The organism is Paenibacillus silagei (assembly GCF_017874735.1).
GTDB classification, from domain to species: Bacteria; Bacillota; Bacilli; order Paenibacillales; family Paenibacillaceae; genus Paenibacillus_AQ; species Paenibacillus_AQ silagei.
Window position 1 is genome coordinate 115,344 of record NZ_JAGGLV010000012.1, and the last position, 57,671, is coordinate 173,014.

34 protein-coding genes (2 of these 34 cut by a window edge) are annotated in these 57,671 nt (G+C 54.0%); 10 read left to right on the forward strand and 24 right to left on the reverse strand.

The features are described from left to right. From J2Z70_RS18560 to J2Z70_RS18585, 6 genes are all read right to left on the reverse strand, one after another. On the reverse strand, nt 1-1,777 hold the 5' portion of the coding sequence (locus tag J2Z70_RS18560; protein ID WP_209875725.1) for a carbohydrate-binding protein. It extends 146 nt beyond the left edge of the window; 1,777 of the gene's 1,923 nt are visible here — the first part of the coding sequence; its start codon is at nt 1,775-1,777; its stop codon lies off the left edge, out of view. A gap of 204 nt (nt 1,778-1,981) precedes the next feature. Beyond that, nucleotides 1,982-3,043 (reverse strand): ABC transporter substrate-binding protein, encoded by a 1,062-nt coding sequence (locus J2Z70_RS18565; protein WP_245368344.1) that lies wholly within the window; start codon nt 3,041-3,043, stop codon nt 1,982-1,984. 193 nt (nt 3,044-3,236) lie between these two features. Next, nucleotides 3,237-4,205 (reverse strand): galactofuranose ABC transporter, permease protein YjfF, encoded by a 969-nt coding sequence (gene yjfF, locus J2Z70_RS18570; protein WP_209875727.1) that lies wholly within the window; start codon nt 4,203-4,205, stop codon nt 3,237-3,239. Beyond that, entirely contained in the window at nt 4,195-5,235 is a 1,041-nt protein-coding gene (locus J2Z70_RS18575; RefSeq protein ID WP_245368345.1) for an ABC transporter permease, read from the reverse strand. The genes yjfF and J2Z70_RS18575 overlap by 11 nt, the downstream gene beginning before the upstream one ends. Before the next feature lie 7 nt (nt 5,236-5,242). Beyond that, on the reverse strand, nt 5,243-6,754 hold the full coding sequence (locus J2Z70_RS18580) for a sugar ABC transporter ATP-binding protein (RefSeq protein WP_209875729.1): 1,512 nt from the start codon (nt 6,752-6,754) through the stop codon (nt 5,243-5,245). A gap of 305 nt (nt 6,755-7,059) precedes the next feature. Beyond that, the gene (locus tag J2Z70_RS18585) at nt 7,060-8,100 is read right to left on the reverse strand and encodes an ABC transporter substrate-binding protein (protein ID WP_209875731.1); all 1,041 of its coding nucleotides are present in this window, start codon (nt 8,098-8,100) and stop codon (nt 7,060-7,062) included. Nucleotides 8,101-8,369: 269 nt separating this feature from the next. Between J2Z70_RS18585 and J2Z70_RS18590 the strand changes: the two genes are divergently transcribed. The 3 genes from J2Z70_RS18590 to J2Z70_RS18600 are packed head-to-tail and all read left to right on the forward strand — an operon-like array spanning nt 8,370 to nt 12,732. Further along, entirely contained in the window at nt 8,370-10,172 is a 1,803-nt protein-coding gene (locus tag J2Z70_RS18590) for a cache domain-containing sensor histidine kinase (RefSeq protein WP_209875733.1), read from the forward strand. A gap of 2 nt (nt 10,173-10,174) precedes the next feature. Beyond that, nucleotides 10,175-11,773, forward strand: a complete 1,599-nt coding sequence (locus J2Z70_RS18595; RefSeq protein WP_209875735.1) for a response regulator transcription factor — start codon at nt 10,175-10,177, stop codon at nt 11,771-11,773. Then, on the forward strand, nt 11,770-12,732 hold the full coding sequence (locus J2Z70_RS18600) for a sugar ABC transporter substrate-binding protein (RefSeq protein WP_342593026.1): 963 nt from the start codon (nt 11,770-11,772) through the stop codon (nt 12,730-12,732). The genes J2Z70_RS18595 and J2Z70_RS18600 overlap by 4 nt, the downstream gene beginning before the upstream one ends. A gap of 3 nt (nt 12,733-12,735) precedes the next feature. Here the strand turns inward: J2Z70_RS18600 and J2Z70_RS18605 are convergent, their stop codons facing one another. The 3 genes from J2Z70_RS18605 to xynC form a co-directional block, all read right to left on the reverse strand. After that, entirely contained in the window at nt 12,736-14,091 is a 1,356-nt protein-coding gene (locus tag J2Z70_RS18605) for a hypothetical protein (protein WP_209875737.1), read from the reverse strand. A 925-nt stretch (nt 14,092-15,016) separates the two neighbouring features. Continuing rightward, nucleotides 15,017-23,131, reverse strand: a complete 8,115-nt coding sequence (locus tag J2Z70_RS18610) for an endo-1,4-beta-xylanase (RefSeq protein ID WP_209875739.1) — start codon at nt 23,129-23,131, stop codon at nt 15,017-15,019. A 281-nt stretch (nt 23,132-23,412) separates the two neighbouring features. Further along, complete coding sequence (gene xynC / locus J2Z70_RS18615) at nt 23,413-25,089, reverse strand: glucuronoarabinoxylan endo-1,4-beta-xylanase XynC (protein WP_209875741.1); 1,677 nt, start codon at nt 25,087-25,089, stop codon at nt 23,413-23,415. Nucleotides 25,090-25,340: 251 nt separating this feature from the next. Between xynC and J2Z70_RS18620 the strand changes: the two genes are divergently transcribed. Next, nucleotides 25,341-26,198, forward strand: coding sequence for an AraC family transcriptional regulator (locus J2Z70_RS18620; protein WP_209875743.1), 858 nt, complete (start codon nt 25,341-25,343; stop codon nt 26,196-26,198). A 116-nt stretch (nt 26,199-26,314) separates the two neighbouring features. Further along, on the forward strand, nt 26,315-26,815 hold the full coding sequence (locus J2Z70_RS18625) for a GNAT family N-acetyltransferase (protein ID WP_209875745.1): 501 nt from the start codon (nt 26,315-26,317) through the stop codon (nt 26,813-26,815). Between the two features lie 472 nt (nt 26,816-27,287). Here J2Z70_RS18625 and J2Z70_RS18630 read toward each other — a convergent pair whose 3' ends face one another. Continuing rightward, entirely contained in the window at nt 27,288-29,264 is a 1,977-nt protein-coding gene (locus J2Z70_RS18630; protein ID WP_209875746.1) for a hypothetical protein, read from the reverse strand. A gap of 149 nt (nt 29,265-29,413) precedes the next feature. Between J2Z70_RS18630 and J2Z70_RS18635 the strand changes: the two genes are divergently transcribed. Next, the gene (locus tag J2Z70_RS18635; RefSeq protein WP_209875747.1) at nt 29,414-30,259 is read left to right on the forward strand and encodes an AraC family transcriptional regulator; all 846 of its coding nucleotides are present in this window, start codon (nt 29,414-29,416) and stop codon (nt 30,257-30,259) included. Nucleotides 30,260-30,775: 516 nt separating this feature from the next. Here J2Z70_RS18635 and uidA read toward each other — a convergent pair. From uidA to J2Z70_RS18655, 4 genes are read right to left on the reverse strand one after another with little or no spacing between them, the layout of a single operon-like run. Beyond that, entirely contained in the window at nt 30,776-32,587 is a 1,812-nt protein-coding gene (gene uidA, locus J2Z70_RS18640; RefSeq protein WP_209875748.1) for a beta-glucuronidase, read from the reverse strand. Between the two features lie 36 nt (nt 32,588-32,623). Continuing rightward, nucleotides 32,624-33,973 carry an ABC transporter substrate-binding protein gene (locus tag J2Z70_RS18645; RefSeq protein ID WP_209875754.1) on the reverse strand — a complete coding sequence of 450 codons (1,350 nt, stop codon included), beginning with the start codon at nt 33,971-33,973 and terminating at the stop codon, nt 32,624-32,626. A gap of 27 nt (nt 33,974-34,000) precedes the next feature. Then, nucleotides 34,001-34,831, reverse strand: coding sequence for a carbohydrate ABC transporter permease (locus tag J2Z70_RS18650; protein ID WP_209875756.1), 831 nt, complete (start codon nt 34,829-34,831; stop codon nt 34,001-34,003). Nucleotides 34,832-34,842: 11 nt separating this feature from the next. Beyond that, on the reverse strand, nt 34,843-35,727 hold the full coding sequence (locus J2Z70_RS18655) for a carbohydrate ABC transporter permease (protein WP_209875842.1): 885 nt from the start codon (nt 35,725-35,727) through the stop codon (nt 34,843-34,845). 250 nt (nt 35,728-35,977) lie between these two features. Here J2Z70_RS18655 and J2Z70_RS18660 point away from each other — a divergent pair, with 250 nt between their 5' ends. Continuing rightward, nucleotides 35,978-37,777: a sensor histidine kinase gene (locus J2Z70_RS18660; protein ID WP_209875758.1), complete on the forward strand. Its 1,800-nt coding sequence runs from the start codon at nt 35,978-35,980 to the stop codon at nt 37,775-37,777. Next, nucleotides 37,767-39,374 carry a response regulator transcription factor gene (locus J2Z70_RS18665; protein ID WP_209875760.1) on the forward strand — a complete coding sequence of 536 codons (1,608 nt, stop codon included), beginning with the start codon at nt 37,767-37,769 and terminating at the stop codon, nt 39,372-39,374. Before J2Z70_RS18660 ends, J2Z70_RS18665 begins: the two co-directional genes overlap by 11 nt. 499 nt (nt 39,375-39,873) lie before the next feature. Here the strand turns inward: J2Z70_RS18665 and J2Z70_RS18670 are convergent, their stop codons facing one another. The 7 genes from J2Z70_RS18670 to J2Z70_RS18700 form a co-directional block, all read right to left on the reverse strand. Continuing rightward, nucleotides 39,874-40,992, reverse strand: a complete 1,119-nt coding sequence (locus J2Z70_RS18670; protein WP_209875762.1) for a GNAT family N-acetyltransferase — start codon at nt 40,990-40,992, stop codon at nt 39,874-39,876. Nucleotides 40,993-41,071: 79 nt separating this feature from the next. After that, a complete protein-coding gene (locus J2Z70_RS18675) occupies nt 41,072-42,379 on the reverse strand; it encodes an ABC transporter substrate-binding protein (protein ID WP_209875764.1) in 1,308 nt (435 codons plus the stop codon). Between the two features lie 101 nt (nt 42,380-42,480). Beyond that, nucleotides 42,481-43,311: a carbohydrate ABC transporter permease gene (locus tag J2Z70_RS18680; protein ID WP_036729981.1), complete on the reverse strand. Its 831-nt coding sequence runs from the start codon at nt 43,309-43,311 to the stop codon at nt 42,481-42,483. Nucleotides 43,312-43,322: 11 nt separating this feature from the next. Next, nucleotides 43,323-44,234: a carbohydrate ABC transporter permease gene (locus J2Z70_RS18685; protein ID WP_209875766.1), complete on the reverse strand. Its 912-nt coding sequence runs from the start codon at nt 44,232-44,234 to the stop codon at nt 43,323-43,325. A gap of 63 nt (nt 44,235-44,297) precedes the next feature. Continuing rightward, on the reverse strand, nt 44,298-45,608 hold the full coding sequence (locus J2Z70_RS18690) for an ABC transporter substrate-binding protein (RefSeq protein WP_209875768.1): 1,311 nt from the start codon (nt 45,606-45,608) through the stop codon (nt 44,298-44,300). Between the two features lie 601 nt (nt 45,609-46,209). After that, complete coding sequence (locus J2Z70_RS18695; protein WP_209875770.1) at nt 46,210-47,796, reverse strand: response regulator; 1,587 nt, start codon at nt 47,794-47,796, stop codon at nt 46,210-46,212. Between the two features lie 2 nt (nt 47,797-47,798). Further along, nucleotides 47,799-49,619, reverse strand: coding sequence for a sensor histidine kinase (locus tag J2Z70_RS18700; RefSeq protein ID WP_245368346.1), 1,821 nt, complete (start codon nt 49,617-49,619; stop codon nt 47,799-47,801). A gap of 434 nt (nt 49,620-50,053) precedes the next feature. Between J2Z70_RS18700 and J2Z70_RS18705 the strand changes: the two genes are divergently transcribed. After that, the gene (locus J2Z70_RS18705) at nt 50,054-55,303 is read left to right on the forward strand and encodes an S-layer homology domain-containing protein (RefSeq protein WP_209875772.1); all 5,250 of its coding nucleotides are present in this window, start codon (nt 50,054-50,056) and stop codon (nt 55,301-55,303) included. 115 nt (nt 55,304-55,418) lie between these two features. Here J2Z70_RS18705 and J2Z70_RS18710 read toward each other — a convergent pair whose 3' ends face one another. Beyond that, nucleotides 55,419-56,447, reverse strand: a complete 1,029-nt coding sequence (locus J2Z70_RS18710) for an aldo/keto reductase (protein WP_209875774.1) — start codon at nt 56,445-56,447, stop codon at nt 55,419-55,421. A gap of 188 nt (nt 56,448-56,635) precedes the next feature. On the opposite strand from J2Z70_RS18710, the gene J2Z70_RS18715 reads away from it, so the two are divergent. After that, entirely contained in the window at nt 56,636-57,244 is a 609-nt protein-coding gene (locus J2Z70_RS18715) for a TetR/AcrR family transcriptional regulator (RefSeq protein WP_209875776.1), read from the forward strand. A 55-nt stretch (nt 57,245-57,299) separates the two neighbouring features. Here J2Z70_RS18715 and J2Z70_RS18720 read toward each other — a convergent pair whose 3' ends face one another. Together J2Z70_RS18720 and J2Z70_RS18725 are read right to left on the reverse strand one after the other, a co-directional pair. Continuing rightward, nucleotides 57,300-57,497, reverse strand: coding sequence for a hypothetical protein (locus tag J2Z70_RS18720; RefSeq protein WP_042135931.1), 198 nt, complete (start codon nt 57,495-57,497; stop codon nt 57,300-57,302). Nucleotides 57,498-57,534: 37 nt separating this feature from the next. Next, nucleotides 57,535-57,671 carry the final stretch of a glycoside hydrolase family 27 protein gene (locus tag J2Z70_RS18725; protein WP_209875778.1) on the reverse strand. The gene runs 1,027 nt beyond the window's last position, so 137 of the gene's 1,164 nt are visible here — the last part of the coding sequence; its start codon lies beyond the right edge, outside the window; the stop codon is at nt 57,535-57,537.

The following is a 57,671-nucleotide window of genomic DNA, read 5'->3' on the forward strand; positions in this document are numbered from 1 at the left end:
AGCCAACGTTCACTCCGCCGATCAGCAGATCCACCCGCGCCGTAGAGGAATTGTTAGAAGCCCCCCGGACCGAGAAGTTATGCGTGCCGTAGGCATAATATTGATTGAACGCAGCAGCGTCATCATTCCCGTACAGCGCCACTCCGCTGAAAGGGGAAGTGATCTTGCCCGCATAGGTCCCGCTGAGCGTCATATCCTCCGCTTCCACCTTGCTCACCGGAGGAGGCGTCGTGCCGCCATCACCGCCCGTAGAGAACTGCCAGTAATCAAAGTTGAACAGATTGCCGGAGCCTGATCCGGTGAAGACCAGATAGAGTCTGTGCACTCCTGCCGCATTGCTGACCGTAGTCTGTACCTCCTGCCAGGACTGGGCTCCTCCTGTATTAGGAACATTCAGCGTGCCGACCAGCGGGCCGGTTGCGCTGTCGAGCCGGATTTCGATTTTACCGCCGCCTGTGGCGGAAGCTACATTCGCCTTGAAGCTGGAAGCGCCGGAGGAGCCGAAATCGGCATTGCCCACAGCAACCCAGTCTCCATTGTTAATATTGGTCACATTCATATTGCTGACAGGACCGCCCGCAGCCTGCGTACGTTCCGTTGTAATGCCTGCATTCCAGCCGATCGTCTCAGCTTCCACCCGGGTGTACGGATTGAGATTGGCAATCTGTGCGATGCCCGCCATGTCTCCCTGAACCTCCTGGATGGTTCCGTTCGAATTATGGACCAGCTTGTTGATATGCGGAGAACGGTAGCCTTTGCCGTCACCGAGGACAGCCTTCGCCACAGTCTGAGCGTGATAGACTACATACCATTGATTGTTGAAGTTAAATACCGCATGGTGGTTGTTGCCGCCTACCCCGAAGAAGGTGTAAGGATTCTTCAGGAAATGTCCGGTGTACGTAAAAGGTCCCATCGGACTGTTGCTGACCATGTACCCGATTTCACCTGCCGGATAGGCAGCCGGGTGCGTGCCGGAGAAGTTGAAGCAATACGAGTAATAATACTTGCCGCCGTACTTGTGGATGCCCGAATCCTCGAACATATAGGGAGCATCAATAGTGGATGCGCTTCCAACAATGCTGGTCATATCCGCACCCAGTCTCAGCACGCGGGCTGTCTTGGGACTCGCGATAGATGCCGGGTCCGAAGTGTTGGGGATGCCCCCGCCTGCATACAGGTAGCCGCTGCCGTCGTCATCGACCAGCACCGCCGGGTCAAACAGCCAGGTCACCCCGGACATTCCCGGCGTACTGCCTGTCACCAGCGCTTTGCCCAGCGGATCGGACCATGGGCCAATCGGAGAGTTGGCTGTCAGTACCCCGATGCCTGATGCCCCGTTGGCGAAGTACAGGAAGAACTTGTCCTGTCCGTTGATTTTCTTCACGGCTGCTGAAGGCGCCCAGGAGAGCGAGGCCCATTTGGCAATACCCGCAGAACCGTTGACATTATTGGCTCCGGCTACCGGGATGGCGCCATGGTCTGTCCAGTTCACCATATCTGCCGAAGAGATGACATTAATTTTGTTCAGTGCGCTGAAATCATTATCCTTTACCGTTCCGTTGCTGTTATAGACATAGGCATCACTCGACATATAGATATAGACTCTTCCGTTATACGTCAATGCGAAGGGATCGGCACCCAGCTTGTGGTCCATCAGCGGATTGGAATTTCCCGGCTGTTTGGCTGTGGCATTCCCTGCCGCCTGAGCAGACAGCATAGGCAGACAGCCCAGCAGCAGAACAAAGGTGATCGCAAGCACCGAGAGCTTTTTGAACATCGGCATTCTCCTCCATTACAATTTTTTGTAAACCCTTTCAATCGGATGCGTTACTTATGCCGGAAGCTCACAATCCTCCCCTCCTATTGAATTACTTGAATGAATCTACTAATATTTGTTATTCGAGATCATCTTAATATACTTCTGTCCAATGAACAATGTAGATTTTTGTTTGAAAAGTTGAAATTTTTTGGTTTTTTTGTCTTAATATTTGCGGTTGTTGATCTCTATTACAGCCAGCTCCTGGGTGTATATATCCTCCGGGGTCACCATCCGCTTCGGCAGGGTCCGGCCGGCCATAATCTCCTTCACGGCCTGCATCAGCAGAGGCCCGAGCAGCGGATTACATTCGACCACCGCGTTGATGCTTCCCGCCACCATCTGCTCGAATGCCCGCCGCGTCCCGTCCACCGACACAATGATTATATCCTCCCCCGGCACAAGCCCGGCCTCCTTAATGGCCTCTACCGCGCCGATCGCCATATCGTCATTGTGGGAATAGAGTACGCGGGGCCACTGCTCCTTCGGCTGCTGCAGGAAGGTCTTCATCACCTCATGACCACCGCTGCGCGTGAAATCCGCCGGGGCGCTCAGGGTAATCCGCAGGTTCGGCTGATCCGCGATCAGCTTGCGGAACCCGCGCCCGCGGTCGATGGACGGCGTTGAGCCTACGGTTCCCTGCAATTCGGCAATGCGGATCTCTTCGCTGTGATGGCGCATCTTGTCCCTCACATACTTGGCCGCCTTCACCCCTTCTTCGTAGAAGTCAGAGCCGATGAACGTGACATAGAGCGAGCTGTCCGGTACATTCACTGAACGGTCCAGGATAATCACCGGAATTCCAGCCTGCTTAATCTCCAGCAGAATCGGCTCCCAGCCGGTCTGCACCACAGGCGCAATGGCGATCACATCGACCCCGCTGCGGATAAAAGAGCGGATGGCCTCGAACTGCTGCTGCTGATCCTGCTCGGCGTTCTTCAGCAGCAGCGTAATCCCCGCCTCCCCGGCGGCTTCGCGGATCGAGGCGGTGTTCGCTTCCCGCCAGGTACTCTCCGACCCGAGCTGGGAGAAGCCCAGCACGATAGGCTTGTTGTCAGCGGCAATCTCCGCTGCGGATGGCAGCAGGCCTGTAAGGGCCGCCGGAGAAGGCTCGGACATGGGAATCGACTGTGGCCCGCCGTTATTTCCCCCACCCGTGCAGCCGCCCGTCAGCATCAGTGTTAGGACGAAGAACAGCAGCACCAGGCATTCTTTTACTGTTCGCAAGCAGATCCCCCCTTCCGTATGATAGCGATTACAATTATATAGCAAGTGGAAACGGTTTTACCATCCTTTTACAGGACGGTACCGTTTCGGCGAGAAATAGAAGGATAATGTATAGCGTGAAACATATACTTTCTTATATTTCAAAAAAATGGAGAGACAATTATAAATTGTCTCTCCTCTCCATGCGCAGTGCTTATTCTTTTAAAGTCAGCCGCCTGGAGCTTAGCACCCGCTGCAGCAGGATGAAGATGAACAGCAGCAGGCCGATGACGATCTTCGTCCACCAGGAGCTGAGTGTGCCCTCGAAGCTGATAATCGTCTGAATTACGCCTTGAATCAGTACACCGAAGAAGGTGCCCAGCACATATCCTACACCTCCGGTCAGCAGTGTGCCGCCAATGACGACAGCCGCAATCGTGTCCAACTCGAAGCCTACGGCATGAAGCCCGTACCCCGACAGCATGTAAAAGGTGAACACCACGCCTGCCAGCGCCGAGCATAGTCCGCTAAGCGTATAGACCAGCACCTTGGTTCTCGCTACGGGCAGCCCCATCAGCAGCGCCGATTGCTCACTGCCCCCAAGGGCATACACATTGCGCCCGAACCGGGTATAGTGAGCCGTGAAGATAGCGACTGCTACGACAAGTATAGCGATAACAGCGCTGATGGAGAGGAAGCTGCCGCCCGGCAGCGGAATTCGCGTCTGAGCCATAGCGGTATAGAAGGTATTATCAATAGTAATGGTATCGATGCTGATCACATAACATAAGCCCCGGGCCAGGAACATTCCGGCCAGTGTGACGATGAACGGCTGGATGGAGAAATAATGAATAATCGCTCCCATAGCCGTGCCGAATACCGCACCCATCAGGAGCACAAGCGGGATCACCACGGCGGGCGGCCAGCCCTGCTGCTGTACCAGGCTCGCCGAGACCATCGTGGATAACGCAATCACCGAGCCGACCGACAGATCGATACCGCCGGACAGAATAACGAAGGACATGCCCACCGCCGTGATTAGCAGAAAGGCATTGTCCACCAGCAGATTCATCAGCACCTGAAGGGAGAAGAACCCGGTGTACCGGAAGGAACCGGCGGTGAACATGACGATGAACAGCAGAATGGTGACAACAATCGGAATATACTTGCGGTTAAGAGGCATGACGGCTCATCTCCTTCTCAGCGGGGTAATGCCGCGACTTCCAGCGGGCGGCAATCGCGGCGCGGAAGGTATCCGACTGGATCAGACAGACGGCCAGGACGACACAGGCCTTAACAACCAGCGTAATCTCCGGCGGCACACCGATCATATAGATGGTGGTGGTCAGCGTCTGGATGATCAGCGCTCCGATCACGGTGCCGGTAAGATAGAAGCGGCCGCCGTTCAGCGACGTCCCGCCGATGACCACGGCCAGAATAGCGTCCAGCTCATACCAGAGACCGGCATTATTGCCGTCAGCGCTGGAGACATTCGAGCTAAGCAGCAGGCCGGCGATACCGGCGCATAAGCCGCAGAACACATAGACAGACAAGATAACTAAGTGGGCACGGATGCCGGACATCTTACTGGCGGCCGGATTGCAGCCCACCGATTCGATGAACAGGCCGAGGGCCGTCCGCCGGGTAAGCAGCAGAGCGATCACCAGAACCAGAGCTACGACAAAAATAGAAAAAGGCAGCGCAGCCAGTGAACCGGACCCGATGTACGCATACTTAGTGCTGGTTACCGTAATAATCTGTCCGCCGGTAATGAGCTGGGCGATGCCCCTTCCCGCAACCATCAGAATCAGCGTGGCAATAATCGGCTGAATCCCGGCCCCGGAGACCAGCAGTCCGTTCCAGGCCCCCAGCATCAGGGACAAGCCTGCGGCGAGCAGCACCGAGGTCAGGATCAGCCCCAGACTGTTCTGATCCGCTCCCCTGCTGATACTCAAGCATGCGATAGCGCCCGAGATAGCTACTATGGAACCGACCGACAGGTCGATCCCCTTGGTAGCGACTACCAGCGTCATTCCGATAGCTACGAGGATCAGCGGGGCACCGAAGTTCAGTATGTCGATCAAGCTGCCGTATAAATGCCCGTCATGGACGGTGATCGAGAAGAAATCCGGCGAATAACACAGGTTGAACAACAGCAGTGCAGCCAGAACGCACAGCGGCCAGAATAAGTGATGCTTCATTATTGAGCTCATGATCGGTTCAGCCTCCCGCAATCGCCTGCATAATCTGCTGCTGGCTCATGTCCTTCTCTGAAATTTCCTTCACCTTGCGGCGGTCGCGCAGAATGGCGATCCGGTCGCTGACCCGCAGCACCTCCTCCAGCTCCGAGGAGATGAACAGGAACGACATCCCCTGCCGGGAGAGCGTCAGCACCAGCTTCTGAATCTCTGCCTTGGCTCCGATGTCGATGCCCCGCGTCGGCTCATCGAGGATGAACAGCTCCGGCTCCGTCAGCAGCCAGCGGGCCAGCAGCACCTTCTGCTGATTGCCGCCGCTGAGGTTCTTGATCAGCTGGTCCGGGCTGGGAGGGTTGATATTCAGCATACGGATGTATTCTCCGGCCAGCTCCTCCTGCCGCTTGCGCGGGATCGTCTTGAACATCCCGTCCTTGGCCTGGAGCGCCAGAATAATGTTCTCTCTTACTGTCAGATCGCCGATGATCCCCTCGGTCTTGCGGTTCTCCGAGCAGAAGGCGATCCGCCGTCCTATGGCTTCCCGGGGGGAGTGCACCCCGCCGCCAGTTGACGGCAGGATCACTTGCCCGAAGTCCGGCTTGTCGGCACCGAACAACAGGCGTGCCGCCTCCGTCCGCCCGGAACCCAGCAGCCCGGCCAGTCCGACGACCTCTCCCTTGCGGATCGCCAGGTCGAACGGCTCGATCCCGCCCCGGCGGCCCAGCCCTTCCGCCCTCAGCAGCTCATCGCCCAGGCTGTTCTTGTCCTGTGCCGCAAGCGTTGGCAGCTCATCCAGCAGATGAAGCTCCTTGCCGATCATTTTGAGTACGAGATCCAGGCGGCTTAGCTCGTTCGCCATGTATTCACCGACCAGCTCGCCGCCGCGCAGAATGGTGACCCGGTCGGAGATTTCATACATCTGGTCCAGAAAATGCGTCACAAACAGGATCGACAGCCCCTCCTGCTGAAGCTTCCTCATAATGCGGAACAGCTGATCCACTTCGTTCTGATCCAGGCTTGAGGTCGGCTCATCGAGAATCAGCACCTTCGCCGAGATATTCAGCGCTCTGGCAATGGCAACCAATTGCTGAACCGCTACAGAGTAGCTCTGTAGAGGCAGGGTGACGTCAATGTGCAGATTCATCCGTTCCCGGAGCAGCTCCGCTGCCCGCAGGTTCATCTGCTTCCACTGGATGCAGCCGAACCGCCGCGGCTCCCGGCCGATGAAGATATTCTCGGCCACGGTCAGGTTGGGGCACAGATTCACCTCCTGATACACGGTGCTGATGCCCGCAGCCTGCGACTCCTGCGGGCTGCGCATGGAGATCGCTGTGCCCTCCATCTCTACAAGGCCCTCGTCAATCGAATAGACGCCGGTCAACACCTTGATCAAGGTGGACTTGCCGGCGCCGTTCTCGCCCATCAAGGCATGAACCTCGCCGGGGAACAGGCGCAGACTCACATCTGTCAGAGCTTTCACCCCCGGAAACCGTTTATGGATCCGGGTCATTTGCAGTATGGGCTGCTGTGTGCTCATAGCTATATCCACTCCTTCTTCTCCATAGACAACCGCTCCGGCGGTTCAAGGACCGCCGGAGCAAGTTTTCTACCCGACTTACTGCTATATAAAACGCACTTAAGGTTTGAACTCGAAGCTTGGTCGTCACTGCGGTGAACATTTGGACTTCCGGCCGCTGCCCGTCAACAGATTTCTTGATTTAATCCGCTCTTCGCGGTTGAAATCCGTTGACAAAGGCGGACGCTGCCGCTCCTCCAGTTCCAAATTTCCCCTCCGCTTCTTTTTGCTTTTCGTTAATTTCTTTAGTGTGTCTTATATAGTATTTAATACTGGCGGCTAGGCAAAGCTTCCTTGGCCTGCTCGGAAGTGAAGGTGGTCTCCTCGGTCACGATCCGGGCCTCTACCGGCTTGCCGTCGACCACATCTTTAACTACCTGCATCAGCTGAGGTCCAAGCAGCGGGTTGCACTCGACGATGAAGTTGATTTTACCTTCACTGGCCGCCTGCATGCCGTCCTTCACGGCATCGACAGAGATAATCTTGATATCCTGGCCCGGCTTCAAGCCTGCTGCTTCAATCGCCTGAATCGCCCCCAGCGCCATATCGTCGTTATGGGCATACAGCACATCGATATCCTTATTGGCCTTCAGGAAGGCCTGCATGACTTCCTTGCCCTTGGCGCGGGTGAAGTCGCCGGTCTGTGAAGCGATGACCTTGAGGTGCGGGTTATCCTTGATGGTCTCGGCGAAGCCTGCCATCCGGTCATTGGCCGGAGCAGAGCCTGTAGTTCCCTGCAGCTCCACAATATTAATGTCCTCTGAGGCATCCTTATACTGCTCGGTCAGCCACTTCCCTGCCTTGCGGCCTTCTTCCACGAAATCGGAGCCCAGGAAGGTAACATACAGTGAGGTATCCTTGGAATCCACCGCACGGTCTGTCAGAACAACCGGGATGCCCGCAGCCTTAGCCTCCTTCAGCACCGTATCCCAGCCGGATTCTACTACCGGAGAGAAGGAGATGACATCGACCTTTTGCTGGATAAAAGAACGCAGTGCCTTGATCTGATTCTCCTGCTTCTGCTGGGCATCCGAGAATTTCAGCGTGTAGCCTGCTTCCTTGGCTGAATCCTGAATGGACTTCGTATTCGCGCTGCGCCAGCCGCTCTCCGCCCCAACCTGTGAGAAGCCGAGCGTGATGTCCTTGGCCTCTTTGGTGGCATCTGCCGCCGGCGCCTTCGTTGCTGCACTGTCTGTCTTACCCGCATCCGCCGCCGTGTTCCCGCCGTTATTGCTGCTGCATGCCCCTAACAGGGTCATGGACAGGGTCAGGGCCAGCACAGCGCCCACTTTTCCAAGCTTCTTCATATCTCCTTATTCCTCCCCCTTGACGTTCACCTTGTTCCGGTGTTGTGCCCATTATAGAACGCTTACAGAAGAGCATTATACGGGCAGCCTTTGGCGTTTACTTTCTAATTTTGGGTTTATTCCCTCCTAATAGGTATTTTGGTGTACTTTTTTATTCAAAAGGTGGATATTTTGTTTGCGCTTTCTTTTTTGTTTCGGTATTCCAATATTTGTTATAAAATAGAGTTAGGAACGGCATCTACTCTACTTGTGAAAGGGAATTCCCGATAATGCGGATTACACGCTGGATCTCCTCCAGTCTTAGAGCCAAACTGCTGGCTTTGTTCATAGTGCTGTCCACCATACCGCTGATTGCCGTCGGCCTCATTTCCTACCAGAAATCCTACCAATCCATTTCCAGTCACAGCAAGGCTTCAAGCATGCTTCAGGCCGAAATGCTGGGAACGAATATGGACAACCTGTTCAAGGATACCGAGCGTCTGCTGGAGCTTAGCAATAATCCTCAGGTCATCCACTTTCTGTTCTCACAGTCGGAGACCTATCAGGAGGCCAAGGACATTCTGCAGACCTTTACCCTCTACCGGGACACCTACAAGTATGAGAATGTGCTCAACATCAGCCTGATTAATCTGTACGGCAAAGGCATCAGCGAGCGCCGGGGAATCTTCCAGTCGGCCAGCAACCCGCTGCGCAATCCGCATTTTCAGGCGTTATCCCAGAATCCGGAGCTGATCCTCCGGGTGCCCCCGCCGCTGATAACCGGCTATGACCGGGTGGACGGATTCACCTACGGGGACGAGGGCGTGATCTCGATTATGACGGCGGTCAAGCAGCGGATTACGCATGAGGTCATCGGTTATATCATTGTGGATCTGAGCGATTCCTTCATTAAAGAGTTCTGCGACAAGGTGACGATCGGCACTACCGGATTCTTCTACCTGCTGGACGAGCAGAACAATCCCCTCTATGTTCCTCCTGTGAGGGCGGGAGAACTTGCCGTTATTCAGGACAACCTGATTCCTGCGGGGGAACGGGGCAGAAGCGGCAGCTTCGTGCTTCAGACGGGCGGACCGCCCCGGTTCATCGTCCATACCTCCTCGCTTGCAACAGGCTGGACGATTATCGGCATAGCCCCGCTGCAGGAGATCGTGGCCGAGGCGAACCGGATCAGGCAGCTGATTATTATCAGCGTGGGCTTAAGCATTATTTTTGCGATCACGCTCCATTATCTGTTGACCCGGCGGCTAACCCGGCCCATCCAGCTGCTCCAGCACAAGATGCGCCTGACCGCAAGTGGCTATCTGGAAGCCAAAGTCAAGCCGGACGGTACCGATGAGATCGCCGATCTCGGGCAGAGCTTCAACATTATGGTGGAGCAGATCAAAGAGTTGCTGGCCCAGAGCATCCGTAAGCAGCAGCAGCTGCAAAAGGCAGAGCTGCGGACGCTTCAGGCGCAGATTAACCCTCATTTTCTATATAACACGCTGGATTCTATTGTCTGGATGGCGGAAGCGGGGAATCACGATGGCGTGATCCGGCTGGTGAAGGCGTTATCCGCGTTCTTCCGGCTTAGTCTCAACAACGGGCGCGACTGGATACAGATCCGCTCCGAGCTTGCCCATGTGCAGAGCTATCTGATCATCCAGCAGATGCGCTACCACGACATCCTGGAGTTCAAGGTGGAGGTGGCGGAGGAGCTGCAGGAGTATCCGATTCTGAATATGACCCTGCAGCCGCTGGTTGAGAACGCCCTGTATCACGGAATTAAGAATAAGCGGGGCATGGGACTCATCCGCATTGGCGGGTACACCGACGGAGGCACCATTATGCTTACGGTCTCGGACAATGGCATCGGCATCCCCGCCGGGCGGCTGGAGGCGCTAAGGGAATCGGTTGAGCATCCCATTCAGTCGGAGGAACCCGAGGACACCGGCCAGGGCGGCTTCGGCCTGCAGAATGTGCATCAGCGGCTGCGGCTGTATTTCGGGCCCGAATATGGTATCCGTCTGGACAGCTCGGAAGGCTATGGCACACAGATTACGGTTCGCATACCCAAGAACAGGGGGGTCTAGTGATGAAGAAGATTATGCTGGTGGATGACGAGATCCTGATCCGCGAGAATATTCGGGAATGTATCGATTGGGAGAAGGAGGGCTTCCTCTATTGCGGTGACGCTCCCGACGGTGAGCTGGCGCTGCCTATTATTGAAGCGCAGCTGCCCGACATTCTGATTACCGATATCAAAATGCCGTTCATGAACGGCCTGGAGCTTACCTCTGTCGTCCGCCAAAAATTCCCGCAGATCAAAATCATCATTCTCAGCGGCCATGATGACTTCCAGTATGCCCAGCAGGCGCTGCGCCTGGGGGTCGAGGATTACTGCCTGAAGCCGTTCAGCGCAGCCGACCTGCTGCAGCTTCTGCGCAGCGTCAGCGCCCGGATTGATGAGGAATTACGGATCAGGCACAAATATGCCTACACCCCCGAGAATCTGTTCGCCGATCTGTGCGGAGGCCTGATCAGCACCGCTGCCGCCTATGAAGCGGCGGCCCAGCTTGAGCTGCAGTTAACAGCTCCTTACTACGCCGCCGCTATATTTACTCTGCATCCGCCCAATATGGAGGAGTCCCCGGAGCTTCCCCCTGCTTCACCGGATGCTGAGGCGCTGTTAGCGGGCCTGCTCAAGGAGGCGGCCGACAGCTTCATCTACAAGCGCAGCCGCATGGAGATGGTTCTGATCTATAAAGGCAGTGATCCGCTCCGGATGAACCATACTCTGGATGACCTGTGTGCGGCTGCGAAGAAGCGGCTGAGGGAAGGCTGCGGGCTGGAGCTGTCCGTCAGCCGGGGCAAGGTCTGCGAACGTCTTCAGGGCATTCACCTCTCCTATCTGGAGGCCGAGAATGACCGGATGTTCAAGCAGATGTCCAGAATGCATTCCGCCGCCATGCTTGAGGCGTATTATGACCCTAGCGCCCATGGAGTTCTGCTCGACAGAAGCCGGCTGGTCCAGTTCCTGAAGTCAGGCGACCACAGGCAGATGACCGGATTCCTGCTGGAGCTGTCGAAGGAGCTTGAACAGATGAACTGGGACTCAGGATATGCCTGTTACCTGATGAACGATATCACCCTGGAGCTGGTCCAGACAGCGAAGAACGGATTCCGCGCAGCCGCAGGCCACGCCGGCATACTCCAAGAATTGCAGACACAGCTGAAGCAAATCTCCAGTAGTAATGACGGCCTTCAGTATCTCAAGCAGTTATACGAGCGGCTATGGGAATGGCGTTCCGAAGGAGCAGACAAGCACCGTGAGCTGATTGACAGGGTGAAGCAATATATCCGTGAGCAATACGACAAAGAGCAGCTCTCCCTGAATGACATCTCCAAGGTGGTCAGGGTCAGTCCCAGCCATCTGAGCAAGACCTTCAGTCAGGCGACCGGGCAGACCATCACGGAATTCCTGACGGCTACACGTATGGACCGGGCCAAGGAGCTGCTGAAATCCACGGGGCACAAAACCTTTGAAATCGCCTATCTGGTCGGCTACAACGATCAGCATTATTTCTCCAATCTGTTCAAAAAAGTAACGGGGATGACGCCCATGGAGTTCCGCAGGCAGGGAAATACCGGGGAGCAGCTGCACACGATCCGCAGAGGGGCGGGACATGCGTGAGCGTAAACAGGCTTAGGGGATGGTCCGTGGTTCTCCTGCTCCTGACGGCAGGCTTCCTGCTTGGCGGCTGTCTTATGGCAGCCGGAGCAGCGGATATTCCTGAGAAGACAACGGGAGATTTTCCGTTAAGTGCAGGTGAAGAACCTCCGCTGACCTTCGGCATTATCTACCCTATGGTGAATGCCACTTACGAGATGATCACCGGAAAAGCGGAAGCGGTAGCGCGGAAGCATAATGTAGAGCTGCTGGTGCAAGCTCCCGATGAAGCCAATCTGGAGCAGCAGATCCGCATCATGGAGATGATGATTAAGCGGGGGGTAGACGGCATTGCGATTGCTCCGGTGGATTCGCAGGCGCTCACCGCCATGATTAACAAAGCGGCCGCCCAAGGAATTCCTGTGGTCTGCTTCGAATCGGATTCGCCTGCCAGCCGGAGAGCAGCCTATATCGGGGCGGATAACCGGGCAACCGGCGCAGTGATGGGACAGACGGTGGAACGTCTGCTAAGCGGCAAAGGAATGATTCTGGTCGAGTCCGGAATGTCCCGGATGCAGAGCACCCGGGAACGTCTGCTGGGACTTGAGACTTACCTGACTCAGCATACGGACATTGATGTACTGGAGATCCGTCACAACGACGGCAGTGAGGAGCGGGCTGCCGGGCAGCTGGAGCAGATGATCTCGGATCATCCCCATTTCAGCGCTCTGGTGAATCTGGATTTCGTCTCCAGCACCAGCTCTGTCCTAGTCTGGAAGGCCAAGGGGCTGAAGCGTTATAACCTCGCCCTCGGCCTGACCCCGGCCTTGCAGCAAGCGCTGGATAACGGCCAGATTACCCGTGTAATCTCACAGAACGAGCAGAACTGGGGTGAGGATATCATCAACACGCTGCTTCTACAGGCCAAGAATATAGACACAGCCAAATGGATCAACACGGATATTGCGATTATTGGGGAGTAGCCATTAATAAGACCCGGCGCTCAGCTTCAGAATCGTGCCGGTGGAAGCCGGAAGGACGTCGGCATAGCTCCCCAGTCCGAAATAGAAATCGCCACCCTGTTCCTCGAAGGAACGGGCGAACGTATCCCGGCTGAAGTGGAAGACCTCGCTCCAGCCTTCCCCGCCGGCTGCGAAGCTGGAGGTGCTTTTGTGGTAGACGTAATTCGTATATTGTCCCGAGGCTTCCTTGACATAACCGAGCACATATACTGTCTCCCCGCGCTCCAGAATATCCATAGGCACTACAGCAGAGTCAGGCAACAGCTCCTTGCGCACATTCTGGAAGTTGGCCGCTGCCGAGTACAGCCCTTGCGGGATAGATTGATGGTCGTTATAGATCACACCCGGAATATAGAGCAGCCGGTCGTTCACCGGGGTCGTACGCAGGAGCTTCAGCCAAGGCTGGCCGCTGACACCGGGAACATTCACTTCACCCGCTTTCATAACGAAGCTGAGACCCGGGAACAACTGGGTACTGGTAAAAGTCAGCTTGGACGTCTGAATTCCCCCGCTTGTGCTCTGCTTGATGGAGGTCATATACCCCTTTTCATTTGGAATCCCCTGGGTCTTCCCTGCCGTGGCTGAGGACGCATACAGTGTATCGCCCAGCTCGAACAGATTGTAGGCACGCATAATACCGTATTGGGAGACCGTGCCGAAGCGGGTCCAGGTCGCTCCCCTGTTCGAAGATACGTAAATCAAGGGCCCTTCGTTAGCGCCCAGTGCTGCGTACAGCTTGCCTTTGTAGTAAGCCATATCGTATACATGGATGCCTCCGGGAATGTTCATGTATTGGTCCCAGTGATCCCCGTTCAGGCGATAAAAATTCCCGTAAGCCCACCCCGGTACTCTGGAGTCATGCCCGGGAATATACAGCTCCCCGTTCAGCACCTTGAAGGTATCGATCTGCTCATCCATGACATAGACATTGGTGGTCACCTTGCCTGTCGCCGGGTTCGTATACGTAACATCCTGCACAGAGAATTTATTCTGGGCAAGATCCCAGTAATAGATTGGAACCGGCCCCGCATTGGACGAAGGCGCATTGTTGCTGCTGTTGCCGTGGCCCAGATAGATTTTTCCGCCAAAAAGCTGCATGTCCCAGACATTACGCGCATAAACCGCTTTCTTGAACGGGCTGCCCAGCACTGTAATGGAAGAACTGACGTCCACAGCAGCCAGAGCTGCTGCCCCTGTCCCGATCACCTGTCCACTCTGGACAGGCGAAGCCAGTACCTGCTCCCCTCCCGCATATGATACAGCACCCAGCAGCATAAGCCCCGTACACAATTGGCTTATATGTTTTATTACTCCATACATAGTAAATCCTCCTAATCTTTGGAATGAAGCAATGATAAACTAATTATTTGTAAAAAAGAAGATGCAGAGGAAATATTAGTACTTCCGGTATAACAGCAAGGTAAACGTGTAGCGGCAGGTCTGGGCGGGAAGACCCAGAGTTGCGGGATGCGGGATGAGGGATGCTATGTGGAGACCCAGAGATAGGCAGGATACGCGATGTTTATTAGGCAGGCTGAATAGTTGAGTAATGACAGGGAACAAGGTAACGGGTGTGGCTCATCGGATACAGGAAGAAACCGGCTCCAACGTACAGCTTCGAGCAGTATACAGTTGGAAAAACGTATCTTAATCCACCAGTGTACATTTTCCAACTAATTCCAGTTCCAATTCCGGTTCCGGTAGCTTCGTTTTTCCGGGCAGGATTACACGGGAGAATTACTTTAACTAATGGCTTGCTGAGGGGTTACTTCACCCCGATTAGGAGGCAAGTTGGAGGCTTAATTGCAATTCGTACAACTAAATCGTCCGATGTGCCGCCAAATCTCCGTTTAGATGTAGTTCGTGCAATTAAAATGGCCCTATACCTGGATTTTCGCCCATCCGGGCAAATGTAGTTGCACAAAATACAATTAGAAGAGGATGTACATCCGTTTCACTGTTTTTAGTTGCACAGAATACACTTATCCCTGTTTTTTCGCTACAAACGCAGCTTCATCCCTTACCGCTTTGTTGGAATGAAATCACTTGTTTAATTCTGATGGTCTACTAGGTTGTCCGGCGGGGAGGTATGGCGAGGGATTGCGCTTGGTACGTGGAAGTTTATATTACTCAAAAAATCCCCTCCGGCCAGCCAGCATCCGGCCCATCATCCGATGGGTGGACGCTCGCGGCCGTGAGGGTTATATGATGTGATTCTATGCTTTACCTGCAGGGTGTTACTTCTTTACTTCTGCAATATCCGGAAGATCATGACAGCAGCCTCCGCCCGCGTGGCTGTTCCGGTGGGATGAAGGGATTTACCGTCCCCCCGGACAATTCCCTCTTGGACCAGTGCCGCTACACTATCAATGGCATACTTCGCCACCTTCATTCTATCTGTGTAGCCGACCAGGTCTCCGGCACTTCCACTAACCGTTAATTTGTTCACCACCTTCAAGGCTCTGGCTGCAATCACCATCATATCCTGCCGCGAGATTTCGCCCTTCGGATTGAAGTTGCTGCCGTCTGTTCCATTGATAATCCCCAGCTGCTTCGCAATACTGAGCGCTTCATAATAGTAGGCTCCCTGGCTTACGTCTGCAAAGCCGGAACCGGATTCCGCTTCGAGACCCAATGTTCTCACTACCAGCAGCACAAAGTCCGCTCTCGTAATGTTCTTCTCCGGGCTGAAGGTGCCCACGGAGGTTCCTTGGATGATGCCCAGACTGTACAGTGTATCAATCGCCTCCGAAGCCCAGCTGTATTTGGCACCTACATCTTTGAACGGGCTGCTTGGCACTGGTGTCTGCGTAGGTGCTGGTGTCTGTGACGCAGCCGGTGTACCTGTTGCTCCCGGCGTCGATGTTGGTGTCGGTGTTGGCGTAGCTGTTGATGTTGGTACTGACGTCGGTACTGGCGTCGGCGTCGGTGTTGGTCTTGTTGTTGGTGTAGGCGTCGGCTCAGACGGACCGCCACTGTCTTTTAGCGTAGTTACAGAGAGGGCAGGACCATTCTTGCTCCAGTTCCCGGCTTCATCCCCGGCCTGCACCGAGAAATGATACTCTGTTCCCGCAGCAAGCCCGGTTACCTCGTACCGCAGCTCTGTTCCAGACAACGCAGCGATTTCCTCTGCCCCCCTATAGACTTTGTAGCCGTTCACTCCCGTATCGTCAGCAGCCCGCGTCCAGGTTAGTGTCAGACCGGATGCTGTGATCCGTGAGGCTTCAAGCTTGCTTCCCTCCATCCAGACCGGAGGTGTGGTGTCGGTAGCAGACAGTGTCATCGCTGACACAGAAGGCCCACCCTCGCTCCAATTGCCGCCCGTGTCTCCCGCTTCTACTTTGAACGTATACTGCATACCCGGCTGTAATCCCGTTACTTGATGACTGTATACAGCACCGGTTACGGTCTCCGTATACACAGAATCTGTAACCGTAATCGGCTTATCTCCGGTTCCATTCGTAATCCGGTACCCGTAGATGCCGCTGTCATCTGTGGCCGTAGCCGACCAGGTCAGCGTCAGTCCGCTACTCGTGATACCGGAAGCGGCAAGCGTGCTTCCTTCCGCCCAGACCGGCGGCGTGATGTCTTCACCTCGAAGGGTGGTCACTATAACGTACGGTCCGTCCTTACTCCAGTTCCCCGCTGCATCGCCTGCCTCTACCTTGAAGGTATATGACGTGTTCGGCAGCAGTCCAGCTACCTCATAACGATATACGGCTCCGGTTGCGGTCTCCACCGGTTCGATACCGGTTACAAGCACCGGCTCGGAATCGATCCCATTGTAGATGCGGTATCCGGTAACACCTCGATTATCCATTGCAGCCGGCCACGATAAGGTAACCCCTGTTGGCGTAATACCGGTGGCTTCAAGCTTGCTTCCCTCAGCCCACACAGGCGGAGCTGCGTCTCCCTTGCCGCTGAGGGTAAGGTTGCCGAACACCTCTGTTGATTTCGCAGCCCGGCCCAGCAGATCATTCCAGGTGGCTACGCCGATCAGATTGGATCCGGTTGCATTGTTCACCTGCGCATCGAACCGGATCTGTGTCCCGTTCTCCGGCCTCAGTGTGCGGAATGGAATCTTCATCTCCACCGTATAAGCCGTCCCTTCGGTTACCGCCGCCGATTCAAATCCCGGTGAGACCGCCGGTGTCGAATTACTGAGGAACTTGAAGGACTGCTCTCCGGCATAGTTGACCCGGTATTGCCCGTCATCCTCGCGGTACGGCCAGGCGTTGATACGGTCTTCGTCCACATAAGCTTCCACGGAGTCCTGCTTCGTCTTATCCGTGCTGGCTTTGCTTAACTGCGTATCTTTGACCTGGAACAGCACATAGAGATTCTCTTCATCCCATAGCGTCCGGGCGGTTCCTGTGGTCTCCGCTGTCGCCATCAGATGATTGTCAATCCGGATCTCCGGCGCATTCGCCCAGAGGTCGTCTATGCTTCCATCAATGTCAGGCGTACCATACAGCGCTGTAGAGCTCTTAGTCTCTGGAGTCACATAGAGCGGATGCCCGGCCAGATACTTCTCAGGATCAAGGATGGCATAATACGCCGGCTTCGGTGCCAGCGAGCTGATGAACGGCAACGGATTCTGACCTGCTCTCCAGCTCGCGCTGTCTGCATATCCCCAAAGGGTGACACGCGCGATTACATCCGCATGCTTCTTGTAGATCTGGAACAATTGGGCATACAGGTTCGCCTGCTTCTCTGCCCACTCTGCTGAGAGGGAATAATTCATGCCTGCCAGCACATCCAGCTCGCTGATGGAGAGCTCCACGCCCAGGGAAGCATATTTCTCAATCGCCGCTTCCACATTGGCAGGCTTGGTTCTCATGTCGTAGTGGGATTGCAGCCCGATGCCGTCAACCAGCAGCTTGCCGGGATGGGCCAGCGCATAACGGTCATTGATCTCTTTGACCATGTCATAGATGGCATCCCGCTTCTCCGGGAAATCATCGTTGAAATCATTGTAATACAGCTTGATATTCCACGATGGATGCTCATCCAGCACTTCCCTGGCGGCAAGGAATGCCTGCTCTACAAAGTCAGGGCCGACAGAATAGTACCAAGGTGACTTACGCAGCGCATCCTTCCAGTCCGTTACGGCCGGAGGACCATCCTGCATCGCCTCATTGACCACATCCCAGGAGATCACCGAATCCTTGTAATGCTCCATGACCGTACGGATATGGGTTCTCATATTTGCCAGAGCCTCACCGCGGCTAAGATAGACCGGATTCCCCGCCCCATCCTTCACGGCATTGCCTGAAGCATCCACCTGCTGTGTGAACCACGCCGGGGTCTGGCTGTGCCATACCAGCACATGTCCATGGACCTCCGCCCCCATCGCCCGGGATTTGGCAACCATATCGTCTGATTTGTTAAAGGTAAAAGCACCTTTGGTCTTCTGCAGCGCGTCCGGCTTCATCTCGTTCTCGAAGGTCACGGCATTGAAGTGATAATTGAAGAACGCATTCTGTCCGTTACCCGGATTAAGATCATTCGTGCCGGGTATATTGCCGAGCAGGAAGTCGTTCTTATACACCTCCTGAAGTGGAAGAATGCTCTCCAGCCCTGTGTCTGTGAAGCTGAAATCATCGATATAGTAAGACGCAGTAGTGCTATTAGGGCTCTCTACATATAAAGTTACATCATCGTGCAGATAACGGTAGGTTCCCTCCAGCTTCACCCAGTCCCCGCCTGCACTAAGCGTCTGTGTAGCCAGACTGACATAGTACGGCGTAGCTGCATCGACCTGTGCCGTCAGCTTGAGCTGTGCACTTGCCGGGCTGATCAGCTTCACCCATACCGTTGCTTTATACTCGTTGCCGATGGTGACGGCATCCTTGACCTGGACCGCAGGTCCGTCCGGGTTAGCCGCTCTGCCTGTGACCTTCAGGGCATAAGCGCCGCCCGTGGTATGGTTAGCTTCCTTGGTAACCTCCAGCTTCACGCCAGCACTTCCCTTCGGCTGGAAGCCTTGCACGGTCCCATCTTCGAAATCTCTTACCGCCTTCATCCCCGCTGCAACAGTGAACGGGCTGACTTTTATACTGACACTTCCCTTAGTTACAGTTAGCGTGAATCCGCCTCCCTGGAGAGTAATAGCGGTCTTCACTCCCAGTTGCTTCAGCGCTTCATTGCCATCCAGAATAGCCTGTGCTTTGGCCATCAGCTTAGTGTTGTCTTCACCCTCTACTGCATTAGGAACGGTAATCCGGTTGCCAATCAAGGCCGCAGCTTCCTCTACCGCCTGCTGATCTGCAGTAATTTCCCCAGTCTCTCCCATGGTCTTCACCAGGGTAACCCCCGAGAAGGTAACTTTGAAGTCCGTTACAGCGCTCGTATTGGTTCCATACAATTGCACCTTGGCAGCCTTGAAGAATTCCGGAGTATACGTGGACGGAGTGCCCATCGTGGTCCAGGAAGAGCCGCTGTTGGTCGAGAAATAGCCTTGCACCACATTGCCTTCTTTTACAATCCGCAAGAAATAGTTCGTGCCGCTCAGATTCGTCTGATTCGTATTGTTGGTGAAGGGCTGAGTACCTATCAACCCCGAATTATTCACTTTGATATTGGCGCTTACCTTTCTGGCATTGATTCTGTAAAATTCACCGTTTGTAATCCGGCTGATGCCAAGTCCTACTTGGGAATTCTCACCCACCGACGAGTCATTAAGCGGTTTGTCAACGGTGAGCTTCGCTGTCAGCATCCAGTTGCCTTCAGCAGAGCCCGGAAGCTGCAGCATATTATGGCTGCCCGGATAGTCCGTATCGCTCTTCAAGGTCTGAATTGCCGCACCCTCCGCGCTATAGCCAAGGGCAGTCTGCGGATCAGCCGGATTGATGACTTCCCAGCCCGCCGGAAGGCCAGCCGCGAAATCAATGACTTCGTTCGTACTGAAGAAGATTTTATAAGTCTTGATCTGTTCTCCTTTGACGAACCGGACCACTGCCGTGCCCTGCGCACTGTCCGCCTGCGAGATACTCACAAGCTCAGCCGGATCACTGGTTACCGCTGTAACCTTCGGAATGGCGTTCCCGGTGACTGTATATTTATATTCATGCTTCGCTTCGTCAAAATCAGACGGCTGAACGCCATCAATAAAGAGGTTGTGCGACACGACCGCCTCAGGAGTAAGCGACATTTGGTCAGCATACAAGATGTTCGCATCCTTCGCATACACCGCCAGGACCACCTTCGCTGTGCCTGCGGGTTCCTCATACGTGAATGGCTGATTAGGCGTCTCATGCCAGTCTGCCACCTTCACATCCACGGGCTGGAAGGAGCTTAAGCTAAGCGGCCCGCCCTCAAGAATGCGTCCGATGAATTTGCCGCCCGCCCAGTATGCAGGATCACCGGCTTCACGGGCGGCGTACGGTTCAGGCATATCGCGGCCATTGATCGGAGTCATTCCGAGCTGATTCCCGTTCCCGTCGTAATACACCAGCGCCGCTTCGACATCACCCGGATGCTCTGCAGCAACATCATAGCTGTCCGGGCGGCTCATCATCGAGAGGAAGTAGCCCTTGAAGTTATAGCTCTCTCCCTTGTTCAGCTTACCGGTAACATCCTGCCACATTCCATCATACTGCTCCGCAGCGTCGATGCGGCCAGCAAGCTTGCCGGAACCGGCAACCTTCGAGGTCGAGCTGTTCTTCAAGTAACGTGACAGCCCCGAATAGCTTTGTATGGTATCCGCCGTTAACACAGGTCCTGCGGCAGCAGGCTCAAAGGTTCCCTTGTTGTAACGTCCGGCAGACCAGTTGTCTGTATTGGAAGCGGTTGCCGTATCAAAATCCCCGTTGAGCAGCAGATTGCCCGGAATGGATACTGTAGAATTGTTGGCGGCAGTACTCCAGTCGGAATCGCCTGCTCCGAATAGGAAGCGGTCAACGGTGATCGTACCCGTAGTCCCGTTCGGTTCGGCCACAATATACAGATCCTTATGGCCGTAAGCACTAAGATCGCCTGTATCGACCATGTCCTGGAATTTGCCGTAGCTGTCATTGGCCGGTACCGGAATCTCTGCGACCTGCGTACCTTGGGACAGGATATCGGCGCTGCTGCCGGCAGGGGTTCCCACCGGAAGCACATAAGCAGCAAGCTTGCCTCCCTGCGCCGACTTTGTCTGGGCGGTAAGATACAGCAAGTGTCTGCGGACCACACCGCCGTTCGCCGAGCCGTCTGCAAAATTCACATTGTTGTAAGCGAGATAACCGCCTGCACCCAGTGTCACTGCCTCATTGGCACGGTCTGCTTGGCCTGCACTGTCGCCGGGCACACGGTTATCATTCCCCTCTGCTTCCAGCGTGGAGAAGATATCGCGTTCCCCGTCCAGCCCCTGATAGGTGGCAAAGGTTCCCTTGGACGGAACAACCGTCACAACGCTGGCGGACGGAATATCAATGACGAACTTGCCGCCCGATACAGGAATCGTACCCAGCTTTTTCTGGTTCTCGCTTCCCGAGGTGCGGAACACCGTCACACTATCTGTTCCTGCCGGGAAGTCCTTCAGATTGAATTCCAGCTGCTGAACGCTGTCATCATTGTTGGCACTCGATACCGTCATCGAGAAATCACCCGTAGCCGGATTCTTGAAGCCGACCACATTCAGATCAGGCGCCGGTACGCGTGTAACCTCAAAGCGCACATCGCCGGGATTCATGAACCGGGAGAAATGCCCGTAGCTGTAAAAGCGCTTGAACAACCGGTATTCACCGGTCAGTGTGCTGATCCGTCCCGGCTCCTGCTGGGAGTTGGTCGTCACGAAGCGGATCAGGTCAGAGCCGTCCGCGCCGTTGCTGTCCCACATGCTCCACCAGACAAAGCCGGTGAAGCCCGGGTTGCTGGTGAACATATTGGTCATCAGATTAGACCAGCGCACGGCATCATTAATATTCTGATTGCCGTAGCGCTGCGTATACGCTCCAGCCGAACCGTCACCGGTGTCCTGGTTCATGAATTCTGCCTGCCAGAGCTTATACTTAGTAAGATATTCGGGATACTTGCTTCCATCCTTGGTATAATCCAGAGGATTCTTGGAGAAATCCCCGGTGTGGTACAGCTTGTTCTCATCCGTACCGATGCCAACTGTACCGTAGAGATGGGTAGTGAATACATCGAGATAGGGATTCTTGTCGAGCGCATTATCCGGGTCCGTCTGCGAGAACACCTCGCCGCCTCTGCTTAAGGAAGCGCCCAGATTGGTGCCGTCCACTGCGGCAAGCTGGGGAATGAAGTCAATGAGCTTGCCTTCCGGGTTCTTAATATCATAGAGGTCGCCGCCAGGCTGCATCGATTTTTTCAAGGCAGGTCCGATGTAACCGTTAATCAATTCCGTAACGTAAGCGGCTGAGCCGCCCGCCAGATCGACTTCGTTGAAGGGATTGATGTGGGTAACCGGAATCCCATACTGCTCCCACATCCCGCGGATATAATTGACAAGATAATCTGCATAGGCCTGATAGTATATTTTGACCGGTTTTCCGCCAATGGTGGCGATGTCGCCACGGACAATTTTGCTGGGAGAATTGGTGTTGGACTGGCTCATCCAGTAGGGTACGGTCCAGGTGCAGGCGTAGAATTGCTTGACGCCATACTGCTGTGCCTGGCGCATGGTCCAGACCTGATCGATATCGAACAGCTCTTTGCGGGTACGCGGGGAATTCTTGATGACTACAGGCTGTTCACCGGGCTTACTGAGGAGATTGGTCGGACCGCCGTCGTCATTGCCGATCGGCTGATTCCAGGAGGGATAATCCCATACAAAGTCTTGCACAGGTACAAGCGTTCCAGGAGCATGCTCCGGTTCAACCGGCCAGATACTGTCGGTATTGCCGTCATAATAGCGGTTCTCCGCTTCGATCTTGTAGCCGTATTGTCCTGCTGTTCCACGCATGGGAATGGCATTCCCCTCAATGTCAAAGCCGGGATTATTCACATCGGCCAGGAGACTGGTGAGCGGGTTGAACCCCGGGCTTGCCGCAGTAGCCCCGGAAGTCGTCAGGCCGCCGTTGTCACCGATGATCACCCGGACAATGTCGTGACCTGTACCCTTCTGTTCGCTGAAGGTCAGATCCAGCAGATGCCGGACCGTATCCTGATGGCCAGCCGAAGCGAGCTGCAGCATATGGACGGAATCCGTATACGCATAGGCGGCTCCTACACCATCCATCGTCTGATAGCTCTTGTACCAATCGGCGGTTACCTGTGCCGGAGCAATAGCAGCCTGCATGGCAGCAGCCGGAGCAGCTTGAAGCGGGTTAGAGAATGGCATAGGGGTAATGACGGATAGCAGCAGCACACCAGCCATTGAAACTGAGAGTGCCTTTCTCCTGATCTTTTTACTCATCCTAGAGATTCCTCCTCTTGTATGCGCTTACATTGTTTTGCCTGGTAATATCCTAACAAATCAGATTGTACATTTATAGAAGAAGGATCCACGATTCATTTTAAAATAACACTATTCTCTTTCAAATTTAAACGTTTGCCCCGGAGACGCCAAAAATCCCGGCCTGTAACCGCACTTTGCAAGCTGCTGTCTACAAGCCAGGATTGATTTTCAGACTATTGAACGCCCTGATGAACTTCTTCAGGAATTTCCTGAGGAATTGTCCGATGAGTCTCCAGGGCTTACTGGGCGGTCACATTAATACTGTCCACATTCGGTCCTTCCGTACCGGTCGTGACCACTTTAACCGTATTATTGCCGACAATCATAGGGACCTGAACCGTCTTCTCCCCCCAGGAGGACCAGGCCCCCGTTGCGGTAAACGCGGCATTGCTGATGACCTTGCTGCCGTTCACATACACATCCAGATTTCTTGTGCCGCTCTCCAGGGCATAGCGGAATTTCAGATTCTTGGTCCCGGCCACGGCACAATACACGCTATTCCACTGGATTGCAGCATCCGTTGCCGCATTGAAATTGACGTAGCCGCTGCCCGTATAACCGGCATTGATTGTCTCTACGACCGCATTCGTCAATGTGGTGTCAATCTCGGCCTCATAAGTCGTTCCCGAGCCGGTTCCGCCCCCGCTTCCAAGTTCTGCTACGAAGGTAGTCACGCTAAGGGCAGGCAGCTGCGCGGTGAAAGCGCCGTTCGACACATTAAGGTTAGAGCCGGCTGCCACCTTGCGGCTCGCGTCGGTAATCCACGAAGCAAAGCTTGCGGCCGTCCCGTTCTGCAGGACAAACTTCTGGCTTACAGCTGATGTACTTTTGTTAATAGCAACAATAACTGCCTTGTTATCTCCCTTGTAGGCCGAGACATAGACATTGGTATTCGGGTTCTTCGTGGCATCCACTCTCACATAACCCGGGCGGACGAACTTGGAGAACTGGGCCATGCTGTCCCCGCGCTTGCTGATGGTACCGTCCTCATTCATCGGGCTGTACTGACGGCGGATATACCACCATACATAGGCCTGGAAATCCCCTTCAACCAGCGCATTGTGCATATGGTATGCCACTTCCAGCGCTTCCGGCCACAGGTTGGCCGAGTTGTTATTGCTGTTCGGATAATAGACCTCGGTCATCCACAGATCTTTGCCTGCACCCTTCTGCTTGAAGAGCGGATAGGCAAAGTTGTTCACCTGAGTTCCATACAAGTGCGCCCCCAGAATGTCCATATTGGCCAGCGCCTGGGAGTCGTTCAGAATCGGGTCAGACATATTCTTCAGATATTGAAAGGACTCCGGCGCAATGACCCGGCAGTTGATCGCACCGGCATAATTCTTCATGAAGTTCAGCATTTCGGCAGGCGTCCACCAGGTCCAGGTCTCGGCATAGTCTGGCTCATTCTGCACCGAGATGGCATACAGGTCCACCCCGTTATTCTTCATGTACGTCACGAAATCATTCAGATGCTGGGCATATGCGCCATACTTGTCATATCTGAGACGCTTGGCCGAGGGATTCCCGTTGCGGTTGAAGGTCTCTGTCATGCTTGCGGGAGGATTCCATGGTGAAGCAAAGACAATCGCTCCCTTGGCAATAGCCGCCTTGGCCGTGTCCAGCTCCCTGTACCAGTTGTTCGGGTTTTCGTCTACAGAGATTCTCAGAATAGAGAATCCCAGCTGGTTCGCCCCGTTGCCGAAGGCGGTCTCCCGTTGCGCGGCCGTCAGATCCCCGATCCAGACCGGATGATTGATGCCCCCGAATCCGCGGATCACCTGCTTCTGGTCGGACAGATTGACGGTTACATCGCTGGCTGCATTCACTTTGGGCGGCGGCGGCACCATTAAGGCAGATAGCATGGTTACCGTAGCCAATACGGTACACAGTGTTTTTTTGAACTTTGATTTCATTGCTTCAGCTCCTCTTCGTAGATTGGTTCATAACCTAACAGTTCTGCCAGACCTTCTCCCGTTACACCTCCTGTCTGCTAGAAGCGGCAGCTGAACGCCATACAGGCTTGTCCATGGTTCTTGCAGCACTTGCAAGCGCTTCCTTTTCCTGTATTATATTAAATAGTTGCAGTCTAGTCGTTGCACATCTGAGAGAATATATTGCGCGGATACCAACAATACCAATATTTACATTTGAAGGAATGAATGCCATGGAGCAGGATATTCAGTATGTGTTCACCCCGATCCCAGAAGAAATGATCTGCTTCCACAAGTCAACCACCACAGAGCAGCTCAACCCGGCCCAGCCCTACCACCGGCATGATGCTTACGAAATCTACCTGTTCCTGAGAGGCAATACCTATATGTATGTGGAACAGTCCTGCTACAAGCTCTCTCCCGGCGACCTGCTCCTGATCCGTCCCGGCGAGATGCACCGCTGCGTTTGTGCCGACAATCAGATCTATGAACGGATCGGGCTGAATCTGAGACAATCTGCCCTGCAGCGGCTATCCAGTTGCCGTACGAATCTGCTGGCCTGCTTCGAGTCCGCTCCCGCCGGGCTGAACACGCTGATCCGGCTCTCCCGGGACCAGTGTGCCTTCTACTCCAGACTGGCCGACCAATTAATTCACTGCCTCCACTCGGAGGATTATGGACAGGACCTGCTGGCTGATTCCTATGCGACCCGGCTGCTGGTATTCATCAACACCCTGCAGCAGTCCTCCGCCGCCCTCCCGCATAATATCATGCCGGAGATCGTCCGCCAGACGATGGCTTACATCGAGGAGCATCTGCTCGAACCGATCTACTCCGCTCAGCTTGAGCAGGAGTTTCATTACAGCGGCAAATATATAAGCCGGCAGTTCAAAGAGCATACGGGACTTACCATCCGCTCCTACATTGTGGGCAAGCGGGTGTCCCTGGCCATGAGCCACCTTACCTCCGGCAAGAGTGTCGCGGCCGCCTGCGAGCTGTCCGGCTTCAGCGATTACGCCAACTTCATCCGCAGCTTCACCAAGGTGGCCGGTATGTCCCCGGGCAGATACCGGGCTGGTATGCTGCCGTAAGTGCCCGGGCATTCTTTTGAAAAAGGTAAGGTTCATTATAGCTGTCTTTTCCCTTACATCCGGTGTAGTGTGTGATACATTAGCACTGAAAAGAAAATCATAACTGGGGGTTAATGATGAAGGCAGCAATTCAGCAAATAACAGAGGCAAACAAAGAGCTGTTTGAGAACTTATTTAATTACTATCTCTATGAGCTTTCTGCTTACTCACAGGAGGATATTGGAGCAGAAGGTACATTTGAAATGGAAGACATCTCGCCATATTATAGGGACGATCGGTTATATCCTCACTTCATCACGTTTAATGACAAAATCGTTGGATTTATTCTGGTTACCTCTCCTCCTTATGTTGCAAAGGAAGTCGACTATTCAGTGCAGGAGCTATTTGTATTGCCCAAATACAGAGGCACGAATATAGCCAAAGATGCTGTCATGCAAATCTTCCAAATGTATTCTGGCCGCTACGAGGTGGGGATGTTCAAATCGAATGTAAAAGCTGTTAAGTTTTGGACTAAGTTGATATCCGCACTTGAAATTCCGGTATTCGTAGAAGATGGTTCCACTGAAATTCAAGGAAATGCAGTGCAGACGATGGGTATGAAATTTACGATAGCTTAATTGGAGCTGTCCCTGAAGCCATGAAACGGTTGCTTGGGATAGCTCTTTATGCTGGAGTAGATTCAGCGTAAGCATTTGGGGGAGTGGGACCGCTCCCTGCGCGTCAGCAAAATGTATGCTGTTTTTCGCATACATTCAGGCCTCACGTGCGCGTCAGCAAAATGTATGCTGTTTTCCGCATACATTCAGGCCTCACGCCTGCGCGCCAGCAAATGTATGCTGTTTTTCGCATACATTCCGGCCTCACGCCTGCGCGTCAGCAAATGTATGCTGTTTTTCGCATACATTCAGGCCTCACGCCTGCGTGTCAGCAAAATGTATGCTGTTTTTCGCATACATTCAGGCCTCAAGCCTGCGCGCCAGGCAAATGTATGCTGTTTTTCGCATACATATTTTCCACGATAAAAGAGGCTGTCCCTTTTGGGACAGCCCCATCTTTTTGGCAGAATATCAACATTGAGAATTAATAGCGTTACTCGCTGTCCGCCTCCCAGTACTCGCCAACCAGACCTTCAATAATACTGCCGCTGGCCCAAGGCATCAGACAGAACCAGGTGCTGGCCGGTGAACCGTCACTGTAGGTCTCGGTCACCAGACCCTCCGAGTGGCAGAATCTCTCGGACATCCAGCCCGTCAGGCCGTGACCGAATTCCCGGTCATACCGGTTGTAGGTCTGACAGCCCCAGCCGACGGTATCCAGCATCCGCTGCTTCACATAAGGATCTTCACGCCGCTTCACATAATAATACAGCTCATCTACCACGCTGCTCGACATGGGATGAATATGCGGATTGGCGACGGAGGTCACGCTTCCCCCGCAGCTCGACCACCCCACCGTGCTGAGCGGCGGCACCTTCACTGGTGAATTGTAAGCAAATTTGAAGGTGAATTCGTAAGCAAGCGCATCCCTCATATGATCCAGATACAGCTCATCCCCAGTGAGGGCGTGCAGATATCTGACCGCTCTGATGTACGCCAGAATCCCTTCAGAATCTACCGCCTTATCTGCATCAAGCGGCGCTCCATAACATTCCATCCGCTTCACATAGGTCTCATAATAATGCCGCTCACTGCGCTTCAGGCTGTCCAGATGCGACCGGTTTCCGGTTAGCCAGCTATAGTAGGCTATGGCAGCCATGATCCAGCTCCCGCTGAAGGAATCATATTCAAGCCCGGCACCGGTTCGCTCGGAGAGAATCGTAGGGTATTCACCGTCCGAATTCCGGCTTCTCTCCAGTACAGGGAGAATCTTCCGCACGAAGTCCACCCAGTCCTCGTGAATGACATGGTTGAGCCTTTTCTCGTATTCATAGGCCTTCATAATATAGAACAAGGCCTGTCCGCATAGATAAGCGGAATGTCCGGGCGTGCGCATCCCGTCAAACCACCAGCCGTAAATGCTCCATTTCCCGTCCTGATAAGCCTCATAGGGAAGACCGGAAGCCGGGTTCAGGGAGTTCCCGATGATATGCTCAATGCAGGAGAGCGCCTGCCCGCGCATAGGCTCATCTCCCAGCCGCAGCGCAGCCATCAGCATAGGAGTGGCTACAGTCAGACCGTTTGTCCAGCTGATGGAGATGATTTTATTGTACCGGTACCCGCCCGTCTCCTTGTCCTCATAGACAAAGGTTGTGTAACTCCGGTCCTCAGGCAGCCACGCATACTGATAGATGGCCTTCGACAGATCGGCCGCAGCGCTCCTGATCCCGCTGCCGGGTCTTGGGGGCTGATGATAGCGGGAATAGATCTCTTCCAGCGCAGCATTGATGCCCAGCTCAGACTCAGCCTTGTAGTCATACAAATCCAGCATGAACGTTACTGACTCTGAGGCCGCCAGTTCGAAGCAGTTCTCCTCCAGCGCTGCCCGTTCCTTGACAAGACGCGATTTGATGAACAGAAGCGGAGCATTCTCATACCCCAGCGTATAGCCGACCGTTCCCTTGGCAAGCGAGCAGGTGAAGCCGCCATACTGCAAGAACTCCCCCTCTAGCCCAGGCTTCCACTGGATCTTCTCTCCCTCCCTGTATATAAAATAAGGGCTGGCGCATAATCCGTACACTTTGCCAGTGTCATATACAAGCGCTGCAGGGTGTGACAGCCGGTCGCTGCGCACCATCCACCAGGAAGAAGAAGGACGCGCGGGCTGCCCATCCCTTAATCTCGGAAACTCATTCGGAACATTCTGCGGAGCCTCTCCGCGGTTGCGCCCATACATAAAGGCGGGAAGAAAAAAGCGCGGATCAGCCTTGGCAAACGGCAACTCCACATGAATGACGCCTGACCAAGGCGTGTCGTTCAGATTCGTGATCTGTACAAGAGCCTGAAAGGGATGCTGTGCACTGCCTGTCCCGCCTGTTATCTCAACGGATGCATGTAGTCCATGCCCGTTAAGTCCGGTATATTCATGATCTTCCTGAGCCTTGCTTCTTGCCGTTATGATCAGTTCCACTATCCTGACCTCCAGTCTGTTGTAATACAATAAAAGGGTTGCAAATCATATTCCTGCATGCTAGGATAATGTCATTTTAAAGTAGTTCCAGAGAAGAATCATTGCAGGTTCCGCTGTTATTATTGCGCGAAATGATCCGGAGGTTACCCATGAACGAGCCATTTGAGCTTCGCTATGACCCTATCCATAAAGATTACCTCTACCTGCACAGGACAACCACCTATAATATGGGAACCTTCTATCACCGCCATGAAGCGTATGAGCTGTACTTATTTCTGCGCGGCAACGTCAAGTTCTATATTGAGAACAGCTGCTACCACCTGCAGCGCGGAGATCTGCTTGTGTTGAACCCGGAAGAAATGCATCGTTCCTTCAGCCAGGATGAATCGGAATATGAACGGATTACGATCAATCTCCAAAAATCTTATCTGCACCGCCTGTCTACTCCTGCTACTCCTCTATCCTGGTGCTTCGACCACCGCCCGAAGGGTAAGGGCAACATCGTGCATCTGGAGGAAGCCGAGCTTCAGCAGGTTCTCAGGTTGACCGGCGATCTGGAGGAGGTCCTCTCATCGGATGCGTATGGGGCAGATATCCTCGCCAACAGCATGCTTGCTCAATTATTGGTGCTGACCAACACCCTGTTTCATAGAACAAGCATCGTTCCTGCAGATATCATGCCGGAGCTGGTCCGCAGGACCATGGAGTATATTGATGCCCATCTGGGCCAGACCCTCACGCTTGAGCAGCTTAGCAGTACCTTTCATTTGAACAGCACCTATATTAGCCGTCAGTTCAAACAGCACACAGGCTTAACGCTCCGTTCCTACATACTGGACCGCAGGATTTCGTTAGCCAAGGCCTGCCTCCGCGAAGGGCTTAGCATCACCGAGGCCTGTTATCAATCCGGCTTCAGCGATTATGCCAATTTCATCCGCAGCTTCACCAAGGTGGCCGGCATGTCCCCGGGCAGATACGCCAAGCAGGAACTGTAGGATGTCTCGCGGGAAGTGGAGCGGGCAGGCGAAGTGTCTGCGGAAGGCGGGACTGGATCATTAGTGGGCTGGGGATTTACAGATTCGAGAGAGTGTTGCTTACAGTTGAGCGCGCGGGGGACTTACAGCGTCTGACTCATGGCGGCGGACTTATACAAGTGGAAATTGTACATCTAATTTGGCGGTAAAGGGGTACGTAAACTAATTAGTTGGAAAAATGCAGCTTACTCAGCCCGACTTCTGCTAAATCCATCGGATTCCAGGAATTAAGTGTACTTTTTCAAACTGCTTGCTCTCAACCCTCGATTTCGGCAAAATTAAGTGCCTTTTTTCCAACTATATCCGCCCTCCCCTCTTGCAACGTATCACATAAGGCTCCCAGCCAAGCCGGGGGTTATTGTATAAAAAAAGCCTCCCATAACGGGAGACTTGAAGGGTTGGAGACTTGCAAGCTTGGAGGCTTCGAGGCTTGCAATCTTGAAGGCTTGCAAACTTACGTTGCAACTTAAACTCAATCTACTTCTTATACCCAAAATCCGGTATCTCCGTCCATCTCCGGCGCAGCTCGTGGGCTGCCGCCTTGGGCTTGCGGTCACGGGTGAAGATGCCTTTCTTGTTCCCCTGCACCCGGATAATACCCTGGCTGGTAGCAAAGTCGGCAAAATTCCATACCTGCTCGCCCACAAACTCCTGGAACTCGTCGAAGACCTCGTGGTTAGCCTTGTAGAACGCCACCTGATACTCCTCAGTGAACATGATCGGCTCCACATCATGCAGTCCGGCCACGGTATCGGTTCCATATTCGGTCATCATCATCGGCTTGCCGGGGCAGCGCTTGGTCCACGCCTCCAGCTCCTGCCGCAGCTTAATCTTCGCCGATTCCAGGTCTCCCCCGTCCACATACCAGCCGTAATACCGGTTGAAGGCCAGCACATCGATCAGCTCAGAGATTCTGTCGTTCGCCGGGGATGCCTCAATATGCGTCACCAGGGTCACCGGACGGTGCTGCGGATCTTCCTCCCGCAGCTGCTCAATCAGCGGCTTGAAGTATTCGTATGCCCCATCCTCATAAGAGGCCGGTTCGTTCGCTACATTCCACATCACTACACAGGCATGGTTCTTATCCCGCTGGATAAGCTCACGAATCACCTGCTGGTGATGCCCGAAGGTCTGGACCTCTGCCCAGGTATCCTTCTTCGATCCTCCTGAGAACATCACTAGAAAGTTAAGATCCAAGCCTACCGCCGGGGTCTCATTGATCACGACGAAGCCTTCACGGTCGGCCAGCCGCATCACTTCCTCGGCATACGGATAATGCGCCGTGCGGAAGGAGTTGGCCCCGGACCATTTCATCAGATTGAAATCCATAATGTTCGCCGCTTCATCCAGACCCCGTCCATGGAACGGGGTATCCTCATGTCTGCCGTAGCCCTTGAAGTAGAACGGCTCGCCATTGATCAGGAACTGTCCGTCCCTCACTTGGACCGTCCGCACGCCGAACGGCAGCTCATAGACATCAACCACCTGCTCCGCTTGCAGAAGCTCAATCTTCAGGGTGTACAAGTAGGCGTTCAGCGGCTGCCATAGTCTGACAGATGGAATATCCAGTACACCGGACGGCTCCGTCCCTGAGCAGAGCGTGTTCCCATCTTCATCCAGTACCGTAACCCGGACCTCGGCTTCGCCGCTAATGTCCACGCTATAGCGGACTATCCCTTGCCTCTCCTCCCCCTGCTCCTCCTTATAATCGGTCACTACAGTGACGTCCTGAACGAAGATGAGTGGCGTAGAGTAGATCCGCACCGGCCGCTGCAATCCGGCAAAGTTGAAGAAATCAAAGTTCGGCTGGTTCTTCACCCTAAGCTTCCCGTCCGGCCCTTCGGTCTCCGTGTACAGGCCAACAGGCAATGTGGTGTAATCCACGACGTTATGAACAGCTACCGTCAGCCGGTTCGTTCCAGGCCGGATATAGTCATTAATCACTCCCTCGAAGGGAAGGAAGCCGCCGGCATGCTCCATCACCAAGCTTCCATTGATAAATACCTTCGCCTTATGGGTCGCCGACCCGAACCTCAGGACAAGCCGCTCATTCATGACGTTACGCGGAAGGGACAGCTCCCGCTCATACCAGACCCAGCCGACATGATTACGAATCTCCGGGCTTACGCCAAGATCATTGTAAGCCGAGGGCACCGCCATAGGGATCGTATCTGTGAGCTTCGATGCCTGCCAGCTCTCGTCCCAGCCGGAGCCATCGTCCAGCTTGAAATTCCATACCCCGCCCAGATCATACAGACTGCGGGTTTCCGTCATGATTGGATACAGCATGAACAACACTCCTATCTACTTTCTGGTCTCTTTTATTCAGGATTTGGAATCAATAATCTTCTGAATCTTGGTTTGTGCATGCTGAATCGTATCATCGATACTTTGACCGGACAGCATCATTTTATCGAACTCCTCCAGCAGCACCTTCTCCAGCTCAGCGTGATAAGGTACTGCCGTAGCTGCAGTAGTAGATTTGGTATTCTCCAGAACATAGAGCAGGGAAGCTTTGTCGATCATTTCCGGGGTCTTGCTGCCTGCGATGATCCGGTCCACCACATCATTCAGATCAGCTTTTTTCCAGGACGGGATATTCTTGCCTTGCAGTACAATCCCTTCGGTGGAGAACCAGCGGATGAAGGTGTAGGCTTCGTCTTTATGCTTGGACTTGCTGTAGATGCTCAGGACATCCCCGCTCACGTTCGAGGACATCGGGTCTTCCGCCTTCATCTTCGGCAGCGGAGCGAACACAGTCTTGAAGCTGGCCGGAATCGTATCCGTTCCCCCGGTTTCCGGGATCAGGAATGTGCCCGTAACAAGCATACTGGTGTCCTGGTTGAAATATTGCGGTCTGTAGTTCAGCTTCTGGCTGACCACCTCGGAATACGGGGTTGCGGAGCCTTCCGATTCTCCCCGAAGCCGCAGCTCAAGCGACTTGCGCATGAACGGATTGTCAATATTGGCGGTCTTGCCGTCATCGGTAGTCAGATTCGCATTCACCGGCTGGCCGAAGTTCTGCACCACGTAGCCATATTGAATCCAGCTGTGAAAATAGGTACCGTACCGGGTCTTATCGCCATTTTTCTTCGTCATCGCCTTGGAGTATTCCATATACTGATCCCAGGTCCAATCCTTAGGCAGCTCAAGTCCGGCCTCCTTCAGGTGATCCTCATTGATAATGACCAGACCCTGGGAGGACTTGCCGGGCAGTCCATAGATTTTGCCGTCAATGCTGGTATCGGCTGTATATTCATCCTTGAAATTAATGCCGTCCTTAGCCAGATAATCATCCAGTGGCTGGATCATGCCGAGCCCTGCACGCTGGGACAGGAAGGTCATGTTACTGAACATGAGGATATCCAGATCATCGCCCCCGGCCACCGCCAGGTCGAGCTTCTTATAATACTCGTTGGAGTTGTTGTCCTCTGCAGAGGCGAATTCCACCTTAATGTTCGGATGCTGCTTCTCGAACTCGGCAATGACGATATCCCAGTTGTCCATTTTTTTGGCATACCAGTTGCTCAGCTTAATGGTTACCGCTTGTTCTGCATCTGTTCCGGTACCCGTTGCCGCCGGCTCCTTCTCTGCATTGCCGGCGCCTCCGCAACCGGATACCAGCAGGGATAACAGCGGTACAGCGATGAATAGATTGCGTTTTACTTTTGACATGATTTGGCCCCCTGTAATGTAATTAGTCTAGCCTTTGACACTGCCCATCGCAACTCCCTCAATCACCTGCTTCTGGCCGATCATGAAAATAATTAACAATGGCAGAATGGCTGATACGGCACCTGCCATCATCAAGGAGTAGAACTCGCCGCTGAAATCAGCGAATTTCCGGATGCCCAGCTGCAGGGTAAACAATGAATCGGAACGAAGGAAGATCAGCGGATTCTGGTAATCATTCCAGGTCCAGATAAAGCGGAGAATCATATAGGTAGCAAGGGCTGGCTGCACCAGTGGCATGGCAATCCGCATGAAGATCGTCCAGTGGCCCGCTGCATCAATCCGCGCCGATTCAATAATTTCATCATGGATTCCCAGGAAGAACTGTCTCAGCAGGAAGGTTCCCAGCACGCCGGAGGCGGCAAGCAGCACCAGCCCGAAATGGCTGTCGAACAGTCCAAGCCAGCGGTACATAATGAACTGCGGAACCAGAATGGCCTGCGTCGGAATCATGAAGGTGGCCAGGACAACCAGGAAGAGAATATCCCGCCCTTTGAAAATGATTTTGGAGAAGCCGTAAGCCGCCATAGCGGAAATAATCAGCGACAGCGCTGTAGACATCAGGGTAACCTTCGTCGTGTTCCAGTAATAGAGCGTGAACGGCACGGCTCCCGCCCATACCTGCTTGTAGTTCTCCACCGCATTCCATTTCGAGGGAATCCATTCTATCGGATATTTCATCACATCCAGCTCGGGCTTGAAGGAGGCGGAGAGCATCCATAAGAACGGCATGATGAACAGGATGCCCGCAACCCCCATGAAAACGGTAACAATAACACGGTTAAGCTTGATCGATCGCATGTGTATACCTCCTAGTAGTTGACCCATTTCTTTTGTCCGACCCATTGAAACAAGGTCACCAGCAGGATGAGGATCAGCAGAATAATGCCCATCGCCGAAGCATAGCCCGACTCCAGATTCACGAACGCCACCTCATACAGGTAGTAGACAATAACTGAGGTTGAGCCTGCCGGGCCGCCGCCGGTTAACACCATAATCAGATCGAAGACCTTGAAGGACCCGACAACTCCTGTGATAAGCAGGAAGAAGGACGTAGGCGACAGCATCGGCAGTGTAATTCTGAAGAATTGTCTGAGCGGTGAGGCCCCGTCCACATCGGCGGCTTCATACAGATCCCGTGAGATATTCTGAAGGCCCGCCAGATAGATGACCATATTGAAGCCGAGTGAAGTCCACACCATAATAATCATGACCGAGATCAGGGCGAACTTGGGATCAGCCAGCCACATGGGCGGATGCTCGAACCCTATAGATCTGAGGAAGCCGTTGATCGGACCGTTGTTCGGGTGATAGAGTACTCTCCAGAGCAGGGCGATGGCCACGAAGCTCGAGATGAAGGGCATGAAGTAGATCACTTTGAAAAAGGTTTTGAAATAGGTTGCCTTGTTGATCAGCACCGCCAGCACCAGCGCCAGGAACATCGCGACCGGAACGACGGCAATCATGATCAGGTTGTTGAAGAGCGAGCGGTGAAAGGACTCGTCCTGCACCAGCCGGGTGTAGTTATCCAGACCGACAAATTGAAACCCGTCCAGCCCGGATACAAAGTTCCAGTTCGAGAAGCTGATCACACCGGATAGGAGAATCGGAATAATTACCAGCGTTACGGTCAGAATGAGCATGGGGGCAATGAATAAATACCCTGCAATATTGTCGTAAAAGGATTGCTTGCGCATCTTGCTTATCCCGGGGCTGCCGGACCGTTTTGCCGTCCCCTCTTCAGTAATAACCTCCACTTTATCCACCTCTTTTTATGTTTGTAGCTTTATTATAGAAGGGCAAATTTCACAGCACATGCAACGAATTTATCTGTGGCGAAAACTTTGTATAGCATTATTTTTTCTAAATCGAAAAAATTATTGGATGTGCCGAACCGCAGAATCAAGTACCATAAGTCTGTGAAGGTCTACTACTGGAGGGATATTAATGAAAGAAAAGCACAGGCTCAGTCAGCTCTCCTTCCGGCAAAAGCTAATCCTTACCTCCATCGCCTGCCTTGTAATTCCGGCACTGGGGATGCTCTATATTACCAACGTCTATTCCAAGCTGATTATCCGCGAGCACTCCTTGGAGAAATCCACGCAGTCCCTGAGAATTGTCCAGTCGCAGATTGATGTCATCTTCGAAGAGATGGTGTCGGTGTCGAACTTCGTCCATTTCGATCCGGAGATCAAGACCCTGCTGGAGGATGCCAAGACCAATCCCGTAGCTGCGCGGACCCTGACCAGCCGCCTTGAGCAGGTGGCCGGAGATACCATCGATCTGAGGATCACTCTGCTGGATAAGGAAGGACATGCCTATTCCGATTATTCCTTCTATGATTATGATCCCCGGCAATTTCTGAAGCGGCGCTGGTTCTCCACTCTGGAGCAGCTCCCGCCGTATGACACCTTATTTATGGGAGCAGAAGACAATTACCTGACCTCCCTGCAGGCTGAGCAGCCGTATATCTTCATGACAGCGCGTGCCTTAAGAGAAGAAACGACTGCCGCTCCCTACGCCTACCTGATTGTCAGCCGCAGTGAGGCTTCGATCCGTGAACGGTTTGCTTCACTGGAAGAGGATGTGTATCTGCTGGATGAAGAGGAGAACATTCTGTCGAACCGGAACCAGGAGCTGATAGGCACAAGCTTTGATCAACTGCTGCCTGTAGATGAGCTGGTCTTCCCTGACATCGTCAAGTTCAAGGGGCAGAATCAGCTCCTCCTTGAACTGCCGCTGAAGTTTGCCAGATGGAGACTCATCAGTGTCGCTCCCTATGAGCAGCTGACGGAAAGGTTGAACGGGATTAACCGGACCGGCCTGATTATTCAGACGATATTTGCGGTCAGCTTCTTGTTCGCGCTGACGGTTCTGCTGCGGAGATTCACCAAGCCCGTGCTTGTCCTGGGCAAGGCGGCCCGCCGGGTGGAGGACGGGGATCTCATGGTGCGCTCGGGCATCCGGGGAGCCGATGAGATCGGCAGCCTGGGACACTCCTTCGATAACATGCTGGACCGGGTACAGCTGATGCTCAGGCAGGTGGAGACGGAGCAGGAATTGAAGCGCCAGGCAGAGATTGCGATGCTGCAGGCCCAGATTAACCCTCATTTTCTATTCAATGTACTTAGTTCGATCCGGCTGAAGCTGCTGATGAAGCAGGATGAGGAGAATGCTGCGATCGTCGGCTCCCTCTCCGCTATGCTGCGGGCCAGCTTCTCCAGCCGGGAGGAATTCGTCTCCATTGCCAGTGAGCTTGATTTCACGAAGCAGTATATGGAGTTAATGCGGTTCACGATGAGATATCCTACGGAATATGCAGTGCATGTGGACAAAGAGCTGCTGCTGGAGACGGTGCCGCGGTTCATCCTGCAGCCCATTATTGAGAATGCTTACAAGCACGGGTTCTTGCAGGGCGGAGGGCGGGTCGTCATCACCATCGGACTCGTTCAGTCCAGGCTGACCATTACCATCGAGGATAACGGCACGGGAATGGAGGAGCATACGCTCGCAGCCCTGCTTCAGCACATCAGGCAGAAGGATGCGGAGTTAGGTGCCCTGAGTGCTGACGGGACGCCAGTGGCAGAGTCCGCTCGCGGCATCGGATTAATCAACGTCTACCAGCGGCTCAAGCTAATCTACGGGGAGCGCTTCGAGATGAACATTGAGAGCATTCACGGGCTACGCACCACCGTACAGTTAATCATGCCCGTGAAGCGGATAGGAGCAGATAATCATGACCTATAAAGTAGTACTGGCAGACGATCATTATCCGGTGTTGGAGTATTTAAGCACTTCGATTCCCTGGGACACCCTCGGCCTTGAACTATCGGCTTGCTGCTCGGACGGCAGACAGGCCTGGGAAGCCTGCCAGCTGCATCAGCCGGATATTCTGCTTACGGATATCGGAATGCCAGCGATGAATGGACTGGAGCTAATCCAGAAGGCGCGGGAGGTGAACCCTCAGCTGCAGACGATTATCCTGTCCTGCCACGGGGAATTCGAATATGCCCAGAAGGCTGTGAAACTGAATGTGGCCGAATATATATTGAAGGAGAGTCTGCAGATCGATCAGGTAATTGCCGTATTGACGGAGGCGGTGGCCCGGCTGGAGGTGAAATTGAAATCCCGTAACCACTATCTCCAGATGGAGAAGCTGGTCAGCCAGAACCATGCCGCCATCCGGACCCGGTTCATCCGCATGTTCGTGGAGCAGCCGGTCTGGGATGAAGCCGAGTGGTTCGGACAAGCCGAAGCGATGGGCATCCACCTGCACACAGGCACCCCGTATCTGCCTGTACTGGCAGTCCCGGAGCGCTCCTATGAGCTGGAGAGGCGGTTCGGCGGAGTGGTGAACCTGCAGTTCGTGATGGATAATGTGCTGCAGGAATTCCTGGAGATAGACGGCATTATCCAGTTCGCGCTGACGGAACGGCAGTTCATCCTGTTCATTCCTTTGCCGCATATCCTCGTCCGCAATCTTTACGAGGAATTCCGTGATAAATTCCGGCATGTCCAGAGAATGGCGAAGCTGCATTTGCGGATGGGGATTTCCTTCTTTTACGGGGAGGCTACTACAAGTCTGATCGACATCAAGAAGCAGATTCAGGCGCTGCTGGATTCCCATGCCCTGCGCTTCTATGCCGCCGAGGGAGCGATTATGAAGTATGCTCCTGTCCAGACCAGCGGCGAGGACCTGTTCGTGCATTATTCGGAGATTCTCCAGCAGCTAAGGGACTGCATTCAGCAGGAGGACAGCTCACAGATTGGGGCCAAGGTCAGGGAGATTAAGCAGTATATAGGGGACCAGAAGTATCCGGTGGAGAGTGTGAAGAGCTGGCTGCTCAAGATGGTAATGGAGCTGGAATTGAAATATGTCGTCATGCAGAACTTCGTCAGCAACTTCAACAGTGAGCGGCTCCAGCGCTCGATCCAGGAATTCGAAACGCTGGAGCAGCTCATGGAATGGCTGGAGGAATTCCTGAAGGATAAAATACTCATGCTAAGCTCCATGTGGAAGCAGAATGTCCGCAAAGAAATAGCTGAAGCCAAACGTTATGTAATGAATCATATCAGCGAGAAGGCTGGCATGGAGGAGATGGCGAAGCGTCTGGGCCTGAACCCCACCCATTTCAGCCGGTTATTCCGTCTGGAGACCGGGCTGACCTTCATTGAGTATGTAACCAGGGTGAAAATGGAGCACGCCCGTGACCTCCTCAATCAGACGAACCTGACCATCGTGGAAATCGCGGAGCAGCTCGGCTATGACAACGTCAGCTACTTCATCAAGCTGTTCCGTAACTTCTCCGGCATGACTCCGGCGGAATTCCGGAAGTCCATCTAGTACAGCATCAGATTTAATTCTGTGAATAGGTCAGATCCCGGAGGTTCCGTAAAACGAAACTACACCGGCCGTTCGAGTTTGCTCCTAACGGACCTGAGAGACCCTATTCCCAGGAAAACGCCACTTTTTGCGGGTTAACGGACTGAGTAGCCCTTATCGTCTCTCTACAAGATGTTTAGAGTAGAAATTCCAAAAATAAGGTCCATGGGGTCCGTTCCTTTGCCCAAGTGGTGACTTTCATCCAGAATAAGCGCGCCTCAGTCCGTTATGCTGGGCAAACGCCACTAAGGGACAACTCCCGTCTTCGTCTGGGAATAGCATCTGAAAGGGGTGGCTCCACTCCTGTAGTCCTTCAGGCATCAAGCGCCCCATCCACCAGTTTAAATCTGATGCTGCACTAGTTTTGTATACAACAACAAGCCGAAGGCAGGCGCATAAGCGCCCGTCTCCGGCTTGTCCGTTGCCCGCGTCGGGTAGGGATTATCGCGCAACGGATGGCTCAGTATTTATCAATCTTGTACCAGAACAGGGGCAGCGGGAACCAGCCTGCGGGTGCATCCACTGCCATATATCGGCCATGCTGGGTAAGCAGAAGCGTCTGAGCCTGCTGCTTGCTGAGGACAACTGCATCCGGCATGGCAGACCGCTCGACGCTCACGCCCTCTTCGTCCACCCGCGCCGTCACCGGCTGTCCGTCCATTACTGCGGAGAATTCTCCCGGGATAATGCCTGTTGTCTTGAACTTCAGCGTAAGGTAAGCCTTCAGGATGTTGGCGAAATCCAGAATATGATACATATCCGAATTCTCGATTACGAAGTCTTCGGCAATGCTGCCAAGCGCTGTGTTCAGCGGCAGGTCATATTCCGGCGCATGCAACGTTATTCGCCCGGCTCTGCTGTAGGCCATGTAAGCCTTAATCGTACGCTGGATATCATCCGCTTTCTCCAGCGCGAATTCAGCTATATCATCGCCCGCTTCGTTGACAACCACATACCCGATCAGCTTGCCCTGATCCAGAACGCCAAGTGCCTTTTGACAGAGTGTACCGAAAATCAGCGGCAGTTGCTCTAAGCTGCGTTCAACATAAGCAAGCCGCGAGGTGTTCAGGTTATGCGCAAATTCTGCTCCTCCTTCAACCTCAAACAGCGGACGGAAGGTTATTCCGGTGTCATTCACCCCTCTTAAGCCATGGCGCACATTGGCCTCTGCCACGGTATATTTGAACTTGACACCGCCAAGCGTGAAGCCGAAATACTCATATCTCTGCCGCTGTCCATATAATACAACCATATCACAGGTACCCCGCAGCTCTTCAAGCCACAGGTTCATAAGCGCTTTCATATGCCCTTCGCCTCGCGCACGCGGATGAACAGATACCGTACCCAGATAGCCGGTGCGCAGCGTATGATCACATACCGTCAGTGACTCTGGAAAAACAGCCACCAGCGCACGCAGCCTGCCCTGCTCGTCCACAGCAACCTTATGCATGGCGGAAGAATCTACACTTGTGTCATAAGCCTTGGGCATCAGGACCTCAAAATCAAAGCGGAAGGCAAGGTTGGCCAAATCTATGTATTCCTCGCGTTCGTGCGGAGCTGCCGTTCTGTATTTAACCATTGTGTCCTACCCTTTCAGTCCATATATTCAACTGCCTGCCTGACTATATTCTAGAGGCATCTCCCATCTCCTGCTCAGGTCACTCAGATTTCCGCCGCTTGGCCGCAGCCTCATCAATCGCCTGCTGGATATTGGCCAGTGCGGTCTCCAAGGGCTGTCCGGCAAGATACTGGTTGACGCCCTCCAGAATCTTCACCTGGAGCGACTCGGTCGATACCGTATGCGGCCAATAGAGCGTGGCGTCCTCGCGCGTTACCGCAGCGGCAATGGACGAGACCGAATCGCTCCGGTCCGTCGGGGCCGAGATGACCGAAGGCACTGCCAAAGCGCCTGCGGCCAGCTTCTCCTGCGTAGCCCTGCCGTTCATGAACGCCACGAACTGCTTGGCCTCCTCGGGATGCTCCGTCCGCGAGCTGATCACCCGGTACGTGCCGACATTGATATTCGGCACCGTCCGCACACTGCCCGGCACCATCATGAAGCGGATATCCTGAGCCGGATTCCGCTCCTTGATGCTGGGGATGTCCCAGGTTCCGGTAATAATCATGGCCGCCTGGCCTGTGCCGACCAGATCCTTGGCCTGCTCATGCTTCAGGCTCTTCCAGTTCGGCGGCACGAACCCCCGGTCGATAATCTCCCGGTGCTTCTGGATGGCATCCACGAACACCGGATCATGGGTCCGGATCTCCCCGCTCTCCAGCTTCTTCGTCCAGGCGGCATCCGCCCCGTTATCCGACATGATAGACCCCCAGAAGAACTGGGCTGTGGACCACTCCGCATCCATTGCCACCGGAATAAGCCCTTCCTGCTTCAGCTTCACGCAGAGCGCAAGGAACTCGTCCCAGGTGCGCGGAACCTCCAGCCCGAGAGAGTCGAACAAGGTTTTGTTGTAGAGCAGCCCGTCACTATGCATGACCTCCGGCGCTCCGTATACCCGGCCGCCCACCGTAACCGGCAGCAGGGAGTTCGGGTAGAATTCCTTGAGAAAATCGGCTCCGGTCAGGTCCAGGTACATATCGCTCCGCAGAGCGCGGAATTCCTCGAACAGGCTGGGCGACCACGTATCGAATACATCCATCGGCTCACCGCCAAGCAGCCTGATCTTAATCCCCGCCGTATAATTATTGTTCTGGATGAAATCTGCATCGATCTGGATATGGGCATACAGCTTCTCGAATTCGGCAATCGCATCAAAATACACTTTGCCTGCTTGCGCCGTATCCAGCAGATAGCTGGAGTACCGGAGGATGACGGGTTCGCGGGTGTCTGCCGCTCCGCCTCCGCCAGACAGCAGGGAAGCGTCTGTACTGCTCCGGGTATCACAGCCGCCAATCATGAACAGCAGCAGAACAATGCTGCCCCCGATACCGGGTCTCCACTTCTTCATGACGCTTCCCCTTCCTTAATCTATTTCTCCGTTCGCTTCTGTAACGTTCTTGCCCTATCGTTATATTCTGACCGATTCCATAGATTGCAGTCAACGGACAATCAGAGCTTCCCCCCTGAAGTTGCAATCCCTTCAATAAATTGTCGCTGGAACAGGATGTAGATGAGCAGCATCGGCCAAATGGCCAGCACGGAAGCCGCCATCAGCTCCGGGTAGTCCACGGCGAAGGCGCTTTGAATCTTAGCCAGGGCCGAGGAGAGGGTTGCCGCGTCCGAGCTGGTGTTGACGATCATCGGCCACATCAGGTCCTTGAAGGAGAAGAGGGCCGTGAATATCCCGAGGGCCACCAGACCGGAGCGGACCAGCGGGAGCATGATTCTGGCGAAGGTCTGGCCGATATTGCAGCCGTCGATCTTCGCCGCCTCCTCCAGCTCCTTAGGCAGGCCCATGAAGAATTGTCTCAATAAGAAGGTGCCGAAGGCACTGACCAGCCCTGGAAACAGCAACGCAAAGATCGTATTGCGCATCCCCAGCGCATCGACCATCAGATATTGCGGGATGATGAAGATCTGGGTCGGCACCATCATCTGGAACAGCACCAGACTGAAGCAGAAGTCACGCCCCGGAAATCTTAGTCTGGCAAAAGCATACGCCGCCATCGCGCTGAACATCACCGCGCACAGCACCCTTAGAGCCATCATCGCAAACGTATTCCAGTACAGGATCAGGAAGTTATTCTGCCGCCATACCTCCAGATAATTCTCCGCCCGCCAGGTCTTGGGGAAAAAGATAAACGGATTCATCGAGGTGGACTCCGTAACCGACTTGAACGAGGTCAGCACCATCCAGACGAACGGAAGAATCATCGCGGCTGCTCCCAGGAGCAGCACAAGGTGGGCTAAGATACGGTTAAGTTGTTTATGTTTGGCCATAGTGCCGCCTCCTACATGTAGTTGACCCATTTTTTTTGCGCTCGCATCTGGAAGAAGGTGATGATCATGATCAGCGCGAGCAACACCATTACAATCGCTGAGCCATAACCCTTGTTCGAGTACTTGAACGAGTTATTATAGAAGAGATACACAAGCGATACTGTATGGTCATAGGCCGGGTTACTCACATCGATCATCATATAGATGACATCGAACACTTGCATGGCCTGGATAATCGTGGTCACCACAACAAAGAACAGGGTTGGCGTTACAAGCGGCAGGGTAATCACGAAAAATTGGCGTACCCGGCTGGCTCCGTCGATATCCGAAGCCTCGTAGTAGTCCTTCGGGATCTCCTGCAGACCGGCGAGCAGCAGCACCATATTATAGCCGATGACACTCCAGATTCCGATCACCGCGATGGATAAGATCGCTACCCTCGGGTCCGTCGTCCAGTTGACGGCCGGAAGGCCCAGCTTGGACAGCCCGTAATTAATGAGGCCGTAGTGCTGGTTATACATCCAGCGCCATACCATGGTCACTGCCGCAGGAGCGGCGACCATCGGAATGAAATAGATCGTGCGGTACAGCGAGCGGCCCGCGAGCTTACCGTTCAGCAGGACGGCCACCAGCATGGCGATGGCAATGCTGACAGGAACGACCAGCAAGGTGTAGAGCAGTGTATTGCCAACAGCATGCCATACCTGGGGATCATGAATCAGCTTGCGGTAATTCTCCCATCCGATGTAGATATTTCCTTTGCCGAAATCTCCGCTCTTGAAGAAGCTAAGGTAAGCGGTCTGCACTATTGGAATGAAGTTGAGGACGATAAGGCCGATCATCGTTGGCGCAATCAGGAACCAGCCCCAGGACCATTCATTCCAGGTTTTGGCTCCAATTTTCCTCTTGACGGTATGATTCATCTGCTTCCCTCTCCTATCAAACTTGCGGCAGCCCTGAGGCTGCCGCAGGCATATGACTCTTGCTTATTTCTCTTCCGCCAGACTCTCATTCATCACCTTCGCTGCATTACGGGCTGCTTCCTCTACGGACACCTTGCCGGAGAACGCCGGCTTCAGCGCTTCATAAGCCTTATCTTCCCAGACAGCCGTTGTATTGGAATACGGACGGATTACACCATAGCTGACCATGTCAACGAATGCCTTGATGTTGAAGGTCTTGTTCGAATCCACCCACTTGTCAGCTGCACCTTTGTACGCCGAGATGGCAACGCCCAGCTCCGCCTGGCGCTCCTGGCCGGTCTTGGAGCCTAAGTATTCCACGAACTTCCACGCTTCCTCCGGATGCTTCGTCTTGGCGTCAATCGCATTGCCCAGACCATTGTAGATGGAGGCCTGCGCAGCCTTCTTGGGCAGGACGGCCACATCGAAATTCTTCGCCATGAATTCGTTCTCTGTGAACCCGCTCAGGTTCCATGAACCGAACAGGCCCATCGCCGCCTTGCCGTTCTTCAGCAGATCGGCACGCTCGGCATCTCCGTACACCTCAGGGGACAGTCCGTCACGTACGAAGCTTATATAGAAATCCAAGGCTTCGATCGTCTTCGGATCGTCATAGCCTGACTTCTTGTCCGCTGTAATAATGGTGCCGCCATTCTGATAGACGAAGTTGTAATACCCCTCCTGGTTATGCATCGGCGCGAGGAAGCCGTATACCCCATCCTTCGTGAGCGCTTTCGCGGCGCTGTGAAGATCATCCCAGGTCCAGTTCTCATCCGGGTATTTCACACCCGCCTGGTCAAACAGCGTCTTGTTGTACCACAGCCCGATGGTGTCGAAATCCTTCGGAACCGCATATTGCTTGCCCCCCAGATTATAGATCTGGTTCAGTCCTTCCGGGTAATTCTCCAGCTTGACGTCCTCGCTCTTACTGATGCGGTCTGTCAGGTCAAGCAGCATGCCGTTATTCGCATAGCGGTAGATCTCATTGGAATGCATCCAGAAGACATCCGGCAGCGAGCCGCCGGTGGCTCCCGCTTCCAGCATCGTCCAATAATCGGACCAGCCGGTCACCTCGATATCGACCTTGATGTCCGGGTTCTTGCTCTCGAATTCATCGGCAATGGTCCGCAGCCCCTTCTCCTGATTGGAATCCCAGATCGCGTAGGTCAGCTGGACCTTCTCTCCGCTTGCCGCCTGGGTGGCCGCTGCGGCATCCGTTGCCTCTGCCGGTGGTGAAGCCGATGTATTGCTGTTGCCGTTGCCACTGCCGCAAGCGGTCAAGGTGGCCGCTGCAAGCAGGATGGACAATACGGTTGCTAAGCTTTTTTTCTTCACTAGAATTACCCCCAACTTCCATTTAGGATGTGCTGCATCTGCTGCACCTCCAATAGTAGGTGAACCCCGCCGCTCCCGGAATGGCCGTTTTTTACGGAAACATTCCCTTTTTTGACCAATCCCCGGAAGATGCAAAAAGTGCACCCGCAGCGGATGCACTTCTTTTACAGACTCTGTTCTTTTTTTGACAATTGCCGTTCTAGTACAGCGTCAGATTTATACTGGTGGATAGGCCACTATCCTGCCTGAATGACTAGAGGAGTGGAGCGCCCCTTCAGGTGCCATTCCCAGATGAAGACGGGAGTTGTCCATTAAAGGCGTAATAGCTCGGCGTAACGGACTTAGGCGCGCTTATTCTAGTTTAACATTACCACTTGGGCAAGTAACGGACCTCATGGAGCTTATTCTTGAAATCTCTACTCCTAAACCTCTCGTAGAGAGACGATAAGGGATCCTCTGTCCGTTAATCCGCAAAAGGTGGCGTTTTGCTGGGAATAGGGTCTCTCAGGTCCGTTAGGAGCAAACTCATCCGGCCAGTGCAGTTCCGTTTTTCGGAACCTGCGGGATTTACCCTATTTACTGAATTAAATCTAATACTTTTCTAGCCCCGGTATTCCTCGGGACTCATCCCGCTCAGCTTCTTGAACAGCTTGCTGAAATACGCGGTGTTCGGATAACCCACACGCTCAGCAACCTCATAGACCTTGATGTTCCTGTCCCTGAGCAGGCTCTTGGCCTTCTCCATGCGCAGCCGGGTCAGGAAGCTGACGAAGTTCTCGCCGGTCTCCTGCTTGAATACCCTGCTGAGATAGGAGGCGTTCACGTTGATCCGGTCCGCTACGGATTGCAGGGAGATATCCTCCGCATACAGCTGCATGATGAGTTCACTCGCTTGCTCTGCATAGCTCCGGGAGGATTCGCCTTCCGACATCTGCGCCCTGCACTGCTCCAGATAACCGGCGACGGTCTGGTGCAGCCCCTCCAGACTCTCTTCATGGAGAATGCTCTCGTACACCGTAAGCCCGGCTTCATTCGGCTCGGGAAGCGCCGGGAAGCAGGACAGAATCGCGCCAAGCATCCGTATGTAGGTCGAACGCGCCGCCTGCTTCGTGCAGCCCTCCAGCAGCATAGTATCCTTCAGGCTGTTCAGGAAGGCAAGCGCTCCTTCGCTTCCGCTCTCGGTATCCTGCCTAAACTTCCGCATGCAAGGCTTGTCGATGAACAGCCGCTCCCCCCTTCTCTGACGGCTCCTGGCCTTATCATAGAAGGACAGGCCGCTCCCGCTGGCGAAGAACAGCTCGTCAAGCGCCATGTCCGCCTCCTGATAGGCCTGCTTCAGGCCGCCAAAGCCGGGAGCCGGACCGCTGACGCCGATGGACAGCGTCAGCTTCAGGAAATCCTTCATAGCCGCCTGAATCTTGGCGGCCGCGCGTTCAATCTCCGCGCGGACAATCCGCCCCTCCGGCCCGAGGTCCAGCAGCAGCACATATTCCGCAGAGTTCATCACAATGATCTCCTTCGCCCGCTTGCGCGGAAGAATCTCTTCAAGAATATTGGTGACTGAATAACGCAGCAGCTTCTCATCCTGCTCCACATACTTGCGTCTATGCTGTTCAAAATGGTTAATTCGCAGCTTCAGGAGCACCATCGGCTCATCCGCCAGGCGGATGCGCAGAGATTCGCGGTTAACCCGCACATCCCCGGCGGCCTTGAAGCCGCTGATCAGCTCCTTAAAGAGCGTCTCCTTCAAATACCCGATGCTCTCCTTGTAGGAGCCGGGTGGCATTCCGGAGGAGCTGCCTGCGGAGAGGCGGACCGCCCGCTTCTTAACCGTCTCCAGCACATGCACCAGCTCGTGCGGCTTCATATCGCTCTTGATCAGATAGTCCGCCGCCCCGAGCCTGAGCGCCTCCTGGGCGTACTGGAATTCCTCCAGACAGCTAAGGATGACGAATTGCCCGCCGATGTCCAGCCGCCGGGCCTCCCGGATCAGCTCCAGACCGTCCATCACCGGCATTTTGATATCCGTAATAATCAGATCCGGCCGGTGCGTCCCGGCCAGTTCCAGCGCTTCGCGCCCGTTTGCGGCCTCCCCCAGAATCGTAAATCCCTCATCTTCCCATTGAATAATCGATTTCAGGCCGATACGCATTAACAGCTCGTCATCCACGATAAGCACACCCAGCATACTCAATAGGCCCCCTTCTTGTCCCGAATGGGAATTGTGATTACGAATACTGCACCTTGCCCCGGACTGCTCTCGAACGATACCCCGTACGGCTCGCCGTATAACCGGCGTACCCGCTGATGCACATTGATAACGCCGATGCCGCCGCTGTCCTCTGCACCGCACAGCCTGCTGCGCAGCTTCGCTGCCGCCTCAGCGCTCATGCCCGCACCGTTGTCTCTGACCGTAATGGTGAGTTCAGCATTACCGGCCCGCCGGACCTCGATAGACAGCAGCCCGTCCTCCTGGTCGGCAATTCCGTGGAAGATCGCATTCTCGACCAGCGGCTGGATGCTCAGCTTCGGAATCTCCTGCTCCGCAAGCGTCTCCTCTACTTCCGAATGGAACTCGATCCGGTTGAAATACCGCACCTTCTGAATGATTATATAATGGCCGATGTGCTCCAGCTCCTCACGGATCGGCACCAGCCGGTTGTCCGTCTTGGCAGTATAACGGAGCATGGAGATCAGCGCTCCGGTCATCTCAACAATTTTCTCCGACTGCTGCATGGTGGCGATCCATTTGACTGAATTCAGCGTATTGTACAGGAAATGCGGACTGATCTGGGCCTGCAACGCGCGAATTTCAGCCTCGACCTTCTGCTCCTGCTCCACGTAGATCCGCTCCACCAGCTGCTTGAGTTCAGCGGACATCTGCTCGAACCGGCTGGCCATGACACCGATCTCATCATTCGAGCGGACCGCCGGGAGATTATCGAATTTCCCTTGCTCCACCAGCGTCATATTGCGGATCAGCTGCTTGATCGGCCGGGTGATCAGATTCGACATGTACACCGAGCTGGCCAGGGCGAACAGGATAAGCACGACAGCAATCGTCCACAGATTCCGCTTCAGGATATCGCCTTCCACCGCGAGCTCTTCCACGGGCATATACATATAAGTCTTCCAGTTATGTTCCTCAAATGGCGACTGGATCAGAATATAGTCCTTGCCGGATACACGGACAATCTGCCTGCCTGAACCTGCGGCAAGTTCTTCCTCACGGACCGGGAAAAGTGTCCTGAACGGCTTGCCGATCAGGTTATAATTGTTGTTGAATATAATTATGCCGCTGTCATCGGTAACGGTGAAGGCCGAACGGTTGCCTGCCTCCATCCGCTTGTTCAGCCGGTTGATGAAATCTATGTCTACACTTACCGCCATTACGCCGATCAGCTTGCCGTTCTCCATATCGAAGATTTTGCGCAGATTATAGATCGTCCAATTGCTGTCCGCCTTGGTCTGCAGGTCCAGCCGGGTCGGCAAATCGCGCGTAATATCGTCAGAACGCAGGAATTCGGTGAACCAGTCCTCCTTGCGGGGGTTGTAGGTATAATCGACAGGTTTGTTCGGGGCCACATAGAGGTCGCTGCCATTCACCAGATTGTAGACATAGATAGAGATGGCGCGGTCCTTCATAGTGATGTAATTCATCAGCAATTGCGTGGCCTGCAGTTCGTTCGTCACGGAGCTGTCGTGTAGATAGTTCTGTACCGGGTAGTTCTCCTGCGAGACCGCTGAGATGTAGCTGTTAATCCCATAACTGGCGATGAGCGAAATCTGCTTCGTGTCCTCCAGGAATTCCTCGATGCGGATATTCGACTGTCTCGTCACATCGGCCAGCAGGTCCGTATATTTACGTTCAAGCATCTGCTGGGAGGAGATATAGGAGTTAGCGAACAGAATCACAACCGGAATCAGAATGGCCAGCAGGAAGAAGAACAGCATCTTGTTCTTCACGCTCACAAAACGGCGGTTGGGCTTCAAGGTGAAGGGAGCTTTCAAGTCATAACCTCCGGCGGCAGAGTTGGTGGAATACCTTTGTAGAATACCTTTAATGATAGACTCCCGGCTGCTTTCCCGCCACCCTGCCCGGCATGTCTTTTTTTTACTCTTTTCGTTCCCTTTTTTACATGTAGGGGGATTACGGGGAAAGGGCTGGCAGGATTCTACGGCTCCCGCCTCAGCTTCCCTGTCTGCCCGCTCCAGGCAGTAACCCAGAGACGTAAAGAAAGGAACAAAAACAGTAAAAAAGCTTGATTTTATAGTAAGGGTCATTCACTTAACATTCTCGGTGAAGCGAACAGCCATGACAGGGAGGTTGCGGTGCCTATGCGGAGATAGCGGAGATAAGTGTTAGTGAATAGAGAAGTGTTTCAAGTGCGCAGACCGTTCTATTAGGACAGGTATCCCCAAAAAACAAAAGAGGTGAGTATCTATTGAGGCTATATCTTAAGCGTTCACTGATATCTATACTGGCAATTCTGACTCTCCTGCCCTCCAGTTTGGCAAGCGCTTCCACATCTCCGGCCGCAGACCCGGTTCCTGTGGAAGATTCTGTATGGGTGACTGATTCGGAGTTAGTGACCAATCCGGTTACGGCACCTGATTCCGATGAAACCCCTGCTTCCCCGGCGGAGCCGGATGCTGCTGCGGTGGCGGATGCTGCTGCACTGCCGGAGGCTGCTCCTGTTCAGGAGACTGCGCCGGATCAGCTCCAGTTGAAGACCGCTGTTGAGGCGGCCCCGCTGTTCCAGTGGAGCTTCCGCTCCGGGCAGGTGCTTGACCGCACCTCGGTGGTAAACAGCGTCTACCCCGATGCGGCCGCTGAACGCGCCGAGCTTAAGGGAGTAGCTGCCATTGTCTATGACGACCAGCGCGGAGACGTCCTCTCTTTACCCGGCGGCGGGAACGGTACTGCCTGGCTGAAGCTGCCCGATCAGCTCTACAGCAGGATCAAGGATGAACTGTCCATCTCCTTTTGGGCCAACATCGACTCTTCGGCTAACGCCTATAACCGTCTGCTGTCCTCCACAATTGCCGAGAAGGGGCTGAGCAATGCCGGGGTAAGCGGCTGGCAGGACTCCGAGTTCATTATCATCGCCGGAGACGGCACGTTCAGCAACCGGATCTATACCGGCACGAATCCAAGTCAGATTGCCAGCTACAAAGGCGATATCGTCTGGAACCGTAACCCGGCCAAGGGCAAGTGGCAGCAGGTGACCGTCACTATGACCAGCAGCGGGGCCTATGAGGTATACCTGGACGGTGTTCCTGTTGGCATCAAAGGTCTGGATCAGAGCAAAAGCTCATCAGGAGCGACCATGCCCTCCGTTCTGGAGCATTTTTTCTCGCGTGATTATCTGAACGCCCTGAAATTCAATGATTTCGGCAGATCGCTCTATACCTCGGATGGAGATATCAAGGGGAAATTCGACGATCTGCGGATCTACAATGTCCAGTTAAATGCCAATCAGGTCAGCGCACTCTATGCAGAGACGAAGCATGAAGAGAACACTTCAGCCAAGCCGGCCAAAATCTCGGTTGATCTGGCAGACCGCTCGCTCGGACCTGTATTCCATGGCTCTTCCGGCGCACTGTATGCGATCAGCGAGCCGAATGTGCCGGATATCAATACACTCATTCCGATCAAGCCCTCGCATATCTCCCAGAAGCCGCCGAACGGCATCCAGCACCCGACCGGTGACGCGCTCAGGGTGTCGGACTATTTCTTCGAGGCTGGCGGAGAAGCTGTCAATATCGTTATGCAGGATTATTATCAGCATTGGTACTATCCGTCCAGAACGGCTAACGAATATATTCAGGAAGCCGTCATTCCGATTACAACGGCAGTCAAAGCGTATAAAGAGCAATGGGCGGCGGCGAATCCGGGGCGGGATGCGGATGCCAGATTCATCTATATCCCGTTCAATGAGCCTGAGCAGAACAATACCCGTTATCCCCAGCTGCTGGCGGATAACCAGACAGGCAAGAATTCGAGAGCCGTATTCAACAGCGACTGGCTGGCGGTAACGAAGAAAATCAAGGAGATTGACCCCGGTGCAGTCATTTCCGGAGTGAATCTAACCCAGTACGGAGCCAAGGTATTCGAGGATTTCATTCCCTACTGCGTAGAGAATGACTGTCTGCCGGACATTATCAGCTGGCATATGCTGTGGGACAAAGCCTTCAACCAGGCTCCCTTGAACGTAGCCACCTTCCGGACGGTGGAAGCGGGGTCCGTGCAGCGCTATAAAGAGCTGTACCCGGACCGGACGGTTCCCTTCCCGATCAAAGTGGACATTAACGAGTATGCCGCTACCTCGGAGATTGCCGTAGGCGGCTCGCTGATTCATTACATCGCACGTTATGATGAGCTGAAAATGAACAGCATGCTGCCGTATTGGAACACGGCCAACTCCTACGGGTCCCTGCTCGCCGGGCAGAACGAGCCTAACGGGGCATGGTGGCTCTACAAGTGGTATGCCGATATGATGGGCGGCGACATGGCCAAGATTGAGGTCATCAACGCCAGACATGAGAATGATGCCTTCGGCCCCGGCTTGTACGGGCTAAGCTCCATTCAGGACAACAAAAAGCAGGTCAGTATCGCGTTCGGAGGCACACAAGGAGACGGCCAGATCGTGTTCAATAACGTGACCGGCAATGGGAACAGCCCCTCCTTCCTCACAGAAGCAGAAGCGGTGCATATCACCGTATGGCATGCTGGATATACGGGCTTGACCGGATTTCTCGTAGAGCCTACCCAGATCCTGGACCGTGATTATCCCGTCAAGAACGGCTCGGTCACACTGGATGTCAACCTGAACGATTACACCTCGGCGTATTATGCAGTCATTACTCCGGCTGTAGATCATGCCCCGAAGGAGACTTTCTATAAGCGCTTCGAGGCTGAGAATGCGCAGGTGCGGACCAATGTGACCCTGACGGATCACTATCCGCGCAAGAGTACCGGACGCTCCGCCTCGAACGGCCAGTACGTTCAAGGCATCAAGGCTGCGGACAGCCTGGTGAAGTGGACCGATGTTACGGTTCCGTCAGACGGGAGCTACCGTCTGGATCTGATTGGCGGCAGCGGCGCAACCTCCCCCCTGCGCAATCAGTCCAATACCGGAGATGCGAATCAGCGCATCAATTCCGAATGGTTCATCAAGATTGACGATCAGCCGGCAACGAAGGTGGTTCTGCGTGCGGATTACAACATGCAGCTGCTGGGAGGCAATACGATCTTTGCCAATCTGACGCAAGGAACGCATTCCATCGGCATCAGCAAATACAACCCGGATACGGGAGAAGCAGGCCAGGGCGAATCCACCCTTGACGCAATCGAACTAACGTATAGCGGCTTACCGGGCGCACACCCCAACTACCGTGTGCAGGCGGAATTCGCCGACTACGACCCTGCGCTGGGGTTGTCGAGAGAGAGCAGCCTTGAAGGCTTCGAGGGCGCCGGATATGTGACCGGTTACGGCAGCAGCCAGGACGCCAATACCCGCTTTGTGGTAAGTGTGCTGCAAGACGGCATGTATGATCTGCAGATTCGCTATGCCGCATCGGGCGCAGGCAAAATGCAAATTCAACATGACCGCAAGCCGCTCGTGGATCTGCCTGTTACGGATACCGGCGGACAATGGCAGACCGCTACAGTACCAACCTTCTTACGCACAGGCATCAACCTGGTTGATGTACGTTCCAGCGCTGCGCTTAGTCTCGATTATATTAACGCAGCTTTCGTCAGCCAGACTTCTGTATATTCCGTTGAGGCAGAGGCGGCAACGGTCGTAGGTACTCCGGCCGGCTCCGAGCTGCCGCTCATCCGTGAGGATGCCTTTGCCAAATACGCTTCCGGCGGCAAATATGTGAACGGCATTACCTCCTTCGACGGAGCAGAGCGGTATCTGGAGCTTAAGGACATCACGGTGTCCAAAGCAGGCACTTATAAACTGGTTGTTACCTACGCGAACGGTGAAAGTGCGGGGACCCATGCTTACAACAATGACGTTGTTGAACGCTATGCGCAAGTAAGCGTCAACGGCGGCGAGCCGCAGACAGTCTACTTCAAGAACACCATCTCATGGCAGCAGTTCGCCACACAGACCTTTGATGTTGAACTGAAAGCAGGCACCAACAGCATCCGTTTCTCCAACAATAATACGTATGACGGCGGCTCCAATCCTTATGGAGGAACCGGGGCGCAAGGCTTCACTCCTTACACAGCGGTTCCGCGCCAATACGCGCCTGCGTTCGACCGGTTCGATATTTATGCGCGGCATACGCTTGCGATTGACGACGGCGGCAACAACGGCGGCGGCGAAACTGGCGGCGGTAACAACGGCGGCGGTGATCCTGGCGGCGGTAACAACGGCGGCGGCGAAACTGGCGGCGGCAACAACGGCGGCGGTGATCCTGGCGGCGGCAACAACGGCGGCGGTGATCCTGGCGGCGGTAACAACGGCGGCGGTGATCCTGGCGGCGGTAACAACGGCGGCGGTGATCCTGGCGGCGGTAACAACGGTGGTACTAACGCCGGTAGTGGCAACGGCGGTAACCCTACCGTTGGTTCGATCACCCCTGTTCAGCCGGAAGCACCAAGCGGCAGCGGTCATTTGACCGTCGAAGCAGAGGTGACAGGAACTACTGCTACAGCCACACTGGATGCGCAGAAAGTAAAAGCGGCAGAACAGATCACCGTCTCGTCTCCGCTCGGCACCTTCCACTTCCCTGTAAAAGCGGTTGATACCGCAGCTTGGGGACAGCAATTGGGAACCGGGGACTGGAAGCTTAAGGTCAGTATGACGGTCCTGCCGGAACAGCGGCAGCAAGAGATCCTTCAGGCTGTTCTGGCAGCCCAGGGCAAATTAATCAGCCCTGCCATTGAATACACGGTAACGGCTGAAGCCAACGGACGTACAGTGGAGATTCCAGGGTTCAAGGGCAGCTATTCCCGGGGCACCCTGCAGCTCGACAGTCCGGCAGACAGCCGGAATACGACCGTGGTCCGGATCGGGAAGGACGGAAGCTTCACCTTCGTCCCGGCGGTCTTCAACGGCACCGGTGTAACCTTCTACAGTCCGAACAACGGCACATTTGCGGTAATTTCAAGCAACAAGACATTCGCGGATATCAAGGGGCACTGGGCACAGGCATCCGTCGAAAAGCTGGCCTCCAAGTACATCCTCACCGGCTTAACGGACAGCAAATTCGCACCGAACGCTACCACAACGCGCGCGGAATTCGCAGCGATGATGGTTCGTGCGCTGGGCTATTCCTCCTCCGGTTCGGCAGATGTTTCGTTTAAGGATACCCCCTCCGGCGCATGGTACACCGGAAGTGTCGGAACAGCCGCTGAGCTGGGTCTGGTGCAGGGCGGAACGGACAATAATTTCCGGCCGAACGACATCATTACCCGCCAGGAGATGACCATTATTCTGGTTAAGGCAATGGCCCTTGCAGGCTCGCCGCTCCCAGCTTCAGAGCTTCAGCCTGCAGCCTTCAAGGATGCAGACAAGATTGCGGGCTGGGCGCAGCAGGATGTGGCCAAGGCGGTTCAGGCAGGCCTGATCACCGGTACACCTGCCGGGCAATTCCAGCCGGGTCAATCCGCAACCCGTGCGGAAGCGGCAACAGTGATTCTTAGATTACTGGAGCAGGCGGGCTTCGTGAATTGAAACCCTTAGACTCTTCCTTCAACCCTGCAAATAAATGACACAGCGGCAGCACGGGACTGTTATCAGTCTTGTTCTGCCGCTGTTGTTATTATACTTAAATTCCCGGTTCGTGCAGCTACATATGCCGTCTGCGCTGTTCCGGCTTCATCCACTCCGGAGTCCAGGTTTGCTCTTTGTCATCTACCCGTTTGCCTGGCGGAACAATAACATCAATCGCATCCAGCACATCTGTACTGAGCCTGGTCTCCGCACCGGAGATATAGGCACCCAATTGCTTTAAGGTCCGCGGTCCCCATATCGTAGAGGTGACGGCCGGATGGCTTTGTGTAAAAGCGGTGGCCATATCCGCCAGCGAAATCCCCGCTTCATTGGCCAACTGCTGCAATTGGGCAATGATCTTGAACTTGTGTTCATTTTCGGCAAGTTCCGGGTCAAGATTATCCATATATCCTTTTAATTCGGAAGCGCGTGTGCCGCTTTGTGCGGGCTGGCCCGGTTTATATTTCCCAGTCAGCAAGCCCCCGGATAAGGGACTATACACAAAAAGAGACAAATTGTACTGCTTGGCGATTCCCGCAAGTTCAAATTCCATGCGCCGGTTAATCAATGAATAAGGTGTCTGTTCACTTACAAACCGCTGAATATGATAACGGTCACTAATCGTCTGTGCTTGTACAAGCTGTCCGCCGAGGTGATTGGAGGTGCCGATATGATGAATTTTCCCCTCCCTCACCAAATCGTTTAACGTGAGCAGAATTTCTTCATAGCCCATCCATTCCAGCGGAAGATGAAGCTGATAAATGTCTATATAGTCGGTTTGCAGACGTAACAGACTTTGCTCGACAGCCGTCCTGATCCAGCGGCGTGACCCGCCGCTCTGATTAATTTTCTCAGGAGACTCCGCACCAAATTTAGAAGCCAGCAATACATTTCCCCGTCTGTGCTTAATAGCTTGGCCTATCACACGTTCTGATTCTCCCTGTCCGTAAATATTAGAGGTATCCACTAGATTAATCCCGTAATCCAAAGCCTTATCTATGATTAGCCGGCTCTCTGCTTCACTTGTCCTGGTTCCAAAACCAGACCCGCCAAGCGCAAAGCTGCTGACCTTAGTACCGGTCTTTCCAAGAAAACGATATTCCATGTTAAACCTCCCAGTTAAGTTCCTGCCATGGCAAAGATAATGAACACGTGTTGATTCCAGCGCTAGGACCTATTATAATCAGGCATACCAAGGAGATCAATGAACATTACAGGCAAAGTGTATATTAATAGATACAATGTCAATAGTGTTGATTAATTAATGGTTATCAGTAAAAAGGAGATCAGCCCATGATTGAACAGAGTACAGACATGAGAGTCGTCCGCAGCCGTACCCTAATGGAGAATGCCTTATTTTCTATTTTGGAGCAGGAAGGAATTAAAGGGCTGAAGGTCAAGAATCTTTGTGAAAAAGCAGGGATTAACCGGGGTACCTTCTATTTGCACTATAAAGATATTTTTCATCTGATTGAGGAAACATCATTTATTCAAGGGTTGCTAGAGGTATTTGAGCCCATCCATATGAAGGAGTTAATCGACTACCCTGATCCGGAAGGAGCCTACCCTCCTATCACAAAGGCCTTTGAATATATGCAGCAGCATGCCAGTTTTTTCAAGGCATTATTCCATCCGGATGCTCCGGCAGAGATCCAAGAACGCCTGCGGTATCTGACGGGTACACGCTTATATGATAATCTTATACAACATCAACCGGAGATGGACAACGCAAGCCGCCTATTTACTGAATATGCGATAGCTTATTTGGGTAACGCACAATTTGGGCTTATCCATCACTGGTTCATGAGCGACCGAGCCATGCCGCCCGAAGATATTGCCAGAATGTTAACCGTGTATATACGTAACACCCCCTGTCTTGATAACACTGTCCCACAAAAGTAAAACAGAGCAGCGAATCTCCATCCATGGAGACCACTGCTCTGGCTTGTCAGTAACGTTAACGGAACAGCACGCATTTCCCCGATTCCCTGAAATACTTGATCAGCCGCTCAATCGGCTCGCGTCCGCATTTCAGCTGCTCGCCAAGACAGTCGATACACAGGAAATCCTGGGCATTGCGCGTGACCAGCTTCAGGTAAATCGCCACATCATCGGTCATCAGCGGAACACCGCATTGTCTGCACGTTCTGTTCATGCTCATACGCTTCTCTTCTTTCTTGTCTCTAGACCGATCAGACCAATTTCGCCCGCACGATCAGACAGTCACGGGCTGGAACCACCGGAGCAAACCGTTCTCTGAACACCCCAAGCTCCTTCTGCTCCCAGCAGTCATACAGGGACAGCGATTTGCCGGAGGCATATGGAAGCC

Excerpts from the sequence above, each read along its gene's own strand:
- yjfF (WP_209875727.1), bottom strand. The coding sequence starts at position 4,205 with ATGCCTCTTAACCGCAAGTATATTCCGATTGTTGTCACCATTCTGCTG.
- J2Z70_RS18575 (WP_245368345.1), bottom strand. The coding sequence starts at position 5,235 with ATGAGCTCAATAATGAAGCATCACTTATTCTGGCCGCTGTGCGTTCTG.
- J2Z70_RS18580 (WP_209875729.1), bottom strand. The coding sequence starts at position 6,754 with ATGAGCACACAGCAGCCCATACTGCAAATGACCCGGATCCATAAACGG.
- J2Z70_RS18585 (WP_209875731.1), bottom strand. The coding sequence starts at position 8,100 with ATGAAGAAGCTTGGAAAAGTGGGCGCTGTGCTGGCCCTGACCCTGTCC.
- J2Z70_RS18590 (WP_209875733.1), top strand. The coding sequence starts at position 8,370 with ATGCGGATTACACGCTGGATCTCCTCCAGTCTTAGAGCCAAACTGCTG.
- J2Z70_RS18595 (WP_209875735.1), top strand. The coding sequence starts at position 10,175 with ATGAAGAAGATTATGCTGGTGGATGACGAGATCCTGATCCGCGAGAAT.
- J2Z70_RS18605 (WP_209875737.1), bottom strand. The coding sequence starts at position 14,091 with ATGTATGGAGTAATAAAACATATAAGCCAATTGTGTACGGGGCTTATG.
- J2Z70_RS18610 (WP_209875739.1), bottom strand. The coding sequence starts at position 23,131 with ATGAGTAAAAAGATCAGGAGAAAGGCACTCTCAGTTTCAATGGCTGGT.
- xynC (WP_209875741.1), bottom strand. The coding sequence starts at position 25,089 with ATGAAATCAAAGTTCAAAAAAACACTGTGTACCGTATTGGCTACGGTA.
- J2Z70_RS18620 (WP_209875743.1), top strand. The coding sequence starts at position 25,341 with ATGGAGCAGGATATTCAGTATGTGTTCACCCCGATCCCAGAAGAAATG.
- J2Z70_RS18625 (WP_209875745.1), top strand. The coding sequence starts at position 26,315 with ATGAAGGCAGCAATTCAGCAAATAACAGAGGCAAACAAAGAGCTGTTT.
- J2Z70_RS18635 (WP_209875747.1), top strand. The coding sequence starts at position 29,414 with ATGAACGAGCCATTTGAGCTTCGCTATGACCCTATCCATAAAGATTAC.
- uidA (WP_209875748.1), bottom strand. The coding sequence starts at position 32,587 with ATGCTGTATCCAATCATGACGGAAACCCGCAGTCTGTATGATCTGGGC.
- J2Z70_RS18645 (WP_209875754.1), bottom strand. The coding sequence starts at position 33,973 with ATGTCAAAAGTAAAACGCAATCTATTCATCGCTGTACCGCTGTTATCC.
- J2Z70_RS18650 (WP_209875756.1), bottom strand. The coding sequence starts at position 34,831 with ATGCGATCGATCAAGCTTAACCGTGTTATTGTTACCGTTTTCATGGGG.
- J2Z70_RS18655 (WP_209875842.1), bottom strand. The coding sequence starts at position 35,727 with ATGCGCAAGCAATCCTTTTACGACAATATTGCAGGGTATTTATTCATT.
- J2Z70_RS18660 (WP_209875758.1), top strand. The coding sequence starts at position 35,978 with ATGAAAGAAAAGCACAGGCTCAGTCAGCTCTCCTTCCGGCAAAAGCTA.
- J2Z70_RS18665 (WP_209875760.1), top strand. The coding sequence starts at position 37,767 with ATGACCTATAAAGTAGTACTGGCAGACGATCATTATCCGGTGTTGGAG.
- J2Z70_RS18670 (WP_209875762.1), bottom strand. The coding sequence starts at position 40,992 with ATGGTTAAATACAGAACGGCAGCTCCGCACGAACGCGAGGAATACATA.
- J2Z70_RS18675 (WP_209875764.1), bottom strand. The coding sequence starts at position 42,379 with ATGAAGAAGTGGAGACCCGGTATCGGGGGCAGCATTGTTCTGCTGCTG.
- J2Z70_RS18680 (WP_036729981.1), bottom strand. The coding sequence starts at position 43,311 with ATGGCCAAACATAAACAACTTAACCGTATCTTAGCCCACCTTGTGCTG.
- J2Z70_RS18685 (WP_209875766.1), bottom strand. The coding sequence starts at position 44,234 with ATGAATCATACCGTCAAGAGGAAAATTGGAGCCAAAACCTGGAATGAA.
- J2Z70_RS18695 (WP_209875770.1), bottom strand. The coding sequence starts at position 47,796 with ATGCTGGGTGTGCTTATCGTGGATGACGAGCTGTTAATGCGTATCGGC.
- J2Z70_RS18710 (WP_209875774.1), bottom strand. The coding sequence starts at position 56,447 with ATGGAATATCGTTTTCTTGGAAAGACCGGTACTAAGGTCAGCAGCTTT.
- J2Z70_RS18715 (WP_209875776.1), top strand. The coding sequence starts at position 56,636 with ATGATTGAACAGAGTACAGACATGAGAGTCGTCCGCAGCCGTACCCTA.
- J2Z70_RS18720 (WP_042135931.1), bottom strand. The coding sequence starts at position 57,497 with ATGAACAGAACGTGCAGACAATGCGGTGTTCCGCTGATGACCGATGAT.